Below are 56,394 nucleotides of genomic sequence, written 5' to 3' on the forward strand. Positions count from 1 at the left end.
AGCTACCCCGGGGATAACAGGCTTATCTCCCCCAAGAGTCCACATCGACGGGGAGGTTTGGCACCTCGATGTCGGCTCATCGCATCCTGGGGCTGTAGTCGGTCCCAAGGGTTGGGCTGTTCGCCCATTAAAGCGGTACGCGAGCTGGGTTCAGAACGTCGTGAGACAGTTCGGTCCCTATCCGTCGCGGGCGCAGGAAATTTGAGAGGAGCTGTCCTTAGTACGAGAGGACCGGGATGGACGCACCGCTGGTGTACCAGTTGTCTTGCCAAAGGCATAGCTGGGTAGCTACGTGCGGACGGGATAAGTGCTGAAAGCATCTAAGCATGAAGCCCCCCTCAAGATGAGATTTCCCATGGCGCAAGCTAGTAAGATCCCTGAAAGATGATCAGGTTGATAGGTCAGAGGTGGAAGCATGGTGACATGTGGAGCTGACTGATACTAATAGATCGAGGACTTAACCAACGCTTTTTAAAAAATGAAATACCTTCTTATTATCTAGTTTTGAAGGAACAACGTTCCTTTTATGTTTGGTGGCGATAGCGAAGAGGTCACACCCGTTCCCATTCCGAACACGGCAGTTAAGCTCTTCAGCGCCGATGGTAGTTGGGGGTTTCCCCCTGTGAGAGTAGGACGCCGCCAAGCCATTTAAAAAGATCAGCCATCCGGCTGGTCTTTTTTTTTGTAATTAAAAAAAATTTCCGTTTTCAGGGACAGTCCGGGCTGGCCTTATTTGAATTGGTTGCCTTATCATGAGGAGGAATGGATGAGCTGGGGAAATGGGGCAGAATTCTTAAGGAGAAGAAAAATTTCAGGTTTTACATCCATTTATATAGGGTATTTATATAAGATATTTCAACTTTAATGTTCAACGGGGTATGTAACTACATATAATTTGGAGAAAATGGATATTACAGAAAGAAAATGCATTTAAGTTGCAAAATGCATTATTCCTTGTATAATAATAGTCAAATATAGTCAAAGTCAGAATGGAGGAGGCTGAGTGAGAAACATATCTGATGTTATCGAAACTTATTTGAAGCAAGTACTTGAAATAAGTCAAAAAGATATCTTGGAGATAAAAAGAAGTGAAATAGCGGATAAATTTCAGTGTGTTCCTTCTCAAATCAATTACGTAATAAATACCAGGTTTACCATCGAGAGAGGTTATGTTGTAGAGAGTAAGCGTGGAGGCGGCGGTTATATACGCATCATGAAAGTGGAATCACAGGATTCCGTGCAACTTATCAACCACTTATTATCGCTTATTGGTTCCAGGGTAACTCAATCGATGGCTGAAGGAGTAATTTCACGGCTGATGAATGAAGACGTCATTAATGAAAGAGAAGCAAAGATTATGATGAGCGTCATAGATAGATCGGTGATTTATATCGACCTGCCTGACCGCGATGAGCTTAGGGCAAGAATTTTAACAGCGATGCTTACTACTTTAAAATATAAATGAAACTGGCAGAGGTGATGAACGTTGATTTGCCAAGAATGTCATCAAAGGCCTGCTACCCTGCACTTCACCAAAATCATCAATGGAAAAAAGACTGAAGTCATGATTTGTGAGAAATGTGCTCAGGAAAAAGGTGAAATGTTCATGGAGGCAGGTGGACCTGGTTTTTCAATAAATAATTTATTAGCAGGATTGTTGAATATGGAGTCGAATATTCAACAGACAAAGGCAAATGCATTTCCGAAAACGGAAGAGAGGCGCTGCCCGCATTGTCATCGATCTTATAAAGAATTTGTCCATATTGGCAAGTTTGGCTGTGCCGAATGTTATAAAACGTTCAATGAACAGTTAAATCCCATTTTAAAGAGGGTTCATAGCGGCAATACAGCACACATAGGGAAAATTCCAAAAAGGATTGGCGGCGCCATATATCTTCGAAAGCAAATTTTGGATTTGAAAGAAGTTTTAAAGGTCCACATTGATCAAGAGGAGTTTGAGAAGGCGGCAGAAGTAAGAGATAAGGTTCGTTCCCTTGAAAAAAGGTATGAAGCACAAGAGGGAGGCGAGGAAGTATGAGCTTGGAAAAGTTTGTAGAAAACGCCTTGAGTTCCTGGATGAGTGCCGAAGGTCCGGAAATCGATATTGTATTGAGTTCGCGGATTCGGCTGGCCAGGAATTTCAAAGACTTTACCTTCCCAACCTCCTTTTCGAACGAAGAAGCTAATAAAATCATTGAATTGATTAAAAAAAGAATCGAAGAGGAAGTAACCCCAGAGATTGGGAAATTGGAGCTATTAGAGATTGACCAATTGCAGCCACTGGAAAAGCGCGTTCTGGTTGAAAAACATTTAATCAGTCCTCATTTAGTTGAAGATTCAGCGAAAAGCGCGTGTCTCCTTTCGGAAAATGAAGAAATAAGTATCATGATAAACGAAGAGGACCATCTCCGTATTCAATGTTTAATGTCGGGGTTGCAGCTAAAGGAAACCTTAAAGATTGCAAATGTTCTTGACGATTGGATTGAAGAATCCATAGACTATGCATATGATGAAGAAAGAGGATACCTGACTAGTTGTCCGACTAATGTGGGAACAGGGTTAAGGGCTTCAGTCATGATGCATCTGCCGGGTCTGGTCCTTACACAGCAGATGAATAATATCATACCGGCTATCAACCAATTGGGGTTGGTGGTTCGAGGGATTTATGGAGAGGGCAGTCAAGCGTTGGGGAATATTTTTCAAATTTCCAATCAAATCACTCTTGGAAAATCGGAAAGGGATATCGTTGAAGATCTAACGAGTGTAGTGCAACAAATCATAGCCCAGGAACGGTCAGCGAGGGATGCATTAGCGAGGACTTCCCACATACAATTAGAAGATAGAATTTTCCGTTCATATGGGGTTTTGTCCAATGCTCGAATAATCGAGACAAAGGAAGCAGCTACATGTATCTCAGATGTTAGATTAGGGATAGATCTTGGGTATATAAAGAGTATTTCCAAAAGCATTCTAAATGAATTGATGATTTTGACGCAGTCGGGATTTTTACAAAAGTACGCAGGCGGCCCTTTAAGACCCCATGAAAGGGATATCCGTAGAGCAGCACTCATCCGGGAACGCTTGAATTTCACGGAATCTTCCTCCTCATAGAGGTTATTGACCCCTTTAGGGAGAATTAAATTTCATGTAATAGATATGGAGCAAGAATAAGCTTCTGCCATTACTTAGAGAATTGCCAGCAATTTTATTCAAAACGAAAATTCTTAAGGAGGAATTCCCTATGATGTTTGGTCGTTTTACTGAAAGAGCCCAGAAAGTATTAGCATTAGCCCAAGAAGAAGCAATCCGTTTAGGTCATAATAATATTGGCACGGAACATATTTTACTGGGCCTGGTCCGAGAGGGTGATGGTATTGCAGCCAAAGCGTTATATGCTCTTGGATTGGGTCCGGAGAAGATTCAGAAAGAAGTGGAAAATTTAATTGGTCGTGGACAGGATACGGCCCAAACGATACATTATACCCCAAGAGCCAAGAAGGTCATTGAGCTTTCCATGGATGAAGCAAGAAAATTAGGTCACTCATATGTTGGGACAGAGCATGTCCTTCTAGGTCTTATACGAGAAGGGGAAGGTGTCGCTGCCCGCGTATTGAATAATCTGGGAGTAAGTTTAAATAAAGCCCGACAACAAGTATTACAACTTTTGGGCAGCAATGAATCAGGTGGTCATCAAGGTTCAGCCGCTGCAAATGCAAGCACGCCGACACTAGATGGCCTTGCCCGTGATTTAACGGCGATTGCAAGGGAAGGAAGCTTGGATCCGGTTATCGGTAGAAGTAAGGAAATACAGCGTGTCATTGAGGTATTAAGCCGTCGTACAAAAAATAACCCAGTATTGATCGGTGAACCTGGCGTTGGTAAAACAGCCATTGCTGAAGGGCTTGCCCAACAGATTATCAATAACGAGGTACCTGAGATTTTACGTGATAAACGCGTCATGACACTTGATATGGGTACTGTTGTGGCTGGCACTAAATACCGGGGTGAATTTGAGGACCGGTTGAAGAAAGTCATGGATGAAATACGTCAGGCGGGTAATATCATCCTATTCATCGATGAATTGCATACATTGATTGGTGCAGGTGGTGCAGAAGGTGCCATCGATGCCTCCAATATCCTTAAACCATCATTGGCCCGTGGTGAATTACAATGTATCGGTGCTACAACTTTGGATGAGTACCGTAAGTATATTGAAAAGGATGCTGCCCTTGAACGTCGCTTCCAGCCAATCCAAGTCGATGAGCCGACAATTGAGGAATCCATCCAAATTCTCAAAGGTCTTCGTGACCGTTATGAGGCACATCACCGCGTATCGATCACTGACGAAGCGATTGATGCTGCAGTCAAATTATCAGACCGTTATATTTCCGATCGCTTTTTACCTGATAAAGCGATTGACTTGATTGATGAAGCTGGTTCCAAAGTTAGGCTGCGCTCATACACAACGCCACCTAACCTAAAGGAACTTGAAGTGAAACTAGATGATGTTCGCAAGGAAAAGGATGCTTCCGTTCAGAGTCAGGAATTTGAAAAAGCTGCTTCGCTTCGCGATACAGAACAACGCTTAAGAGAACAATTGGAAGAAACAAAAAAAACTTGGAAAGAAAAACAAGGGCAGGAAAACAGTGAAGTGACTGTGGATGACATTGCACACGTCGTATCCAGCTGGACGGGAGTGCCGGTCACTAAATTGGCGCAAACAGAGTCAGACAAACTGCTTAATATGGAGTCAATCCTCCATGATCGTGTAATTGGGCAGGAAGAGGCCGTCATTGCGGTTTCTAAAGCAGTACGGCGTGCGAGGGCAGGTTTGAAAGATCCTAAGCGTCCAATTGGTTCATTCATCTTCCTGGGGCCTACAGGGGTCGGTAAAACCGAGCTAGCCCGTGCTTTGGCGGAATCCATTTTTGGTGATGAAGATGCCATGATCCGCATCGATATGTCCGAATATATGGAGAAACATTCGACTTCACGTCTTGTTGGATCGCCTCCAGGATATGTTGGGTACGAAGAAGGCGGTCAGTTAACGGAAAAAGTGCGGAGGAAACCATACTCCGTCGTTCTGCTTGATGAAATAGAAAAGGCGCATCCGGATGTCTTCAATATTCTTCTTCAAGTGTTGGAAGACGGAAGACTGACAGATTCCAAGGGGCGTACTGTCGATTTCAGGAATACCATTCTGATCATGACATCGAATGTAGGTGCGTCTGCCTTGAAAACTGATAAGTATGTCGGCTTTAACATCCAGGATACTGGGCAGGACTATAAAAATATGAAAGGGAAAGTGATGGAAGAACTAAAACGTGCATTCCGTCCGGAATTCCTGAATCGTATTGATGAAACTATCGTGTTCCACTCATTAGAGAAGGATCATTTGAAACAAATCGTTACATTAATGTCAAATCAGCTTACTACCCGTTTGAAAGAACAGGAGATATACTTGGAGCTGACAGATGCGGCTAGAGAAAAAATTGCCACGGAAGGTTTTGATCCGGAATATGGGGCAAGGCCAATCCGCAGGGCGCTTCAGAAGCATGTAGAGGATTATCTATCCGAAGAGTTGCTTAAAGGCAACGTGAAAAAAGGGCAAACGGTCGTAATGGATGTCGTGAATAATGAGTTTGCAATCCGACAAGGCGAGCCTGTTAATGTAAGTGAATAACCTGATCCTAAACTTCGAGGTACACGCAGATTCTTTTGCAGTGTACCTCTGTTTTTTATCTATAGGTAGATATGAGTATAAACGGGACAAGCAAAGTGAATATTTTTTTAAAAAAACTTAGCCTTAAGAAGGTTTAAATAAAACAGAGATATAATATCCTTAATATAGATATTTTTTCCAAAGGAAGAGGAGTAATTTATGGCTGTAAAAAAGAAAACAAAATTTATGTGTCAGTCTTGTGGGTATGAGTCCGCGAAATGGATGGGGAAATGCCCAGGCTGCGGTGAATGGAACAAAATGGTCGAGGAAACCGAAATCGTTAAACCTGCAAGAAAAGGCGCTTTTACCCATTCAGAGGTTAGAGTTTCCGGGGAACGGGAGAAGGCAGCACCCATAACGACCATTCAGTCAGAAAAAGAACCACGCATTAAGACGGATCTAATGGAATTGAATCGTGCTCTTGGGGGCGGGATCGTACAGGGATCACTTGTATTGATCGGAGGGGACCCGGGTATCGGTAAGTCCACCCTGCTTCTACAGGTATCATCCCAATTGGCGCATAAACAGAAAAAAGTGCTTTATATATCAGGTGAAGAATCAGTCAAGCAAACCAAATTGAGAGCGGACCGGCTTGGGACCATGTCAGAAAATCTATTCGTTTATTCTGAAACCGATATGGACTATATCCAACAGGCAATTACAGACGTTAAACCGGATTTGGTCATAATTGACTCGATTCAAACGGTTTACCATTCTGAGGTTACATCTGCCCCGGGAAGCGTTTCACAAGTGAGGGAATGCACAGCCTCACTCATGCGCATTGCTAAAACGAACGGGATTGCGATTTTTATCGTCGGTCACGTTACAAAAGAAGGGGCCATTGCGGGACCACGGCTGCTTGAGCACATGGTGGACACCGTATTATATTTTGAAGGGGAAAGACACCATACATATCGAATTATACGTGCGGTTAAAAATCGCTTTGGTTCGACGAATGAGATGGGTATTTTTGAAATGAAGGAACATGGATTGGAAGAGGTGGCGAATCCATCGGAAATTTTCCTTGAAGAACGGTCGCAAGGAGCTTCGGGGTCCACAGTCGTCGCATCCATGGAGGGCACAAGGCCGGTGCTTGTTGAAATTCAAGCATTGATTTCTCCTACGAGTTTTGGCAATCCGAGGCGGATGGCCACAGGAATTGACCACAATCGAGTTTCGCTTTTAATGGCTGTCCTGGAAAAGAGAGTGGGCTTGCTGCTCCAAAACCAAGATGCGTATTTAAAGGTTGCTGGCGGTGTCAAGCTGGATGAACCGGCAATTGACCTCGCTGTCGCAATAAGCATTGCATCAAGCTTCCGTGATAAACCAACAAACCCTGCCGATTGCATCATTGGTGAAGTGGGGCTGACTGGTGAAGTGAGAAGGGTGTCACGAATTGAACAAAGGGTGCAGGAAGCAGCGAAATTAGGGTTTGAGCGGGTTATCATACCGGCTAATAATATAGGAGGGTGGACCGCGCCGAAAGGTATTAAGATCATTGGTGTTTCATCGGTTTCGGAGGCTCTTAAACAATCGTTAGGGGGTTAAGCATGACAGATAAAAAAGGGTATGAGAAAACAAAATTGGAAATTCTGCAAATCGTAGCACCGGGTACCCCGCTTCGGGAGGGGATTGAAAATGTCCTGAGGGCAAACACGGGCGGTTTGATAGTGGCCGGATATAATGAGAAGGTGCGAACGATCGTGGATGGCGGCTTCGAAATCAACTGCAGCTGTACCCCCAGTACATTATATGAGTTGGCGAAGATGGACGGGGCCATCATTTTAAATGAAACCGCCGATAAGATCATTTTTGCAAATGCCCAATTAGTGCCTGATAACAGTACACCTTCCACTGAAACGGGAATGAGGCATAGGACAGCGGAACGGGTGGCTAGGGAGACCAAGTCGTTGGTCATCGCAATCTCACAACGCCGGAATGTCATCACTTTATATCAGGGCAATTTCCGGTATGCCCTTAAAGATATAGGAGTCATACTTGCCAAGGCTAATTTAGCCATCCAGACCTTGGAAAAATACAAGGTGGTCCTGCAGCAGAGCATATCGGTTTTAGGAGCGCTCGAGTTTGAGGAAATCGTGACCTATGCCGATCTTTTGCAGGTATTTCACCGTTATGTGATGGTGCTCAGGATCAAGGCGGAGCTGCTGACGTACCTTAATGAGCTTGGTACGGAAGGAAGGCTGATCCGTTTGCAAATGAATGAAATCCTGGCAGATATTGAAACGGAAGGGAAATGGCTTATCAAGGATTATACCTCCAGTAATGATGAAAATCCCGAGGAAATCATTTTTAGGCTTCAAGAGTTGGCCATGCAGGAAAAACTGGATGAAAGCATTCTTCTTAAGGTGCTGGGCTATCATGGATACATTCATCTTGATGAGTCAGTACATCCCCGTGGTTACCGTATTCTTCATAAAATCCCACGCTTGCCGGGTTTGATCATCGAAAATTTAGTGAAACAGTTCGGAAGCTTTAGTGAAGTCAATAAAGCTACGGTTGAAAACCTTGACGATGTGGAGGGTATAGGTGAAGTCCGGGCAAATAAAATTAAAGAAGGACTCCGAATTTTGAAAAATCAGCTGGTCACAAATAGAAGGATGTAAGGTGCAGCCGGCTTTTAAAAAACTCCTGAACGGGCTTGAAATTGATTGGTGTTTATTTTTGACACTCAAAACTCGGGGTGCTAGGCTAATATTACGAAAAAGAGAAGAATTCATATTTGTAAATCCATTATCCTTAAGTGAATTTAATGTATATAGTGAAAACGAATTTTCAAGGTTTCATTTTATTTTATTGGTCAATAATGAGTAGAAGGAGGTGAAAGGGATGTTAAAACGCATTATACAAGCATGCTTCTTAATAGTCGGCGGAACACTTGGTATGTTGCTTATTCCGGAATTATTAATTGTTTTACATGCAGACGATATTGCTTTATTAAACAATCCTTATGTAAGTGTACTGTTGGGTGCCATTATCTTTTATCTTATAACTTTTTGGGCAGTAGATCATGTGATCTACTTTATGAAATGGCTGGAGGAACAGCTTGTAAAGATACCGATTACGGATATAATCTTTGGCAGCGTAGGTCTTTTAGTTGGATTGCTGGCAGCGTTCTTGGTTGGATCCGCATTCAGTGCCATCAAGGTTCCCATTTTGAATACAGTGGTTCCTATCATCCTTACGCTTTTATTTGGATATCTTGGTTTTCAGGTGGGCTTTAAAAAACGTGATGAGCTATTGAGTTTATTCACGAAAAGCAATAAGAAAAAGAACTCGGATGGTGAAGCAAGCGAAGAGGATGAAGAGGGGTATAGCAAGCGCCTGAAGATTCTCGATACAAGCGTCATCATTGATGGCAGAATTGCGGATATTTGTCAGACGGGCTTTCTGGAGGGTACCATAGTCATTCCTCAATTCGTATTAAACGAATTGCAGCACATTGCCGATTCATCTGATGCATTGAAAAGGAATCGTGGAAGGCGCGGTTTGGATATCCTGAATCGGATTCAAAAAGACCTGCCGATTAAAGTGGAGATGTACGAGGGGGATTTTGAAGACATTCAGGAAGTGGACAGTAAACTAGTGAAGCTTGCCAAAATATCGGGCGGGATGGTCGTTACCAATGATTTCAATTTAAACAAAGTATGCGAGTTTCAAAATGTGGCGGTACTTAATATCAATGACCTGGCCAATGCCGTAAAACCTGTTGTACTTCCTGGGGAAGAGATGAACGTTCAGGTCATAAAGGACGGGAAAGAGCAGAACCAGGGCATCGCTTATTTGGACGATGGAACCATGATCGTTGTCGAGGGTGGCCGTGACCATATCGGGAAACGGATTGATGTACTTGTCACAAGTGTATTGCAAACCTCTGCAGGCCGGATGATATTCGCTAAACCGAAACTATTAGAAAAAGCATTATAAAGAAGAGTAGGAGAAACCGTTATGTTTTATGAAGTAGTGATACCTGCAGCTGGACAAGGCAAAAGAATGAAAGCGGGCAAGAATAAACTTTTTATTGAACTATCGGGTATCCCGATCATTGTTTATACACTGCGTGTCTTCGAAGAAGATCCTGACTGTCGGGGGATTATCCTTTCGATAAACCCCGCAGAAAAGGATTATTTCAATCAATTGATAGCAGCGAATGGGCTTAAAAAGGTCAAGAAACTGGTCATGGGTGGCAAGGAGCGCCAACAAAGCGTTTATAATGGACTGCAACATGCAGAAGAAGACATCGTCCTGGTCCATGACGGTGCCCGCCCTTTTATTACCCTAGGGCAAATCAGTGAATTGACTACTGCTGCCTCCCTTCATGGAGGTGCCGTAATTGCAGTGCCCGTTAAGGATACGATTAAAAAAGCGGCAAACAAAAAGGTATTGGAAACAGTGGAACGATCAAGCTTGTGGGCGGTGCAAACTCCACAAGCTTTTCGTGTATCCATATTAAAAAGTGCGTATGAACAGGCAGAAGCTGAAGAATTTTTAGGGACGGACGATGCAAGTTTACTAGAGCGGATCAATGAACAGGTAGTTATTATTGAGGGCAATTATGATAATATTAAGATTACGACTCAGGAAGACCTTTATTTTGCAGAAGCGATTTTACATAAACAACAACATGGAAAACGATGATTGGGGAGAATGATATGTTTAGAATAGGACAAGGATATGACGTTCATCAGCTTGTGGAAGGCAGGCCTTTGATAATTGGCGGGATTACGATTCCGTATGAGAAAGGACTGCTGGGTCATTCGGATGCGGATGTCCTTCTGCATACTGTTGCCGATGCCTGCTTGGGGGCAATTGGTGCAGGGGATATCGGTAAGCATTTTCCGGATACCGACCCTGAATTTAAAGATGCCGATTCGGCAAAACTGCTGCAGTATATTTGGGCGATCGTAAAAAAAGAAGGATATTCCCTAGGCAATGCGGATTGTACAATCATTGCACAAAGCCCGAAAATGGCACCGTATATCGAGGAAATGCGAGGCAGGATTGCAGAACTTTTAGATTCCTCGATAGACAGGATTAATGTAAAGGCGACCACAACGGAGAAACTTGGATTTACAGGCAGGGGCGAAGGAATCGCTGCACAGGCTGTTGTTTTATTGGTCAAATCAAACTAAATCGTTTTTAGAGTGGATGCCTTTATCCCAATGTATTTAAATGATAATATAAACAATAGAATAGAACGACTGGGAGGTCTATATATATCATGAGCAGCGATATTCGAGTTCGCTATGCACCGAGTCCGACTGGACATTTACATATTGGTAATGCACGGACTGCTTTATTTAATTATTTATACGCACGAAATAAAGGCGGGAAATTCATCATCCGTATTGAAGATACCGACCAAAAGAGAAATATTGAAGGCGGAGAGGAAAGTCAGCTTAAATATTTGAAATGGCTTGGCATGGATTGGGATGAAGGTGTTGATGTTGGCGGTGAATACGGTCCATACCGTCAATCCGAAAGGAACGACCTTTATCAGGAATTGTATCAAGAGCTTTTGGATAAGGGTTTAGCATATAAATGCTATTGTACGGAAGAAGAGCTTGAAGCAGAGCGTGAAGGACAGGTCGAACGCAATGAAACGCCAAAATATTCCGGGAAGTGCAAGCATTTAACTGAGGAAGAGCAAGCGGAACTAGTGGCACAAGGAAGAAAACCGAGCATTCGCTTTGCCGTTCCAGCTGGGAAGGTCCTTACTTTCAAAGATATGGTCAAGGATGAGGTTTCATTTGAAACAGATGGCTTTGGTGATTTTGTCATCGTTAAAAAAGATGGCATTCCAACCTATAACTTTGCAGTGGCCGTCGATGATCACTTGATGAAGATTTCCCATGTCCTTCGCGGTGATGATCATATCTCCAATACTCCAAAACAATTGATGATTTATGAAGCTTTCGGCTGGGAACCGCCGGTATTCGGACATATGACGCTGATTGTAAACGAAAGCAGGAAGAAACTGAGTAAACGTGATGAGTCGATCATTCAATTCATTGAACAATATGAAGAGCTTGGCTATGTACCTGAAGCTTTATTCAATTTCATTACATTACTAGGATGGTCTCCGGTCGGGGAGGAAGAGATATTCACGAAGGAAGAATTCATTAATCTTTTCGATGCTGACCGTCTGTCTAAATCACCTGCACTTTTCGATAAGCAGAAGCTTACTTGGATGAATAATCAATATGTGAAGCAATTGGACGTCAATCGTGCAGTGGAATTGTCATTGCCTCACTTAATTAAAGCCGGGAAGGTTTCAGAGACACTGACCGCCGAAGAAGAAGAGTGGGTACATGGGCTTGTTTCACTTTTTCAAGAACAGATGAGCTATGGAGCGGAAATAGTCGAGCTTTCTGAACTGTTTTTCAAGGATGAGGTCGAGTTCGAGCAAGAAGCTAAGGAAGTGCTGGCTGAAGAACAGGTACCTGAAGTCATGAAAGCTTTCCTTCAGGAGATCGAAGGGCTTGAAGAATTTAATGCGGATGAAATCAAGAAGTCGATTAAAGCCGTACAAAAAAGCACAGGGCATAAAGGGAAAAAATTATTCATGCCGATAAGGGCTGCCGTCACGGGTCAAACACATGGTCCTGACTTGCCTAAGGCAATTTCATTACTGGGCAAAGAAAAAATTAAACAGCGTATTCAGAGTATTTTATATTAACAATTTGTCGAAAATGTAATATAGTATTTAATAATCTTACAAAAGAACGCGTAGATGGGGAGAAGTAAGTAAACGAAGCTTTTTAGAGAGAACCATAACCTGCTGAAAGTGGTTCAGGCCTCTCGTTTTCTGAAATGCACCCTTGAGTCCTTTGCTGAACTAACCTATAGTAGGCACAGGCGGAATGTCCTCCGTTACAGGGATTAAAGTTGGGGATGAAAAACAGGAAAAAGCTTTACCTGGTTCGTACATTCCAAACAGAGTGGAACCGCGCTTCAAGCGTCTCTGTCTATTTGGACAGAGACGCTTTTTTATATGCTTTAAAAGCTTCAAAAGGGGATGTTGGAAAAGGACGGAACATAGGGGGGAATCATTTTGTTAAGGATGTTTAAAGAAGATATCGAAGTGGTTTTTGATCAAGATCCTGCTGCGCGCAGCTATTTGGAAGTCATATTGACGTACGCGGGTTTACATGCGATTTGGAGTCATAGGATGGCTCATGCACTATTTAAGAGGAAATTCTTTTTCCTGGCGAGAAGCATATCTCAAATCAGCCGGTTTTTTACCGGAATCGAAATTCATCCAGGGGCTACGATTGGCCGTCGTTTCTTCATTGACCATGGAATGGGGATCGTCATTGGCGAAACTTGTGAAATTGGCGACAATGTATCCGTCTTTCAAGGTGTAACACTTGGGGGGACCGGAAAAGAAAAGGGAAAACGTCATCCTACGATAAAGGATAATGTTTTGATAGCTACAGGAGCAAAAGTGCTGGGTTCCATCACTGTTGGGGAAAACTCGAAAATCGGTGCGGGATCGGTCGTTCTAAAGGAAGTGCCACCTAATTCTACAGTGGTGGGCATTCCAGGTAAAGTGGTCATTCAAGATGGCATCAAAATCAATAAAGACCTAAATCATTGTGATCTTCCTGATCCAATCGCTGATCGCTTTAAGGAATTGGATAGTGAAATCAGGGCCTTAAGAGCAAGGTTGGCCGAACAGAAGCAGGAAGAAAGGAGTTTATAATATGGCGATTAAAATATATAACACGGCAACAAGAAAAAAGGAAACCTTCGTCCCGATTGAAGAGGGAAAGGTGAAGATGTATGTATGCGGACCCACTGTCTATAATTACATTCATATTGGCAATGCAAGACCGGCAATCGTATTCGATACCGTTCGTAGGTATTTGGATTACCGTGGATATGATGTGCAATTCGTTTCGAACTTCACGGATGTGGATGATAAGCTGATTCGCGCGGCAAAAGAATTGGGGGAAGATGTTCCGACCATATCTGAGCGTTTCATCAAGGCGTATTTTGAAGACGTGTCGGCATTGGGCTGCAAAAAAGCGGATGCTCACCCGACCGTAATGGAGAACATGGATGCAATCATTGAATTCATCTCGGCGCTAATCGAGAAAGGATTCGCTTATGAATCGGAAGGGGATGTGTATTACCGCACTCGTAAGTTTGAGGGATATGGCAAGCTTTCACATCAGTCCATCGATGAGCTTCGAGTGGGGGCACGTATTGAAATAGGGGAGAAAAAACAAGATGCCCTTGATTTTGCCCTTTGGAAAGCGGCCAAGGATGATGAAATATCATGGGAGAGCCCATGGGGTAAGGGGCGTCCTGGCTGGCATATCGAATGCTCCGCAATGGTCAAAAAGTATTTGGGGGATACCATCGATATTCATGCAGGAGGTCAAGATCTGGCATTCCCGCATCATGAAAATGAAATTGCACAATCCGAAGCATTGACGGGTAAGACCTTTGCGAATTATTGGATGCATAATGGGTATATAAATATTGAGAATGAAAAAATGTCTAAGTCCTTAGGCAATTTCGTCCTTGTGCATGACATCATTCAGAAGCATGATCCACAAGTGTTACGCTTCTTCATGTTATCAGTACATTACCGTCATCCGATCAATTATAGTGAAGAAGTGCTTGAAAATGTAAAAGCGTCCCTTGAACGCTTAAGGACATCATATCAAAATTTAAAGCATCGCCTTCAAGTAAGTGACGGATTGACTGAGAATAATGATGTTTGGTTGGAGAAGCTGAATGATTTACATGAACAATTCATTAAGGAAATGGACGATGATTTCAACACAGCTAATGCAATATCCATGCTTTTTGAACTTTCCAAACAGGCAAATTATTACTTGATGGAGAAAAACACAGACAAGGAAGTAATTGATGCTTTCCTTGATAAATTCAACATCTTATTTTCTGTCCTCGGTTTGTCCCTTGAAGAAGAGGGGCTTTTGGATGAGGAAATTGAAGGGTTGATACAGCAAAGGATTCAAGCGCGGAAAGACCGCAATTTTGGATTATCTGATGAAATTCGCGATCGCTTGAAAAACATGAATATCATATTAGAGGATACCCCTCAAGGTACAAGATGGAAAAGAGGGTAATTAATGCTTCATTACGATAGTAAGGTAGATGCAAAAATGCTGAACAGTCTTGCTTTAGCATATATAGGTGATGCTGTATACGAAACGTATATACGGCATCACCTCATTCAAAAAGGGGCGGTCAAGCCCAATCTACTTCACAAAAAAGCTACATCTTTTGTAGCTGCTAAAGCGCAAAATAAAATCATCCACTTCTTTCTGGAGTCAGATTGGCTATCGGAAGAGGAATCCGCTGTCGTTCGGCGCGGCCGAAATGCGAAATCCGGTACGGTACCGAAGAATACAGATGTGCAAACGTATCGCTACAGTACAGCCTTCGAGGCTCTTATGGGATTTTTGTATTTATCCGGTCGAATAGAAAGAATGGAAGAACTCATCAAAAAATCCATTGAATACATTGAAGAAGAAAAGGGGAGTAACCCATGAGCGAAGAATATATCATTGGCAGAAACCCCGTATTGGAAGCACTTCGCTCCGAACGGGAAGTTAATAAAATTTGGATAGCCGAGGGCTCGCAAAAAGGCTCGATGCAACCACTTATCGGTCTCGCGAAGGAAAAGAAGGTTCTCGTGCAAATCGTACCGAAGAAAAAAATTGACCAAATGGTAGAAGGCATCCATCAAGGCGTTATCGCACAAGTGGCTGCATATGAATATGTGGAGCTGGATGACTTATTCGCTAAAGCGGCTGAACGGGACGAAGCACCTTTTTTCATGATCCTTGATGAGGTTGAAGATCCGCATAATTTAGGTTCGATCATGAGGACGGCCGATGCAGTTGGGGCACATGGAATCATCATACCAAAAAGAAGAGCGGTGGGCTTGACGGCAACAGTGGCAAAAGCCTCGACGGGTGCAATCGAATATATTCCTGTAGCTCGCGTTACAAATCTGGCAAGAGCGGTGGAAGAATTGAAAGAGCGAGGGGTATGGATAGTCGGTACCGATGCGAAAGGCAGCGATGATTACCGTAACATGGACGGAAAGATGCCTATCGGACTTGTTATCGGCAGCGAAGGAAAAGGCATGGCCCGGTTAATGAAGGAGAAATGTGATTTTCTCATCCGTCTTCCAATGGCAGGAAAAGTAACTTCGTTAAATGCATCGGTAGCAGCCGGTTTATTGATGTATGAGGTTTATAGAAAAAGAAATCCCCTAGGGCAATGACGAAATGAATATTCTGTTGGTGGACGGTTATAACATTATTGGAGCTTGGCCGGAACTGAGAGAATTAAAAGAACGGGATCTTGCTGCTGCAAGGGACCGATTGATAGAAATGATGGCGGAATATCAAGCATTTACCGGATACCGTGTAATTGTCGTATTTGATGCTCAATATGTTCAGGGAATTGCCCGCATATTCAAAAATCACAAGGTTGACGTAATTTTTACAAAAGAAAATGAAACTGCGGATGAAAGAATAGAAAAGATGGCCATCGAACTGAATAATGTCAAAACGCAAATTCAAGTGGCAACCTCTGACTTCACGGAACAGTGGGTGATCTTTGGCCAAGGGGCCCTAAGGAAATCCGCTCGTGAACTGCTAATTGAAATGGAAGAAATTCAAGGCGAAATCAAGAAAGATGTAAGAAAAACAACAACGATAAGACCCGTTGCTAAAATTCCTTTAAGTGAAGAAGTGGCAGAAATTTTCGAAAAATGGCGCCGGGGGAAAATTTGAACCATTGACGGGTAAAATTTACCTGCTGTATAATATTTCTATCTGAGTCAGGTCAGGGGGATATAATGTGGGTCTCAAATTCGGAATGAAGCTGAACGAAAAGTATCTTCAGTTTGAGGATGATGAATTGATAGGGTTGGTGCACACTGGAGACAGTGAAGCGCTTGATTATTTGATCCAAAAGTATCGTAATTTTGTAAGAGCGAAGGCAAGGACTTATTTCTTGATTGGTGCCGATAAGGAAGACATCGTGCAAGAAGGTATGATTGGTTTATATAAAGCCGTCCGTGATTTTAAAGGGGATAAGTTATCTTCTTTTAAAGCATTTGCAGAACTATGCATTACGAGGCAGATCATTACAGCTATCAAAACAGCAACACGTCAAAAACATATTCCGCTCAATTCCTATGTTTCCCTGGACAAGCCAATTTATGATGAGGAATCGGACCGAACTCTAATGGATATCATATCGGGTACGAAGGTTTTGGACCCGGAAGAACTGATCATCAACCAGGAAGAGTTTGACGATATCGAATTAAAGATGGCCGAGCTCCTGAGTGATCTTGAGAGAAAAGTGTTAGCTCTTTACCTGGATGGACAAACCTACCAAGAAATTTCGGAAGAGTTGAACCGGCATGTTAAGTCAATCGACAACGCCCTTCAGCGGGTGAAAAGAAAGCTCGAGCGCTATCTGGAAGTAAGGGAAATCAGTTTATAATCCCTCCGCTTTTTCCGCTTAATTTCATCTGTCCCTTCTCCACATGGAAGTTTTTTATTCACTAAGATTTTTAGATGCAAGCCGATGTTTTGATTTACGTTGTCCATAATGGGTGGAACCCGCTTTGATATTGACAATAAAAAACAGTCGTGATAAGGTTTTATGGATATAGTAGATAGGATAGGTGTATCTAATGCGAAAAAAAATAGTTCTTGCCTGCAACGATTGCGGTTCAAGAAATTATAGTTATGAGAGCAAACAATCGACAAGCGGCGAACGGCTGGAAATCAAGAAATTTTGCAGTACGTGCAACTCACACTCGATTCACAAAGAAACGAAATAACCGTTTTATAAATAGATTGACAGAAGCTTCTAATGCTTGGAGGTACATTCATGAAACGTTTTACCGAATTTTTCAGCGGAGTCGCTCGCGAAATGCAAAAGGTAAGCTGGCCGAAACGCAAGGAGCTTACCAAATATACAATCGTGGTGGTAACGACTGTAGTATTTATGGCTTTATTCTTTACAGTGGTCGATTTGGGTATTTCCGAATTAATTCGCTTAGTTATTGAATAAGAGATTCGAAAATAAGGTATAATAGTGATAGAATAATATGTGTCAGCAGAAAAGCCCGGAAACGGGTTTTTTAATTTGTCTTTTTTAATAAGTGAAGAAGTTCAAAAACGAGTGCTGCTGTAATACGAATCATCACAATATATTCTAGTTAAGTTCGGGATGACGCCTGTATGGTTTTTTGGCTAAAACGTTCAAAGATAAAGATTAATAAAGAAAATGATCGATTGCAGGGAGGGAAGGACGTTAAAGTCCTAACACATGGAAAAGAATTGGTATGTAGTTCACACCTATTCAGGTTATGAGAACAAGGTTAAAGCTAACTTGGAAAAACGTGTTGAAACTATGGGGATGGAAGACAAGATCTTTCGCGTTGTAGTTCCAGAAGAAGAAGAAACAGAAGTGAAAGATGGCAAAAAGAAAGTGACCAAAAAGAAAGTGTTTCCAGGTTATGTGTTGGTTGAGATCATCATGACGGATGATTCATGGTATGTTGTCCGTAATACGCCTGGGGTAACAGGTTTCGTGGGTTCATCTGGAGCTGGGTCAAAACCGACTGCATTGCTTCCGGAGGAAATTGAAGTCGTTCTTAAACGTATGGGCGTAGATGAAAGCAAAATCGAAGTTGATTTTGAAATCGGTGATACGGTTCAAGTTAAAGAAGGACCATTTGCAACTTTTGCAGGACCGATTGAAGAACTTGATAAAGACAAAGGGAAAGTAAGGGTACTAGTCAATATGTTCGGCCGTGATACACCGGTAGAACTTGATTTTAATCAAGTGGAAAAATTATAAACGGAAAAAAACTTGAAATTACCTTTTGAAAGTGGTAAAATTTCAAAGGTCAGTATGTTTCAATTTTTAGGCCTCAACGATACAAGCATTCTTTATTAATAGATAAAGAATTCAAGATGAGTGGGAGGGTATTACCCTATTACCACATCACGGACTTATAAGGAGGTGTGTCTCGTGGCTAAAAAAGTAATTAAAATGGTTAAATTGCAAATTCCTGCTGGTAAAGCGAATCCGGCACCGCCAGTCGGTCCTGCATTAGGTCAAGCTGGTGTAAACATCATGGGATTCTGTAAGGAGTTCAACGCTCGTACAGCAGATCAAGCTGGTCTAATTATTCCTGTTGAAATCACGGTATTTGAAGACCGTTCATTTACATTCATTACAAAAACTCCACCGGCTGCAGTATTGCTTAAGAAAGTAGCTGGTATCGAGTCTGGTTCTGGTGAACCTAACCGTAATAAAGTTGCTACAGTCAAGCGTGATCAAGTGCGCGAGATTGCTGAAACTAAAATGCCTGACCTAAACGCTGCAAGCGTTGAAGCTGCAATGCGTATGGTTGAAGGTACTGCTCGCAGCATGGGTATTGTCATCGAAGACTAATCCATGTAATTGCTATTTGTTTCTACGGGGTTGCGATTGATACTCGCAACCTTTATTCGTGGGAGGTCATTCCGTTAAAACCACAATTTAGGAGGATTTATATCATGGCGAAAAAAGGTAAAAAGTATCTTGAAGCAGCTAAGCTTGTAGAAGTTTCTAAGGCTTATGCTGTAACTGAAGCAATCGAAGTTGCTAAAAAAGCAAACTTCGCAAAATTCGATGCGACTGTTGAAGTTGCTTTCCGTTTAGGCGTAGACCCTAAGAAAGCTGACCAACAAATTCGTGGAGCTGTTGTTCTTCCGAATGGTACTGGTAAAACTCAACGCGTATTAGTATTCGCAAAAGGCGAAAAAGCAAAAGAAGCGGAAGCTGCTGGTGCTGACTACGTTGGCGAATCTGACTACATCAACAAAATCCAACAAGGATGGTTCGAATTCGATGTAATCGTTGCGACTCCAGACATGATGGGTGAAGTTGGTAAACTTGGCCGTGTATTAGGACCTAAAGGTTTAATGCCTAACCCTAAAACTGGCACAGTAACTTTCGATGTAACGAAAGCTGTTAATGAAATCAAAGCTGGTAAAGTTGAATACCGCGTAGATAAAGCTGGTAACATCCATGCTCCAATCGGTAAAGTATCTTTCGAAGATGCTAAACTAGTGGAAAACTTCACTACTATCTATGATACATTATTGAAAGTTAAACCTGCGGCTGCTAAAGGAACTTACATGAAAAACGTTTCTGTAACAACTACAATGGGCCCTGGCGTGAAAGTTGATCCTTCTTCTTTCAAATAAATAATTGACATACCAAAACTATTATTGTTATAATAAGTTTTGTTGTGAATAAATGAATACTATTTGTACCGTAGACAGTAGGTGCTCATTACGAGCTTAATTCCCTGCCGAGGTAATTCGATAATAATAGTCCTTGACTATGACTTTTGAAATTACTGCCTTCATGTCTGCAATAGAGATGAAGGCTTTTTCTTTGAAACGGTATAAATGTTTTCAAGCAAATCTACAGGAGGTGTAAGGATGAACGCAATTATTGAACAAAAGCAAAAAATCGTTGCTGAGATTTCTGAAAAGTTAACTTCAAGCCAATCAACAGTAGTTGTTGACTACCGTGGATTGACTGTTGCTGAAGTAACAGAACTTCGTAAGCAACTTCGTGAAGCTGGCGTTGAGTTTAAAGTTTACAAAAACTCTATGACTCGCCGTGCTGCTGAAAGTGCTGAGCTTAGCGCTTTGAATGAATCATTAACAGGTCCAAACGCAATTGCATTCTCAACTGAAGATGTTATTGCGCCAGCAAAAATCCTTAACGATTTTGCGAAAAAACATGAAGCGTTAGAAATCAAAGCTGGAGTTATCGAAGGAAATGTTGCAACTGCTGAAGAAATTAAAGCTCTTGCAGAACTACCTTCACGCGAAGGCCTACTTTCAATGCTACTCAGCGTGCTACAAGCACCTATGCGCGGACTTGCTCTTGCTACAAAAGCTGTTGCAGAGCAAAAAGAAGAACAAGGCGCGTAAGCTAACCGCTTATTTAGCCTGCTGATTCAAAAAAAACCAACCATTTCGAGGAGGAAATAAAAATGACTAAAGATCAAATCATTGAAGCAGTTAAAAATATGACTGTTTTAGAATTAAACGACCTTGTAAAAGCAATCGAAGAAGAATTTGGCGTAACTGCTGCTGCACCTGTAGCTGTAGCTGCTGCTGGTGGCGCTGCTGCTGAAGAAAAAACTGAGTTTGATGTAGTTCTTACATCTGCTGGAGATCAAAAAATCAAAGTTATCAAAGCTGTACGTGAAGTTACAGGTCTTGGACTTAAAGAAGCAAAAGAACTTGTTGACAACACTCCAAAAGCAATCAAAGAAGGCGCTTCTAAAGAAGAAGCTGAAGAAATCAAAGCTAAACTTGAAGAAGTTGGAGCTGGCGTTGAAGTTAAGTAATCTTGCATAAACAAAAAGCTCGCTATCATTGGCGGGCTTTTTTTCTTCATTTTTAAAGAAATGACGGGAACTGGCCGTTAATGGTTTGGTAACGGGGATATCGTTACTGGAACATTTCGGCGTGCAAGCATCCATTCTTCAATTCTCTTCTCTCATTAAATCTTCAATATTCCTTTCTGATAGGGGGAGATGACTCTGACAGAGCATTACTACTCACATAAACCGGATGTCGTAAGCAATCCGAAATTTTGGGATTTCACATTAAAGGGACGTACATTTCGCTTCAAAAGTGATAATGGTGTTTTTTCGAAAAAGGAAGTTGATTTCGGATCGCGTCTTTTGGTTGAGAGTTTCAACCTTAGTGAAGCTGTGGAAGGAAATATTCTCGATGTTGGTTGCGGGTATGGACCGATCGGAATATCGATTGCGGCAGCTTATCCCGATAGAACGATAGAAATGATTGATATAAATAGCCGGGCAGTTGAATTGTCAAAAGAGAATGCTGCTTCTAATGGGATCGCGAATGTGAAGATTTACGAAAGCGATCGTTTTGACAAAGTTGCCTCCAATCAATTCGCTGCGATTCTTACGAACCCTCCCATTCGCGCAGGTAAAAGTGTAGTCCACGAAATTTTAGAAGAAAGCTATCGCAGTTTGGTAGCTGGTGGAGAATTATGGGTTGTCATTCAAAAAAAACAAGGGGCTCCATCCGCAATGGATAAAATGGAGCAATTATTTGGAAATGTTGAAGTGCCTGTTAAGAAAAAAGGTTACTATATACTATTATCCAAAAAGGTTTGACTCTAAATTTTCGCTATGTTAGTATTATAAAATGCATATATATAATTCCGTAACTATGCAATTTTTATACCATTGGTGTATAATCAATGGATAATATGGGAAAAATATATAAATAATAGTTCGTTTTATGAGAAATAGTGGTTTTTAAAATAAAAACCATTTTCTTTTTGTCTATGGAAATGATTCCTTTTCCGAGGCAAATGGATCCTTATAACGCTTGATTTAAGGGGTGAATCAGTTGACAGGTCAACTTGTTCAGTATGGACGACACCGCCAACGTAGAAGTTATGCAAGAATCAGTGAGGTTTTGGACCTTCCGAATCTGATTGAAATTCAAACAGCTTCTTATCAATGGTTTCTAGATGTAGGTTTAAAGGAAATGTTCCAGGATATTTCTCCTATTGAGGATTTTACAGGTAATTTATCGTTAGAATTCATCGATTACAGCTTAGCTGAGCCGAAGTATTCTGTGGAAGAAACAAAAGAACGCGATGTTACGTATTCTGCACCACTTCGTGTGAAAGTGCGCCTTGTTAACAAAGAAACAGGGGAAGTAAAAGACCAAGATGTATTTATGGGCGACTTCCCGCTGATGACTGAAACAGGTACATTTGTCATCAATGGTGCTGAACGGGTAATTGTATCCCAATTAGTGCGCTCACCGAGTGTTTACTACAATGGGAAAATGGATAAAAACGGTAAGCTTGGGTTCTCTGCGACCGTTATTCCTAACCGTGGCGCATGGCTCGAATACGAAACAGACGCCAAGGATGTTGTGTATGTTCGAATCGACCGCACCAGGAAATTACCGATAACGGTATTGATGCGTGCCCTTGGATTCGGAACAGATCAAGAAATCATCGATTTGATCGGTGACAACGAATACCTTCGCAACACTCTTGAAAAGGATAACACCGAGAGTGTGGAAAAAGCATTACTAGAAATCTATGAGCGTCTACGCCCAGGCGAACCGCCTACTGTCGAAAACGCGAAAAGTCTTTTAGTATCACGCTTTTTTGATCCGAAACGTTATGATTTAGCTAATGTAGGCCGTTATAAAATAAACAAAAAACTGCATATTAAGAACCGTTTATTCGGACAACGTATTGCAGAGACTTTGATTGATCCTGAAACGGGAGAAATCATTGTTGAAAAAGGTACAATGCTTGATCGCCGGACTCTTGATAGGATTCTGCCTCATATCGAAGGTGGAATAGGATTCAAAACATTCCATCCATCAGGTGGTGTAGTAGAGGAAGAAACTCTTCTTCAACCTATTAAAGTGTTTGCACCAAACGATGCTGAAGGCGAAAAAGTGATCAATATCATCGGTAATGCTTATGTGACCGACCAGGTCAAAAACATTACACCGGCTGATATCATTTCTTCCATCAGTTATTTCTTTAATTTATTGCATGGTGTGGGAATCACGGATGACATTGACCATTTAGGTAACCGTCGTCTGCGTTCCGTTGGTGAATTGCTGCAAAACCAATTCAGAATTGGTTTATCCCGTATGGAGCGTGTTGTCCGTGAAAGAATGTCCATTCAGGATACGAACACAATCACTCCACAACAACTAATCAACATTCGCCCGGTCATTGCATCCATTAAAGAGTTCTTTGGAAGTTCACAGCTTTCCCAGTTCATGGATCAAACGAACCCGTTGGCTGAGTTGACGCATAAACGTCGTCTATCTGCATTGGGACCTGGTGGTCTGACACGTGAGCGTGCTGGCTTTGAAGTACGTGACGTTCATTATTCCCACTATGGCCGCATGTGTCCGATTGAAACGCCTGAGGGACCGAATATTGGTTTGATTAACTCGTTATCCAGTTTTGCAAAGGTTAACCCATATGGCTTCATTGAAACACCATACCGCCGTGTGGACCCTGAAACAGGTAAAATTACAAGCCAAATCGATTACTTAACAGCTGATGAGGAAGATAACTATGTAGTTGCCCAAGCGAATGTACGACTGTCTGATGACGGCTCATTCCTTGATAACGATGTTGTTGCACGTTTCCGCGGTGAAAATACCGTTGTTCCGCGTGACCGCGTAGATTACATGGATGTATCTCCTAAACAGGTTGTATCTGCCGCGACTGCATGTATTCCTTTCTTGGAAAACGATGACTCCAACCGTGCCCTTATGGGAGCGAACATGCAACGTCAAGCAGTTCCTTTGCTTCAACCGGAAGCCCCTCGGGTAGGAACGGGTATGGAGTATGTTTCAGCGAAAGACTCCGGTGCTGCCGTAATCTGTAAACACCCTGGTATCGTAGAGCACGTTGAATCACGTGAAGTATGGGTACGTAGGGTAAGTGAAGTAGACGGGCAGCAAGTAAAAGGAAATCTTGATAAATATCGTCTATTAAAATTCATTCGTTCCAACCAAGGAACGTGCTATAATCAACGCCCTATCGTAAGTGTTGGCGACAATGTCGTAAAAGGTGAAATTCTTGCTGATGGTCCTTCAATGGAAAAAGGTGAGTTGGCACTTGGACGTAACGTATTGGTAGCCTTCATGACATGGGATGGATATAACTATGAAGATGCCATCATCATGAGTGAACGATTGGTTAAAGATGATGTGTACACTTCCATTCATATTGAAGAATATGAATCTGAATCACGCGATACAAAATTAGGGCCTGAAGAAATCACCCGTGATATCCCTAACGTAGGGGAAGATGCGCTTCGTAATCTTGATGAGCGCGGAATTATCCGTGTGGGTGCTGAAGTGAAAGACGGAGACCTTCTCGTTGGTAAAGTCACGCCTAAAGGTGTAACGGAGCTGACTGCTGAGGAACGTCTATTACATGCAATCTTCGGTGAAAAAGCACGTGAAGTAAGGGATACATCACTTCGTGTACCTCACGGCGGTGGCGGAATCGTTCTTGATGTTAAAGTATTTAACAGAGAAGACGGCGATGAACTGCCTCCTGGTGTAAACCAACTCGCACGTGTATATATCGTTCAAAAACGTAAAATCCATGAAGGCGATAAAATGGCCGGACGACATGGTAACAAAGGGGTAATCTCCAGGATTCTTCCTGAAGAAGATATGCCTTATCTACCGGACGGCACTCCAGTCGACATCATGTTAAACCCATTGGGTGTACCTTCACGTATGAACATCGGTCAGGTGTTGGAGCTACACTTGGGTATGGCTGCACGCGCACTTGGCATTCATGTAGCATCTCCTGTATTCGATGGTGCCACTGAGGAAGACGTTTGGGGTACGATTGAAGAAGCCGGGATGTCCCGTGATGCAAAAACTGTCCTTTATGATGGCCGTTCAGGTGAAGCATTCGATAACCGTGTATCAGTTGGTGTCATGTACATGATCAAACTGGCGCATATGGTCGATGATAAACTTCATGCACGTTCAACTGGACCTTACTCCCTTGTTACGCAGCAGCCACTTGGTGGTAAAGCGCAATTTGGTGGACAGCGTTTCGGTGAGATGGAAGTATGGGCACTTGAAGCTTATGGTGCCGCTTATACATTACAAGAAATCCTAACCGTTAAATCAGATGATGTCGTGGGTCGTGTTAAAACGTACGAAGCGATTGTCAAAGGTGAAAATGTCCCTGAACCAGGCGTTCCTGAGTCATTCAAAGTATTGATTAAGGAGCTTCAAAGTTTAGGATTGGATGTTAAAATCCTCAATGCCGAAGATCGTGAAATCGAAATGCGTGATTTGGAAGATGAAGATGAAGCCAACCAAGCAGACAAATTAAGCCTTGATTCAGAAACTAAAGATATGGTTGCTTCCGAAGTAGGGGCACCTGTCAAAGAATAAAATTAAATATAAACATATCCAGTTATATATTACCTGCTCTGACTGGCAGCGAGATGTTCATTAGAAAATCATGCTGCCTTGTTAGAGCCTTATTGATTCAATCAACCATCATCCGGTGTAAGATTGCCTCATAACGTGACGGCAATCAAGGGTTAAACCTGGAGATTAAAAGGGAGGTAGGCCCCTTGTTAGACGTTAATAATTTTGAGTATATGAAAATTGGTCTTGCTTCACCAGACAAGATTCGTTCTTGGTCCCATGGAGAAGTTAAAAAACCAGAAACAATCAACTATCGTACGTTAAAGCCAGAAAAAGACGGTTTATTCTGTGAGAGAATTTTTGGACCTCAAAAGGACTGGGAATGTCATTGCGGAAAATATAAACGTGTTCGTTATAAAGGCGTAGTCTGTGACCGTTGTGGCGTTGAAGTCACCCGTGCTAAGGTGCGTCGTGAGCGTATGGGTCATATTGAGCTGGCAGCACCAGTTTCACACATATGGTATTTTAAAGGAATTCCTAGCCGTATGGGACTTGTTCTTGATATGTCTCCACGGGCTTTGGAAGAAGTTATTTACTTTGCATCTTACGTAGTAACTGAAACGGGCGATACGACTTTAGAAAAGAAACAGCTTCTTTCTGAAAAGGAATATCGTACATACCGTGAAAAATACGGTAAGAAATTCCAAGCTGCCATGGGTGCGGAAGCTATTAAAAAACTTTTACAAGATATTGATACGGAAAAGGAAGTAGAGTCGTTGAAAGAGGAGCTTAAAACAGCTCAAGGACAACGCAGAACCCGTGCAATCAAACGCTTGGAAGTGCTTGAAGCATTCCGTAACTCCGGAAATGAGCCTTCATGGATGATCCTTGACGTGCTTCCGGTCATTCCACCGGAGCTTCGTCCTATGGTTCAACTTGATGGAGGACGTTTTGCCACATCTGATTTAAATGATTTATATCGCCGTGTTATCAACCGTAATAATCGGTTGAAAAGATTACTGGACCTTGGAGCACCAAGCATTATCGTTCAAAATGAGAAGCGTATGCTGCAAGAAGCTGTCGATGCTCTTATCGATAATGGTCGTCGTGGCCGTCCGGTAACTGGACCAGGTAACCGTCCGTTAAAATCTTTATCTCACATGTTAAAAGGTAAACAAGGTCGTTTCCGTCAAAACCTTCTTGGTAAACGTGTTGATTACTCTGGCCGTTCCGTTATCGTAGTCGGACCAAACTTAAAGATGTACCAATGTGGTCTTCCGAAAGAAATGGCGATTGAATTATTCAAACCATTCGTAATGAAGGAGCTTGTTCAAAGAGGTCTGGCGCATAACATCAAATCCGCTAAGCGCAAAATTGAACGTTTATCTCCTGAAATATGGGATGTCCTAGAAGAAGTTATTAGAGAACACCCAGTACTATTGAACCGTGCACCGACTCTTCATAGACTTGGGATCCAAGCATTTGAACCAACGTTAGTTGAAGGTCGCGCAATTCGTTTGCATCCGCTCGTATGTACAGCTTACAACGCTGACTTTGACGGTGACCAAATGGCGGTCCACGTTCCTCTATCTTCTGAAGCACAAGCCGAAGCACGCATGCTTATGCTTGCAGCACAGAACATTTTGAACCCTAAAGATGGTAAACCTGTCGTTACACCTTCTCAAGATATGGTATTAGGTAACTATTACTTAACGCTGGAAAGAGAAGGCGCTATCGGTGAGGGTATGATCTTTAAAGATACAAGTGAAGCATTACTTGCATACCAAAACGGATATGTACACTTACATTCCCGTTGTGCCGTACATGCATCGTCACTAAATAATGAAACATTCACTGAAGAACAAAACGGCCAACTTCTAATTACGACTGTTGGAAAATTGATCTTCAATGAAATTTTACCTAAATCATTCCCGTATATTAACGAACCGACACGTTATAATCTGGAAACCAAAACTCCAGAGAAATATTTTGTGGAAAAGGGCGCTAATATCCCTGAATTGATTAAGTCCCAACCTGCTATCGATCCTTTCAAGAAGAAAATTCTTGGAAATATCATCGCGGAAGTCTTTAAACGCTTTAAAATTACCGAAACATCCAAAATGCTTGACCGGATGAAAGATCTTGGATTCAAATATTCGACAAAAGCTGGTATTACCGTTGGTGTGGCTGATATTGTCGTTTTAAAAGAAAAACAAGAAATCATTACTGAGGCTCAAACAAAAGTGGATAACGTCTTGAAGCAATTCAGACGCGGTCTTATTACTGAGGATGAGCGTTATGATCGCGTCATTTCGATTTGGAGTGCTGCCAAGGATACCATTCAGTCCAAACTTATGGACTCCCTGGACCGACGCAACCCGATCTTCATGATGAGTGATTCCGGTGCCCGTGGTAATGCTTCCAACTTTACGCAGCTTGCTGGTATGCGTGGTTTGATGGCCAACCCGGCTGGACGTATCATTGAATTACCGATCAAATCAAGTTTCCGTGAAGGTTTAACCGTGTTGGAGTACTTCATCTCTACACATGGTGCGCGTAAAGGTCTTGCCGATACAGCACTTAAAACAGCCGATTCCGGTTACCTTACCCGTCGACTTGTTGACGTTGCCCAAGATGTCATCATCCGTGATGACGATTGTGGAACGGACCGCGGCTTGAAAATTTCAGCCTTGAGAGAGGGTACTGAAATAATTGAGCATCTTGAAGAGCGCCTAGTTGGCCGTTATGCAAGAAAAGCGATCAGACATCCAGAAACAAATGAAGTAATCGTGGCTGAAAACGATCTTATTACTGAAGATCTTGCTAACTATATTGAATCACTTGGAATCGAAACAGCATGGATCCGTTCTGCCTTTACATGTAACACCAGCCATGGTGTATGTAAAAAATGTTATGGACGCAACTTGGCTACCGGTCAAGAAGTTGAAGTGGGCGAAGCAGTCGGTATCATTGCCGCTCAATCAATCGGAGAACCTGGTACACAGTTGACGATGCGTACATTCCATACAGGTGGGGTTGCCGGGGACGATATCACTCAAGGTCTTCCTCGTATCCAAGAAATATTTGAAGCAAGGAATCCTAAAGGTCAAGCTGTCATTTCCGAAATTGAAGGAACGATTGTTTCCATCAATGAAATTCGGGATAAACAACAGGAAATCGTTGTTCAAGGTGCTGTTGAATCACGCACATATACTGCGCCGTACACAGCACGTTTAAGAGTAACTGTTGATACACCTGTCCGTCGTGGTGAAGAGTTGACAGAGGGTTCCATCGATCCGAAAGAATTGCTGAAGGTTACAGACGTGCTTACTGTTCAGGAGTACCTGCTTCATGAAGTTCAAAAAGTATACCGGATGCAAGGTGTTGAAATCGGTGATAAGCACATCGAGGTAATGGTTAGACAAATGATGCGTAAAGTCCGTGTGCTTGATGCAGGTGAAACTGAAGTGCTTCCAGGAACATTATTGGATGTCAACCAGTTCACTACTGCAAACACTGATGCATTGCTGACCAACAAATTACCGGCTACAGGCCGTCCTGTATTGCTAGGTATCACAAAAGCATCTCTTGAAACGGATTCCTTCTTGTCCGCCGCGTCATTCCAAGAAACAACTAGGGTCTTGACTGATGCAGCAATAAAAGGAAAACGTGATGAATTGCTTGGGCTTAAAGAAAATGTCATCATCGGTAAACTTGTCCCTGCAGGAACGGGAATGCTTAGATACAGAAAAGCAAACCCTGTCGTTGTTGATGAAAGTGCCGATACAGTAACAGTGGATTAAGGAAAAAGGACCAGCTCAATAATTTAAACTGAAAACCACACTCCCGTTTCCTATTGGAGGAGATGAAGGATCAGAATTTATTGAGCTGGTCTCTCTTATTACTCATGGCCGGCTGAAAAGCCTATGAGAATTTGATAATTTCCGTTTGGGCAAATTGAAAATCTTAATAGAATTATGTAAGGAAAACCTTTTGCTTGAATTATTTTTTTGAAAGAAGTTGACAGTATCCGACTTATAATGATACTATAGCAAAGGTGCTCCTATGTTACCCTGTAACTTTGGAGGATATGGACCATGTCTTATGAAAAAGTAATACAGGCAAAGTCAGTGATTATAGGGACGAAACAAGCAGTTAGAGCTCTTAAAAACAATTTAATTCAAGAAGTTATCATCGCTGATGATGCAGATATATACTTGACTGGGCGTGTCGTTGAGACCGCCAAAGAATTGGATGTTCCTATCACATATGTTGATTCGATGAGAATGCTTGGCAAAGCATGTGGTATTGATGTCGGAGCAGCAACTGTTGCCATTAAAAAGTAAAAATGTTTTTGCAATAATATTTGCAAAGACTTTGTTTTTACCCATTTATGAACCACCTGGATGTGTGGTACTAGAAATGAAAACGTGAAGGGAGGAAAAATGTAATGCCTACTATTAATCAATTAGTGCGTAAAGGACGCGAGTCTAAAGAGGTTAATTCAAAATCTCCAGCACTTAACAAAGGCTACAACAGCTTTAAAAAAGCACAAACTAACGTATCATCTCCGCAAAAACGTGGTGTTTGCACTCGTGTGGGTACTATGACACCGAAAAAACCAAACTCCGCGTTACGTAAATATGCGCGTGTACGTCTAACAAACGGTATCGAGGTAACAGCTTATATCCCAGGTATAGGTCACAACCTACAAGAACACAGCGTGGTTCTTATCCGTGGCGGACGTGTAAAAGATTTACCAGGGGTACGTTACCATATCGTACGTGGTGCTCTTGATACAGCTGGAGTTAACAATCGTATGCAAGGCCGTTCTAAATACGGTACTAAGCGTCCGAAAGCAGCAAAAAAATAAACTAAAACCAAAATTGAACTTTCTTGAAAGGAGGAAATATAATGCCTCGTAAAGGACCTGTAACGAAAAGAGACGTATTACCAGATCCAATATATAATTCAAAACTTGTGACTCGCTTAATCAACAAATTAATGGTTGATGGACAAAGAGGTAAATCACAAAAAATTCTTTACTCTGCATTTGATTTAATCAAAGAACGTACTGGCAATGAGCCGATCGAAGTTTTCGATCAAGCACTTAAAAACATCATGCCTGTACTAGAAGTAAAAGCACGCCGTGTGGGTGGAGCTAACTACCAAGTACCAGTTGAGGTGCGTCCAGACCGTAAATCGACTCTAGGACTTCGTTGGTTAGTAAACTACTCTCGCCTTCGTGGAGAAAAAACGATGGAAGAGCGTTTAGCTTATGAAATCATGGATGCTGCCAACAATACTGGAGCAGCAGTTAAGAAACGTGAAGATACACACAAAATGGCTGAAGCCAACAAAGCTTTCGCACATTATCGCTGGTAAGATTAAACACTATAAAATCCTTATAGAAGGAAGGAGAAAGACAAATGGCAAGAGAGTTCTCCTTAGCAAACACTCGTAATATCGGTATCATGGCTCACATCGATGCTGGTAAAACGACAACAACAGAACGTGTTCTTTATTACACTGGTAAAATTCACAAAATCGGTGAAACGCACGAAGGTGCTTCACAAATGGACTGGATGGAACAGGAACAAGAACGCGGAATCACGATCACTTCCGCTGCAACAACTGCGCAGTGGAAAGGTCACCGTGTAAACATCATCGATACACCGGGACACGTAGACTTCACAGTTGAAGTTGAACGTTCTTTGCGCGTACTTGATGGAGCTGTAGCTGTACTTGATGCCCAATCAGGTGTTGAGCCTCAAACTGAAACGGTTTGGCGCCAAGCTACAACTTATGGTGTACCACGTGTCGTATTCGTAAATAAAATGGACAAAATCGGTGCAGACTTCTTGTATTCAGTTGGAACTATCCACGATCGTTTACAAGCTAACGCTCACCCAGTTCAGTTACCAATCGGAGCAGAGGATCAATTCTCTGCAATCATTGACTTAATTGAAATGAAAACTCATTTCTACGGTAATGACCTAGGAACTGATATCACTATCGGTGAAATTCCTGAAGAACACCGGGAATTAGCTGAAGAATACCGTGAAAAGTTAATTGAAGCAGTAGCAGAAGTTAATGAAGACTTAATGGAAAAATACCTTGGCGGCGAAGAAATCAGCATCGCTGAATTAAAAGCAGCTATCCGTACAGCAACCGTTAATGTTGAATTCTTCCCAGTTATCTGCGGATCGGCTTTCAAAAACAAAGGTGTTCAATTAATGCTTGATAACGTTATCGACTTCCTTCCTTCTCCATTGGATGTACCAGCTATCAAAGGTACATTACCGGATTCAGAAGATGAAGTAGAACGTCATTCAGATGATTCTGAACCGTTCTCTGCTTTAGCGTTTAAAGTTATGACTGACCCTTACGTTGGTAAACTTACATTCTTCCGTGTGTACTCTGGTACACTAGAATCAGGATCTTATGTAATCAACTCAACTAAAGGAAAACGTGAGCGTATTGGACGTATCCTTCAAATGCACGCAAACAGCCGTGAAGAAATTTCTACTGTATATGCAGGAGATATCGCAGCAGCCGTTGGTTTGAAAGATACTACAACTGGAGATACTCTATGTGATGACAAGAACCAAGTAATTCTTGAGTCCATGGTATTCCCAGAGCCAGTTATCTCTCTATCAGTTGAGCCGAAATCAAAAGCAGACCAAGACAAAATGTCTCAAGCTTTACAAAAGCTTCAAGATGAAGATCCAACATTCCGTGCGCATACTGACCAAGAAACTGGTCAAACGATCATCGCTGGTATGGGTGAACTTCACTTGGACATCCTTGTTGACCGTATGCGTCGCGAATTCAAAGTGGAAGCAAACGTTGGTGCTCCTCAAGTAGCATACCGTGAAACTTTCCGTGGTTCAGCTAAAGTTGAAGGTAAATTCGTTCGCCAATCTGGTGGTCGTGGACAATTCGGACACGTATGGATTGAATTTGGTCCAAACGAAGAAGGTAAAGGATTCGAATTTGAAAATGCTATCGTCGGTGGTGTAGTACCACGTGAATATATCCCTGCTGTACAAGCTGGATTAGTTGATTCACTTGACCGTGGTGTACTTGCTGGTTACCCGCTAGTCGACATCAAAGCTAAATTATTCGACGGATCTTACCATGACGTTGACTCCAACGAAATGGCATTTAAAATCGCTGCATCTATGGCACTTAAAAATGCAGCATCTAAATGTAGTCCTGTCATCCTTGAACCGATCATGAAAGTGGAAGTAGTTATTCCAGAAGATTACCTAGGCGACATCATGGGAGATATCACATCTCGTCGTGGTCGTGTAGAAGGTATGGAAGCTCGCGGTAACACGCAAATGGTTAAAGCGATGGTTCCACTATCTGAAATGTTCGGATATGCTACATCTTTACGTTCTAACACTCAAGGACGCGGAACATTCTCTATGCACTTCGATCATTATGAAGAAGTACCTAAGAGCATTTCTGAAGAAATCATCAAAAAAAATAAAGGTGAATAATTGATTTTCATCTCTTATTAAAGTATAACTATCTTATGTAAGCTGTGATGGAAGAATTAGTCTTCTTTCACAGCCCCTATATACTTAATTTTTTATTTATAATTTTAAGGAGGAATTCCTAATGGGAAAAGCTAAATTTGATCGTTCAAAACCGCACGTTAACGTTGGAACAATTGGTCACGTTGACCATGGTAAAACAACTCTAACTGCTGCAATCACAACTGTACTTGCTAAATCTGGTGGAGCTGAAGCTCGCGCTTATGACCAAATCGATGGTGCTCCAGAAGAAAGAGAACGTGGTATCACAATCTCTACTGCACACGTTGAGTACGAAACAGCTACTCGTCACTATGCACACGTTGACTGCCCAGGACATGCTGACTATGTTAAAAACATGATCACAGGTGCTGCACAAATGGACGGCGGAATCCTAGTAGTATCTGCTGCTGATGGCCCAATGCCACAAACTCGTGAGCACATCCTTCTTTCTCGTCAAGTAGGTGTACCATACCTAGTAGTATTCATGAACAAATGCGACATGGTAGATGACGAAGAACTTCTTGAATTAGTAGAAATGGAAATCCGTGATCTACTATCTGAATATGAATTCCCTGGCGATGACATTCCAGTTATCAAAGGATCTGCCCTAAAAGCTCTTCAAGGAGACGCTGCTTGGGAAGAAAAAATTCATGAATTAATGACAGCTGTTGACGAGTACATCCCAGAACCAACTCGTGACACTGACAAGCCATTCATGATGCCAGTTGAGGATGTATTCTCAATCACTGGTCGTGGAACAGTTGCAACTGGTCGTGTTGAGCGTGGACAAGTTAAAGTCGGTGACGTTGTTGATATCATCGGTTTCAACGAAGAGTCTAAACCAACAACTGTAACTGGTGTTGAAATGTTCCGTAAACTTCTTGACTATGCTGAAGCTGGTGACAACATCGGTGCACTTCTTCGTGGTGTATCCCGTGAAGATATCCAACGTGGACAAGTTCTTGCTAAACCAAGCACTATCACTCCACACACAAAGTTCAAAGCTGAAGTTTATGTTCTTTCTAAAGAAGAAGGTGGACGTCACACTCCATTCTTTACAAACTACCGTCCTCAGTTCTACTTCCGTACAACTGACGTAACTGGTATTTGTAACCTTCCTGAAGGCGTAGAAATGGTTATGCCTGGAGATAACATCGAAATGACTGTAGAACTTATCGCTCCAATCGCTATCGAAGAAGGTACTAAATTCTCTATCCGTGAGGGTGGACGTACTGTAGGCGCTGGCGTAGTTGCTACAATCCAAGAATAATTGATTGATAAAACAATATTGGAAGGGACGCCTTCCGGAAGAAGCAGATGGGACGCCATCTGCTTCTTTTTTTATTTGTAAAGGATATTCATACTTTCTTCTATAATAACTGGAGTTTACTTAATGGGTTTCTTGATAATTACAAATGAAGAAAATGGATACGAAAGACCTCGTAGAATGTACTTGTAAATACTTGTGATAGTATGTATAATAATAAAAGTGTGTTGCACAAGAAAAATATAAGTTTGACTTGCATTTCACTTGTGTTATATGTATAATAGACAATGTTGGTCTTTGACTGCGATGATATGGAAGGTTGCTGACACACCCGGCCGCTTTGCCATGGCGAGTGTGTGGGAAATTTCCATTGAGAAGGTCTATTTTAAAATAGGCGAAAAGGAGGGAAAATTATGGCAAAACAAAAAATTCGTATCCGTTTAAAAGCATATGATCACAGAATCCTTGATCAATCTGCTGAGAAAATTGTTGAAACTGCAAAACGTTCTGGTGCGGCTGTATCTGGTCCGATTCCATTACCTACTGAAAGATCGGTATACACGATCCTACGTGCGGTTCATAAATACAAAGATTCTCGTGAACAATTCGAAATGCGTACGCATAAACGTCTAATCGACATCGTTAACCCAACTCCACAAACAGTTGACTCATTGATGCGTTTAGATTTACCATCAGGCGTTGACATTGAAATCAAATTATAATTCATATAAATATGAACAATTACTCTAGGAGGTGTGACTTATGACCAAAGGAATCTTAGGAAGAAAAATCGGTATGACTCAAGTTTTTGCTGAAAACGGTGAACTTATTCCGGTAACAGTTATCGAAGCTGCTAATAACGTGGTTCTTCAAAAGAAAACTGTTGAAACTGATGGCTATGAAGCAGTTCAAGTTGGTTTTGAAAACAAACGTGAAAAGCTTTCTAACAAACCTGAAAAGGGCCATGTTGAAAAAGCAAATACTACTCCTAAGCGCTTCATTCGCGAATTCCGCGGAACGGATCTTACTGAATATGAGATCGGTCAAGAAGTCAATGTTAGTATTTTCGCTGAAGGCGATTTAGTAGATGTATCAGGAATTTCAAAAGGTAAAGGTTTCCAAGGCTCTATCAAGCGTCATGGACAATCTCGCGGACCTATGTCTCATGGTTCTCGTTACCACCGTCGCCCAGGTTCAATGGGTCCTGTAGCTCCAAACCGCGTATTCAAAGGTAAACTTTTACCAGGACGTATGGGTGGAGATCAAATCACTGTTCAAAACTTAGCTATCGTTAAAGTTGATGTTGAACGTAACCTACTATTGATCAAAGGTAATGTACCTGGTGCTAGAAAAGCATTGATCAAAGTTAAATCTGCTGTTAAAGCAAAGTAATTTCTGAGAAAGGAGGAGCAATAGAATGCCAAAAGTTACATTGTTCAACCAAACAGGTTCACAAGTTGGCGACATCGAACTAAATGAATCCATCTTTGGTATCGAACCTAATAATCACGTATTATTTGAAGCAATCATCATGCAACGAGCTTCCTTACGTCAAGGAACTCATAAAGTTAAAAACCGTTCTGAAGTTGCAGGCGGTGGACGTAAACCTTGGAAACAAAAAGGAACTGGACGTGCGCGTCAAGGTTCTATCCGTTCTCCACAATGGCGTGGCGGTGGCGTTGTTTTTGGACCAACTCCAAGATCTTACGCTTACAAGCTACCAAAAAAGGTACGTCGTTTAGCTATTAAATCTGCATTGTCTGCAAAGGCATTGGAAGAGAACATTTTGGTACTTGAGAGCTTGTCTTTCGAAGCTCCAAAAACAAAAGAGTTTGTAGCGGTACTTAAAAACCTTTCTGTAGATACTAAAACGTTAGTGGTTACTGACGGTTTAGATGAGAAAGTTGCTCTTTCTGCACGTAACATCCCTGGTGTTACTGTAGTTGAAGCTGATGGTCTTAATGTTCTTGATGTTGTTTCACACAACAAATTGATCTTGACTAAATCAGCTGTCGAAAAAGTAGAGGAGGTGCTTGCATAATGGATGCACGCGATATCATTAAGCGCCCCGTAATCACTGAACGCTCTTCAGACATAATGGCTGAAAAGAAATATACTTTTGAAGTTGATGTTAGAGCTAATAAAACTCAAGTTAAAGATGCTGTTCAAGAAATTTTCGGCGTTAAAGTTGAGAAAGTAAACATCATGAACTACAAAGGTAAATTCAAACGCATGGGCAAACATGCAGGCTATACTAACAAGCGCCGTAAAGCTATTGTTAAATTAACTGCTGACAGCAAAGAAATCGAGCTATTCGAGGCTTAATTCATTAGAGAAGGAGGGAAATACAAATGGCGATTAAGAAGTATAAACCTACCTCTAACGGTCGACGTAATATGACAACTTCCGATTTTGCTGAGATCACTACAGACAAACCGGAAAAATCATTACTTGCTCCTTTACACAGCAAAGGCGGCCGTAATAACCAAGGTAAGTTAACAGTTCGTCATCAAGGTGGCGGCCACAAGCGTCAATACCGTATCATCGATTTCAAACGGAATAAAGATGGTATACCAGGACGCGTTGCTACTATTGAGTACGATCCAAATCGTTCTGCAAACATTGCATTAATTAATTACGTTGATGGAGAAAAACGTTATATCCTAGCTCCGAAAAACCTAGAAGTAGGTTTGGAAGTTATGTCAGGTCCAGAAGCTGACATCAAAGTGGGTAACGCACTACCTCTAATTAACATCCCAGTTGGTACAGTAATTCATAACATCGAGCTTAAACCAGGAAAAGGTGGACAACTAGTCCGTTCAGCAGGTACATCTGCTCAAGTACTTGGTAAAGAAGGCCGTTATGTACTTGTACGTTTAAACTCAGGTGAGGTTCGTATGATTCTTGCTACTTGCCGTGCTTCAATCGGTCAAGTCGGTAATGAACAACATGAACTTATCAACATTGGTAAAGCTGGCCGTAACCGTTGGTTAGGTAAACGCCCAACAGTTCGTGGATCTGTAATGAACCCGAATGATCACCCACACGGTGGTGGTGAAGGTAAAGCGCCAATCGGACGTAAATCACCAATGTCTCCATGGGGTAAACCTACTCTTGGATTCAAAACTCGTAAGAAGAAAAATAAATCCGATAAATTTATCGTACGTCGTCGTAAAAAATAACGGGATTGAGCTACGGTTCATAAATAGAACCGTAGAACAGTCACGAAGGGAGGTACTCGCATGGGTCGTAGCTTAAAAAAAGGGCCTTTTGTTGATGATCATTTATTGGTAAAAGTTGAAAAATTAAATGAAGCTGACAAGAAACAGGTAGTAAAAACTTGGTCTCGTCGCTCAACAATCTTCCCGCAATTCATCGGACACACAATCGCCGTTTATGACGGTCGTAAGCACGTGCCGGTTTATGTAACAGAAGATATGGTAGGTCACAAACTAGGCGAATTCGCGCCTACACGCACTTATAAAGGTCACGCAAGTGATGACAAGAAAACAAGACGTTAATGAGAGGAGGGCATCTCATGCAAGCTAAAGCTGTCGCTAAAACAGTTCGTATTGCTCCTCGTAAAGTGCGTTTAGTCGCAGATTTAATTCGAGGAAAACAAGTAGGTGAAGCAGTAGCGATTCTTCGCTTAACACCAAAATCTGCTTCTCCAGTCGTAGAAAAAATTCTGAAATCTGCTATCGCAAATGCAGAACATAACTACGAAATGGATATTAATAACCTAGTCGTTTCAGAAGCATACGTTAATGAAGGACCAACATTAAAACGTTTCCGTCCTCGCGCTCAAGGTCGTGCGAGTGCAATTAACAAACGTACTAGTCATATTACAATCGTTGTATCAGAAAAGAAGGAGGGGTAATCTGTGGGTCAAAAGGTAAATCCAATCGGTATGCGTATCGGGATAATCCGTGACTGGGAATCCAAATGGTACGCTGATAAAGACTACGCAGTTCTTTTGCATGAAGACATCAAAGTTCGTGAATATATCGCGAAACGTCTAAATGATGCTTCTGTTTCAAAAGTTGAAATCGAGCGTGCAGCTAACCGTATCAATGTATCTGTCCACACTGCTAAACCAGGAATGGTTATCGGTAAAGGCGGTACTGAGGTCGAAGCACTTCGTAAAGCTTTGAACCAGTTGACTGGCAAAAGAGTTCATATCAATATCATCGAAATTAAAAGAGCAGATCTTGACGCAAAATTGGTTGCAGAAAACATCGCTCGTCAATTAGAAAACCGTGTTTCATTCCGTCGTGCTCAAAAGCAAGCTATCCAACGTACTATGCGTTCTGGAGCAAAAGGAATCAAAACTCAAGTTTCTGGTCGTCTTGGCGGTGCTGATATTGCTCGTGCTGAACATTACAGCGAAGGAACAGTTCCACTTCACACACTTCGTGCAGACATAGACTATGCTCATGCTGAAGCAGATACTACTTACGGTAAGCTAGGCGTGAAAGTTTGGATCTACCGTGGAGAAGTTCTTCCTACTAAGAAGAAATCTGAGGAAGGAGGAAAATAATATGTTATTGCCAAAACGCGTAAAATACCGTCGTGAACACCGCGGTAAGATGAGAGGGATGGCTAAGGGCGGCACTGAAGTTCACTTCGGAGAATTTGGACTTCAAGCTCAAGAAGCTTCCTGGATCACGAACCGTCAAATCGAAGCAGCTCGTATTGCGATGACTCGTTATATGAAACGTGGAGGGAAAGTTTGGATCAAAATCTTCCCAAGCAAACCTTACACAGCTAAGCCGCTTGAAGTACGGATGGGTTCCGGTAAAGGTGCTCCTGAAGGATGGGTAGCAGTTGTTAAACCGGGCAAAGTTATGTTTGAAATCTCTGGTGTATCTGAAGAGGTGGCAAGAGAAGCATTGCGCCTTGCAGCACACAAACTTCCAATCAAATGCAAGTTTGTAAAAAGAGAGGAAATTGGTGGTGAAACAAATGAAAGCTAATGAAATCAAAGATCTAACCACTGCTGAAATTGAACAAAAACTAAAATCTCTTAAAGAAGAACTATTTAATCTTCGTTTCCAGTTAGCTACTGGACAACTTGAAAATACAGCTCGCATCCGTGAAGTTCGCAAATCGATTGCTCGTATGAAAACAGTTGTTCGTCAAAGAGAAATCGGTGTCACTAATCGATAATGAATGGAGGTTTGCAGAATGAGCGAACGCAACCAACGCAAAATCTACACTGGACGCGTAGTATCCGACAAAATGGATAAAACAGTTACAGTTGTTGTAGAGACCTATAAAAAGCATTCTTTATACGGTAAACGCGTGAAATATTCTAAAAAGTTTAAAGCTCATGACGAGCTAAACGAAGCTAAAGCAGGCGACGTAGTACGTATCATGGAAACTCGTCCACTTTCAGCTACAAAACGCTTCCGTCTTGTAGAAGTAGTAGAAAAAGCAGTAATCATTTAATCTAGTTCGGATTAAGCTAATTCCGAAGGGAGGTACCGTACATGATTCAACAAGAATCTCGTTTAAAAGTCGCTGACAATTCAGGTGCTCGTGAAGTGCTAACAATTAAAGTCCTAGGTGGTTCAGGCCGTAAGACTGCAAACATCGGTGATATCATCGTTTGTACAGTTAAACAGGCAACACCAGGAGGCGTTGTTAAAAAAGGTGAAGTCGTTAAGGCTGTTGTTGTCCGTACAAAACGTGGTATGCGTCGTCCTGACGGTTCTTACATTCGTTTCGATGAAAACGCATGTGTAATTATCCGTGACGATAAGAGCCCACGTGGAACACGTATTTTTGGACCTGTTGCTCGTGAATTACGTGACAATAGTTTCATGAAGATCGTTTCTCTTGCTCCAGAAGTTCTATAATATGTAAAATTTGTATAAAGCCTTTCAAGGAGGTGCCAAGCTAATGCATGTTAAAAAAGGTGACAAAGTCGTAGTCATCTCTGGTAAGGACAAAGGCAAACAAGGAACAATTCTTTCTGCATATCCGAAACAAAATCGTGTACTTGTTGAAGGAATTAACATCGTGAAAAAGCATTCAAAGCCATCTCAACTTAATCCACAAGGTGGAATTATCAGTAAAGAAGCTGCTATTCACGTATCCAATGTAATGCCACTTGATCCTAAATCAGGTAAACCGACTCGTGTTGGATATAAGATCGAAAATGGTAAAAAAGTACGCGTAGCTAAAATATCAGGTGAAACTTTAGATAAATAAGTCATAAATGAAGGGAGGTACACTAAGCAATGAGCCGCCTTAAAGAAAAATTCAAAAGTGAAATTACACCGTCATTGATGGGTAAATTCAACTATCAATCAGTAATGCAAGTACCAAACATTGAGAAAATCGTTATTAACATGGGTGTGGGTGATGCAGTTTCTAACTCGAAAGCTTTAGATACAGCTGTTGAAGAACTTACATTGATCACTGGTCAAAAACCAGTTATAACAAAAGCAAAAAAATCAATCGCAGGCTTCCGTTTGCGTGAAGGTATGCCTATCGGAGCGAAAGTTACATTACGTGGTGAGCGTATGTATCAATTCCTTGATAAGCTAGTATCTGTATCTTTACCGCGTGTACGTGATTTCCGCGGCGTTTCAAAGAAATCCTTTGACGGACGTGGGAACTATACATTAGGCGTTAAAGAACAACTTATCTTCCCTGAGATTGATTACGATAAAGTGAGCAAAGTTCGTGGTATGGACATCGTTATCGTAACGACTGCCAACACTGACGAAGAAGCTCGTGAACTACTTACTCAAGTTGGAATGCCGTTCCAAAAGTAATCTCTAAATAAAGGGAGGCGAAATCGTGGCTAAAAAGTCTATGATCGTAAAGCAAAAACGCGAACAAAAGTTTAAAGTACAAGAATATACACGTTGCGAACGTTGCGGACGTCCACATTCTGTATTACGTAAATTTAAACTTTGTCGTATTTGTTTCCGCGAACTTGCATATAAAGGACAAATTCCTGGCGTTAAAAAAGCTAGCTGGTAAAACCCGAGTTTGGGAAGGAGGTAAAATATAATGGTCATGACAGATCCTATTGCAGATATGCTTACTCGCATCCGTAATGCGAATATGGTTCGTCACGAAAAACTGGAAGTTCCTGCTTCAAAGATCAAAAAGGAAATTGCTGAGATCTTAAAAAGTGAAGGCTTCGTACGTGACTTTGAATTAATCGAAGACAACAAACAAGGTATCATCCGTATCTTCTTAAAATACGGTGCAAACAACGAACGTGTTATCACTGGTCTAAAACGTATCAGCAAACCTGGTTTGCGTGTATATGCAAAAACTGGAGAGGTACCACGCGTTCTTAACGGTTTAGGTATCGCAATTGTTTCTACTTCTCACGGAGTTTTAACAGACAAAGAAGCTCGCTCTAAACAAGTTGGCGGAGAAGTTTTAGCATACGTTTGGTAATACATTTTCACAAGAATGGAGGTGCACATTATGTCTCGTATAGGTAAAAAACCTATTGAAATCCCTGCAGGCGTAACAGTTACTGTTACTGGAAGTGAAGTAACTGTTAAAGGACCTAAAGGTGAATTATCTAGATCATTCAGTCCTGACCTTTCAATCGTTGTTGAAGAGAACGTGTTAACTGTAACACGCCCGTCTGACGAGAAGACTCACCGTTCTTTACACGGTACTACTCGCGCGCTTATCTCTAACATGATTGAAGGTGTATCAACAGGTTTCGTAAAATCACTTGAACTTATTGGGGTTGGGTACCGTGCACAAAAGCAAGGTAACAAGCTTATCCTTAACGTAGGATATTCCCACCCTGTAGAAATAGAGCCAGAAGCTGGCGTTGAAGTCGAAGTTCCTTCTAATACAAAAGTAATCGTAAAAGGTGCAAGCAAAGAACGTGTAGGAGCTCTAGCAGCTAATATCCGTGATGTTCGCCCGCCTGAACCGTATAAAGGTAAAGGTATCCGTTACGAAGGCGAATTCGTTCGTCGTAAAGAAGGTAAAACAGGTAAGTAATGCCGCATAAGTAAACGAAAGGAGTGACGTAAATGATTACGAAGCTTGATAAAAATGCTACTCGTCAGAAAAGACATGCGCGTGTACGTGCTAAGCTTTCTGGAACAGAAGCTCGTCCTCGTTTAAATGTGTTTCGTTCAAACAAACACATTTACGCACAATTAATTGACGATGCAAAAGGCGTAACATTGGCAAGTGCTTCAACTCTTGATAAAGAGATCGGTATCGAAGCAGGTAGCAATGCTGAAGCAGCTCAAAAAGTTGGCGAACTTATTGCGAAACGTGCTGTTGAAAAAGGTTTCAAAGCTGTGGTTTTTGACCGCGGTGGTTACCTCTTCCATGGTCGTGTTAAAGCATTGGCTGACGCTGCTCGTGAAAACGGCTTAGAATTTTAATGGATAAGGAGGGACATAACAGATGCGTAGCATTGATCCTAATAAATTAGAACTTGAAGAACGCGTAGTTACAGTAAATCGTGTAGCTAAAGTTGTTAAAGGCGGACGTCGTTTCCGTTTCACTGCACTAGTTGTTGTTGGTGATAAAAATGGTCATGTTGGATTTGGTACTGGTAAAGCTCAAGAAGTTCCGGATGCTATCCGTAAAGCTATTGAGGATGCTAAGAAAAATCTAATTACTGTACCAATGGTTGGTACTACTATTCCTCACCTTGTGAACGGTCGCTATGGCGCAGGTCACATTCTATTGAAACCAGCTTCTGAAGGTACAGGAGTAATTGCTGGTGGTCCTGTTCGTGCGGTACTTGAATTAGGCGGAGTTAGCGATATCTTGTCTAAATCACTAGGTACTAATACACCTATTAATATGGTTCGCGCAACAATTGAAGGATTGAAGCAATTGAAACGTGCTGAAGACGTAGCTAAGTTACGTGGAAAATCAGTACAAGAACTGTTAGGATAAGGAGGGAAATCGAATTATGGCTAATAAATTAGAAATCACCCTCACTCGCAGCTTGATTGGTCGTCCTGAAGATCAACGTGTTACAGTTAACACTTTGGGTTTACGCAAAATGCATCAAACGGTTGTTCAAGAAGATAACCCTGCGATTCGCGGTATGATTACCAAAGTTGCTCATCTTGTTACTGTAAAAGAACAATAAAATAAATTTTTAACTTAACAAGGAGGTGCCAACATGAAACTTCATGAGTTAAAAGCTGCAGAAGGTTCTCGTAAAGAACGTAAACGTAAAGGTCGCGGTATTGGATCTGGTAACGGTAAAACAGCAGGTAAAGGACACAAAGGACAAAACGCTCGCTCCGGCGGCGGTGTGCGTCTTGGATTTGAAGGGGGTCAAACTCCTCTATTCAGACGTTTACCTAAACGTGGATTTACCAACATCAACCGTAAAGACTATGCTATCGTGAACCTTGATACGTTAAATCTTTTCGAAGACGGTACTGAAGTAACACCAGCTCTTCTACTTGAGACTGGCGTTGTAAGTAAAGAAAAAGCAGGAATCAAGATTCTTGCCAAAGGAAGCATTGAGAAAAAGCTTACTGTTAAAGCTCACAAATTCTCGTCTACTGCTAAAGAAGCTATCGAAGCTGCTGGCGGTAATACAGAGGTGATCTAATGTTTCGCACGATCTCCAATTTTATGCGCGTGGGTGAAATAAGGAATAAGATTATTTTTACCCTTCTAATGTTAATCGTCTATCGCATCGGTACATTTATACCTGTACCGCATGTGAATGCCGATTTTCTCGCTGAACAGGACCAGCTTAGCGTCATCGGGCTTTTAAATACCTTTGGCGGCGGGGCACTGCAAAACTTTTCCATTTTAGCGATGGGTATCATGCCGTACATCACGGCATCCATCATCGTTCAGCTGCTACAGATGGATGTTGTTCCTAAGTTCACTGAATGGTCTAAACAAGGGGAAGCAGGGCGCCGTAAATTAGCGCAATTCACTCGTTACTTCACTATTATCCTAGGATTTATCCAAGCAGTTGGAATGTCCTATGGGTTCAATAATATGTCAGGTGGACAGTTGATTGAAAATCCTGGAATTGCAACATACTTGCTTATTGCGACTGTCTTAACGGCAGGAACAGCTTTTCTTTTGTGGTTAGGGGAGCTGATCACTGCTAAGGGTGTGGGTAATGGGATTTCCATCATTATCTTTGCTGGTATCGTAGCTAGTTTGCCAAATACGGCAAATCAGATTTACGCACAGCAATTTGAAAATGCCGGTGATCAATTATTCTTACGAATCATAACGATTATCCTCATAGTTTTAGCAGTATTAGCAATCGTGGTTGCTGTTATCTTCATTCAGCAGGCATTACGTAAAATTCCTATTCAGTATGCGAAACGTGCTGCGGTAGGTCGTACGCAAATGGGTGGCCAGTCTACTCATTTACCATTGAAAGTAAATGCTGCGGGGGTTATTCCGGTAATCTTTGCAATGGCATTTATTATTACTCCCACTACAATCGCTTCTTTCTTTGGAAAGAACAGCGTGACTAGCTGGATATCAACAAATCTTGATTACACCAAACCAATTGGTATGATCATATATGTTGCTCTTATCATTGCTTTTGCGTATTTTTATGCTTTCATTCAGGTTAATCCTGAACAAATGGCTGAGAATTTGAAAAAGCAAGGTGGCTATGTGCCGGGGATTCGTCCAGGTAAGAGTACACAAGAATATTTAACACGTGTTTTATACCGTTTGACGTTTGTAGGCTCGATATTCTTGGCCATCATTGCCGTTTTACCGGTATTTTTCATTAAGCTTGCTGATCTACCTCAATCTGCACAGATTGGTGGTACCAGTTTGCTGATCGTAGTCGGGGTTGCCCTTGATACGATGAAGCAGCTGGAATCACAACTTGTGAAGAGACACTATAAAGGCTTTATAAAGTAATGAGTTTTGGGAACGGCTTGTTCCCTTTACCCATTATAGAGTTTGAGGGGGAAGAAAATTGAATCTAGTGTTAATGGGTCTGCCGGGTGCTGGTAAAGGCACTCAAGCTGAACAAATCGTAGAAAAATATAATATCCCTCATATCTCTACTGGAGATATGTTCCGAACAGCTATCAAAGATGGAACAGACCTAGGTCTAAAGGCGAAATCATTCATGGACAAAGGCGAATTGGTACCTGATGAAGTTACCATTGGCATCGTACGTGAGCGTTTAAGCAAGGAAGACTGCCTAAGAGGATTTTTGCTTGATGGATTTCCACGTACTGTGGCACAGGCAGAGGCACTTGAAAGCATTCTAACTGATTTAGATCGCAATATGAATTTTGTCATTAATATCGATGTTGATAAAAGCATCTTAATGGAAAGATTGACAGGACGTCGTATTTGCAAATCATGTGGTGCGACATACCATCTTGTATTCAATCCTCCTGCTAAAGATGATGCATGCGACCGCTGCGGCGGAGAATTATATCAACGTGCCGACGATAATGCTGAAACGGTTCAAAATCGCTTAGATGTGAATTTGAAACAAACCAAGCCACTTCTTGATTTCTACGGAGACAAAGGTTACTTGGTCAACATTAACGGACAGCAAGATATTAATAAGGTATTTGAAGATATCGATGTGTTGCTTGGTGCTTTACAAAATTAATCATATGTATTGATTTATGAAATTCATACCATTTTTATAACTTACTAGTTAAACTTGGTGCATTCCTATAATACAAAGGGTATAATGGATTTCGCGAGAGCATTCGCACATTTATTAATCAGGTTCTTGTACTTGGTATTCCCTGAATTGGGCGATTACTTTTTAAGTGATCTTCATGGACATATCCGGTCGGCAAAATTGATGAAGAAATGCAGTGACTCTATTGGGATTCCTAAAGAGTCGTGATATAGAGGGTTGAAAGAAGCTATGTCAGGCGTGCGCCTTTCAAACATCTCCCATGCTATTCAAACCTATGTCGAGACTAATTGCTTCTCTATTTCGAGAGTATGTCGGTCACGGAATCGGTCAAGACTTACATGAGGACCCATAAAATCCTCATTTCGGTCCAACTGATAAAGGTCCTCAGTTAAAGCCTGGTTCTACAAAATGGTGAATACTTGATGCAGAATTGTAAGACTTATGAGGATAATTGGACTGTAGTAATGTTGACGGAAAGATGTGCACCTTTAATAGGTTCACGCATAGAGAAGGGAGAATCACTTTAATGGCGAAAGATGATGTAATTGAAGTAGAAGGCACAGTACAAGAGACTTTGCCAAATGCAATGTTTAAGGTAGAATTAGAAAATGGTCATACTGTTTTAGCTCATGTATCCGGTAAAATTCGTATGCACTTTATTCGCATTTTGCCTGGAGATAAAGTTACGGTTGAGCTTTCCCCGTATGATCTAACTCGCGGCAGAATCACATACCGGTTCAAATAATCCGGTTACGCTCCGATCTGTATAAGGAGGTTAGATAGCAATGAAAGTCAGACCATCAGTCAAACCAATCTGCGAAAAGTGTAAAGTTATCCGCAGAAAAGGTAAAGTAATGGTTATTTGCGAAAACCCTAAACATAAACAAAAACAAGGCTAAATAGAAGGAGGTGCACTCAAGCATGGCACGTATTGCTGGAGTAGATATTCCCCGTGACAAACGTATTGTTATCTCATTAACATATATATATGGTATTGGAAAACAAACAGCGATCAAGATTCTTGCAGAAGCAGGCGTTTCTGAAGAAACTCGCGTTCGTGACTTAACGGAAGACGAATTGAACAAAATTCGTGATATCATTGACAAGCTTAAAGTAGAAGGCGACCTTCGTCGTGAAATCTCCCTAAACATCAAACGTTTAATGGAAATCGGTTCTTACCGTGGTTTACGTCACCGTCGTGGTCTTCCTGTTCGCGGTCAAAATACAAAAAACAATGCTCGTACGCGTAAAGGACCTCGTCGTACTGTAGCTAACAAGAAAAAATAATTAGTAAAGGAGGTTACTTTTCATGGCACGTAAAACTAATACACGTAAACGTCGTGTGAAAAAGAATATAGAAACTGGTATTGCACATATTCGTTCAACATTCAATAACACTATCGTTACGATCACTGACTCTCATGGTAATGCTATTTCTTGGTCAAGTGCTGGAGCTCTAGGATTCCGTGGATCTCGTAAATCCACTCCATTTGCTGCACAAATGGCTGCTGAAACAGCTGCTAAAACATCAATTGAACATGGTATGAAAACTCTTGAAGTTACAGTTAAAGGACCTGGTGCTGGACGTGAGGCTGCCATTCGTGCACTTCAAGCTGCTGGCCTAGAAGTAACTGCAATTAAAGATGTAACTCCAGTTCCACATAACGGATGCCGTCCACCAAAACGTCGCCGTGTTTAATTTTTCTGTATAGATTTTGTATTCCTGTCAATAATGGGATATAATACTGAGTTTGCGTTCTTACAGAGGATTAATTTTCAGTTGTTGCGCACAGCGGGAACGTATACATGGGGAATTTCGGTTTAAGTGACTTCGTTTACTTGCCGGGGTTTTGACGTTTTGAAGGAGGGTTTATTGATGATCGAAATAGAAAAACCAAAAATCGAAACGGTTGAAATCAACGACGATACCAAGTACGGTAAATTCGTCGTAGAGCCACTAGAGCGTGGGTATGGTACTACATTGGGTAACTCCTTACGTCGTATTCTTTTATCCTCACTCCCAGGTGCTGCTGTCACAGCTATACAAATTGATGGAGTGCTACATGAGTTCTCAACAATTGAAGGCGTCGTGGAAGATGTAACATCTATCATTCTTAATGTGAAAAAACTAGCTCTTAAGATTTACTCTGATGAAGAGAAGACGCTGGAAATTGACGTTCAGGGTGACGGAGTCATCACGGCTGCTGATATCACTCATGATAGTGATGTAGAAATTCTTAATCCGGATTTATATATTGCTACAATTGGTAAAAACGGTCATATGCGTATGCGTTTATCTGCACGTCGCGGCCGCGGCTACACTCCTGCTGTTCAAAACAAGAGAGAAGACCAGCCAATTGGTGTAATTCCAATCGATGCTCTTTACACTCCGGTTTCACGCGTATCTTTCCAAGTTGAAAATACACGTGTTGGACAGTTGTCTAACTTTGACAAGTTAACGTTTGATGTTTGGACTGATGGCAGTACTGGTCCGCAAGAAGCGGTAGCACTTGGAGCTAAGATTTTAACAGAGCATTTAAATATCTTTGTTGGTTTAACCGATGAAGCTCAAAATGCTGAAATCATGGTTGAAAAAGAAGAAGATCAAAAAGAAAAAGTTCTTGAGATGACGATCGAAGAATTAGACCTTTCTGTTCGTTCTTACAACTGCTTGAAACGTGCTGGAATCAATACCGTTCAAGAGCTAGCTCATAAAACGGAAGAAGATATGATGAAAGTACGTAATCTAGGTCGTAAATCACTTGAAGAAGTGAAAGCGAAACTAGAAGAATTAGGCTTAGGTCTTCGTAAAGACGACTGATAACATGGCGGAATCAATCCATTATGTTGTGAGCCTTGTTATTGACACACAATATAGAACTTCAACAAAGGAGGGAATCTCTAATGGGTTACAGAAAGTTAGGACGCACTAGCGCACAACGTAAAGCATTACTTCGTGATTTAGCTACGGATCTTATTATCCATGAGCGCATTGAAACTACTGAAGCACGTGCAAAAGAATTACGTTCTGTAGTAGATAAAATGATCACTCTTGGTAAACGTGGTGACTTGCATGCACGCCGTCAAGCTGCATCTTTCATCCGTAACGAAATCGCTGACGCTGAGAATGGCACAGATGCCCTTCAAAAACTATTCAGTGACGTGGCTCCACGTTATGAAGAACGTCAAGGTGGATACACTCGTATCATGAAAGTTGGTCCACGCCGCGGTGACGGTGCACCAGTCGTGGTTATTGAATTAGTTTAATAACAACGATGAAAAAGGGCGGGACAAATGAATATACTCACTTGTTCTATGCCCTTTTTCTTTTTTTTAATAGAAATTCTGTACTTTAGAAATTCGCATTGAGTGTTACGATGGCTGGCGGAACCTGTACATACGGGGAGCCTTCACGTCTAGCTCAAGCATCCCTTCCCGCTTTTGATAAGCGATTATAAGATATCCTGTTTTTCGTAACAGGTCCGCTGTTAGCTGCTCTTAATTTACCGAAAATTCTTTCGGTGGAAGGGGTGCAGCGTTTTTTTATATTTTCAGAAGGAAAAACTACTATATTTATATTGAGTGAGCAGAGCTTAGTTTAGGCGAGTGCAGTCGAGGATGAGGAGGGCCACATGGTGAAGAAGCTGGTTTCTTTAAATAATATTGTTTTTAAATATGAGGGTCAGTCTCGAAACGCCTTGGATGATGTTTCTTTTGATATTCATCAAGGGGAGTGGCTAGCGATTGTCGGACATAATGGTTCTGGCAAGTCGACATTAGCGAAGTTATTGAATGGCCTTCAGTTCGCTAACTCAGGTACCATTACGATTAATGATCAACTTTTGACAGAAGAATCCGTTTGGGATGTACGCCAGAAAATTGGCATGGTTTTTCAAAACCCAGATAATCAATTTGTAGGCACTACAGTTCAGGATGATGTGGCTTTTGGTTTAGAAAACGCCGGTGTTTCTCAGCAGGTTATGGTGGAGCGTGTTCATGGTGCGTTAAATAAGGTTAAGATGAATGCCTTTCTTAATCAAGAGCCGCACCATCTATCCGGCGGTCAAAAGCAAAGAGTGGCCATTGCAGGTGTAATAGCCTTGCAGCCAGACATAATCATCTTAGATGAAGCAACCTCCATGCTTGACCCAAGAGGCCGTGAAGAAGTGCTTGAAACAGTTAGGGAATTAAAACAGGAAAACGAGATCACTGTCATATCAATCACCCATGATCTTGAGGAAGCTGCGAAAGCTGATCGAATGATAGTCATGAACCAAGGTCGGTTATATCGTGAAGGTTCGCCTCAGGATATTTTTGAGTTAGAGGAAGAATTGATTGCTCTTGGTCTGGATATTCCCTTTTCAGTGAAACTAACCAAGGAGTTACAAAAAAATGGTGTTCGTGTAGTTGATGGGCATTTGACAGAGGAAGAGTTGGTGAAGGATTTATGCGAATTACACTCGATGATGTAGAATACCGCTATCAGGTGAATACTCCTTTTGAACATCTAGCCCTTCATGATGTCAATATTTCAATGGAGCCGGGAACCTATACCGCAATCATCGGGCATACAGGGTCCGGGAAATCCACGCTACTGCAGCATTTGAATGCTCTTTTAAAACCGACGAAGGGTCGGATTTTCATTGGGGATCGGACGATTGAAGCAGGAAGAAAAGAAAAGGCTTTGCGGCCCATAAGACAAAAGGTCGGAATTGTTTTTCAGTTTCCGGAACATCAGTTATTTGATGAAACGGTTGAAAAGGATATATGTTTCGGTCCTATGAATTTTGGCGTTTCTGAAATCGATGCAAAGAAACTGGCCAGGAAAGCCATCGCGCAAGTCGGATTGAATGAGGAAGTTCTTGAAAAGTCTCCATTCGACTTATCCGGCGGGCAGATGCGACGGGTGGCCATCGCTGGGGTACTTGCCATGGAGCCGGAAGTATTGGTGCTTGATGAGCCCACAGCGGGACTGGATCCGCGAGGACGCAAAGAAATCATGGATATGTTTTATGATCTGCATAAAGCAAGGGGCATTTCAACGATTCTGGTGACCCATAGCATGGAGGATGCAGCCAAGTACGCGGATGACATCATCATCATGCATAAGGGTACGGTGTTCAAAAAAGGAACCCCCCAGGAAATTTTCTCAGAGCCGGAACAATTAATGGAGCTAGGCCTGGATGTTCCTGATACGGTCCGCTTTCAGCTAAAGCTCCAGAAGGAACTTGGTGTTCGATTTGATCATCCATGTCTTAATATCGGTGATTTAGCGATAGAAATAGATAAAGCCATGAAACGGGGGAACCGCTGATGCTGGATAAAATGATTATCGGGCGTTATGTCCCTGCAAATTCATTGATGCACAAGATGGACCCAAGGGCTAAACTGCTCCTCGTGTTCCTGTTTGTTTGTGTCGTCTTTTTGGCGAATAATGTCGTTTCTTACGGTTTGCTTGCTGTATTCACCATCCTTTTGATCAGTCTTTCCAAAATACCGCTTCGCTATCTTTATAATGGGTTGAAGCCAATCTTTTTCTTGATCGTATTTACATTCCTTCTCCATATATTGTTTACGAAGGAAGGGGAATTGCTTTTTGAATACGGTTGGTTTGAAATCTATGAAGGCGGTTTGATTCAAGGTTTTTTCATATCCATTAGATTTACTTTACTAATCCTTGTTACGTCACTTTTAACTTTGACGACATCCCCGATATCCATTACAGACGGGATGGAAGAGCTGTTGGGACCTTTGAAAAAGTGGAAGATGCCTGTACATGAACTGGCATTGATGATGTCCATTGCCCTTCGATTCATCCCGACGCTAATGGAGGAAACGGAAAAAATCATGAAGGCCCAAACTGCAAGGGGCGTTGACTTTTCATCTGGCCCGATAAAGGACAGGGTTAAATCGATTGTACCTCTGCTGGTTCCTTTATTTGTAAGTTCGTTCAAACGGGCCGAGGAATTGGCAACTGCCATGGAATCAAGAGGATACCGTGGCGGGGAAGGCCGCACGAAATATCGCCAACTGAACTGGAAGACGAGTGATAGTCTTTTGATGGTCTCAATAGGTGTTCTAACGGTCATGTTATTTTTATTACGTTCATAATAAGGAAGAGAACTATGCCAAAATATAAATGTGTGATCGCCTATGACGGCACGGATTTTGCTGGCTATCAGGTGCAGCCTGAGAAACGCACCATACAAAGTGAATTCGAGGCAGTCTTGGCCCAAATGCATAAAGGCACAATTATAAAAGTGACTGCTTCAGGCAGGACAGACTCAGGGGTCCATGCAAAGGGGCAGGTACTTCACTTTGAGTCTCCCCTTACATTCCCTACTGAAAATTGGATAAAGGCGTTCAGCGCGCTTCTTCCGACCGATATCATCGCTCTGGAGGTCGATATCGTGCCTGACGATTTTCATGCGAGGTTCCATACTACTGGGAAAGAGTACCGTTATATCGTAGCCCGTTCGAAACTGCGGGATCCGTTTAAGCGGAATTACGCCTATCATTATCCATACCCTTTAAATGTGGAGGCGATGAGGGAAGCAATCTCCTATTTGATAGGGACACATGACTTTACAAGTTTTTGTTCGGCAAAAACGGAAGTGGTCGATAAAGTTCGAACCATAAAAGAAATGGATTTTGAAGAGAGCGATGATTTCCTGGTTTTCCGCTTCGTTGGCGAAGGCTTTTTATATAATATGGTGCGTATTTTGGTTGGGACGCTCCTGGATGTCGGCAGCGGCAAGATGTCACCCCATGATATGAGCGGGATTTTGGACAAGAAGGACCGCAGCTTTGCAGGGAAAACAGCCCCTGCCCAAGGCTTGTATTTATGGAAAGTATTTTACAAATAAAAATATTTTCAAAGTGATACCAGTTTTTTTACAAATGGGTAATGGGCTGAAATCAGTAATGGAGCGGTTTGATGCGATACTGAGCTTTTCCTGGAGTTGCAGAGAGTGTTTTATAGACAACTTATCCTAGTGTAACATTCCCTTGACAATGAATCTGGGAGAAGTTAATATAATATGGTATGTATTTTAATCCCACGATAAGCCCCGGAAGTTTATTGTGATTGAAAATAAATATAAAAAATTAAAAAGTTTTTTAGGAGGTTAACCATGCGTACGACATTTATGGCGAAAGCTAATGAAGTAGAACGTAAATGGTATGTGATTGACGCTGAAGGCAAAACTTTGGGTCGCCTTTCTACTGAAGTAGCATCCATCTTACGTGGTAAACATAAACCAACTTTTACACCGAACATTGACACTGGTGATCATGTAATTCTTATCAATGTTGAAAAAATCCATTTGACTGGTAAAAAATTGACTGACAAAATTTATTACCGTCACACTATGCATCCAGGCGGTCTTAAAACTAGAACTGCTCTTGAAATGCGTACAAACTACCCTGAGAGAATGCTTGAACTTGCTATCAAAGGTATGCTTCCAAAGAATTCTCTTGGTCGTCAAATCTACAAAAAATTACACGTATACGCTGGAGCTGAGCACCCACACGCTGCTCAACAACCGGAAGTATACGAATTACGCGGATAATTACTAAGGAGGTTACTATCTTGGCACAAGTTCAATATTATGGTACTGGTCGCCGTAAGAGCTCAGTAGCTCGTGTACGTTTAGTACCAGGCGAAGGTCGCATCGTTATTAACGGTCGTGACATCAATGAATATATTCCTTTTGCAGCATTACGTGAAGTTGTTAACCAACCACTAGTTGCAACAGAAACTACTGGAAATTACGACGTTCTAGTAAACGTTAGCGGTGGTGGATATACTGGTCAAGCTGGAGCAATCCGTCACGGTATCGCTCGTGCATTGCTACAAGTTGATCCAGAATACCGTCCATCTCTTAAAACTGCTGGTTTACTAACTCGTGACCCACGTATGAAAGAACGTAAAAAATACGGTCTTAAAGGCGCACGTCGTGCACCTCAGTTCTCAAAGCGTTAATTCTATTACCGTTTCGAAAGGCTCTCAACCATATTGGTTGGGGGTCTTTTTTTGACCGAAATATTAATAAAGCATATCCGTGATCTCCCGGATATGCTTTATTTTAAATATTTCAGTTAACAATCTTAGTTTTGAGATTCACCTTCACTTTTTTTGATTCTGGCTTTTTTCGGCATGAAGCATGTAATTATTAATGCCACAAAAGATAAGGCTAGCATGAAAACATAGGCATCACTTGAGCCAAGGATGGAAGCTAATGCCTCTAGTCGTATAGCTGTAATGTTTTCATTTTCCATTGATAGCTCAGTGGCATGTGATGTTGCCTGCATTGTATATACTGTGATGATAACTGCTGTTCCGATGGCACCTGACAATTGGCGAATGGTATTATTTACAGCTGAACCATGGGAACCCAATTCTCTTGGTAAAGCATTCAAGCCTGCTGTATTTAATGGCATGGTAATGAAGCTCAAACCAATTCGTAATATTATGGTACGAATCATGATATAGATATACGTCGTTGATTCGCTTATATCTATGACTCCCCACATCGCAACAATGATGAATACCAAACCTGTAATAAAGAGAGGTTTAGCACCGTATTTATCAAACATTTTACCTGTGACAGGGGATAAGAAGGCATTAATCACAGCTCCGGGTAATAGCAGTAAACCTGCTTCAAATGCTGTAAAACCTCGTCCATTTTGCAAGTAGATTGGTAAAAGGATTAAATCCGCATACATGATCATCGTAATTAGTGCATTGATGAAGGATGTAAGCGTGAAAACTTTATACTTGAATACAGTTAAATTTAATAGTGGATCGCTCGATTTCATTTGACGTAAACAGAATAGAGTCGACACGATCATTCCGACGATTATTGCAGTGATGACAACCGGATCATCCCATCCCTTGCTTCCTGCGCTACTAAATCCAAATAATATACAGCCGAAACCAATCGTTGATAAAATGACACTTGTGATATCCAATTTTGCTTTTGTTGTCTCTGCAACATTCACTAAATATTTGAACGCTAGAACGATGACGATTAGTAAGAATGGGATTAACCCAATGAATAGCCATCTCCATGAAACATATTCCATGATAAAACCAGATAAGGTCGGGGCTATGGCCGGGGCAAAAATTATCGCAAAGCCGATTGTCCCCATGATGCTTCCGCGCTTTTCGCTAGGATATAAATATAAAATAACCGTCATCATTAGAGGTATAATAATCCCGGCACCGATTGCTTGAATCATTCTGCCCGTTAACAGCACGCCAAAATTCCCCGCACATGCGCAAAGTACAGAACCGATGAACAAAAAGAACATCGAGCTAATAAAAAGCTGCCTTGTTGTAAACCGTTGCATTAAAAAGGCAGTGATTGGCACTAAAACACCGTTCACTAGCATAAACCCTGTAGATAACCATTGTACAGTTGCAGGCGTTACATCAAATACTTCCATTAATCCACTCAATGCAACATTTAATAAAGTCTGATTTAATGTTGATAAAAAACAGCCGGAAATCAGTACAATTAATAAAACTTTTTTATTTCTTTCAGTAATGTCCATCGTAAACCCCTTCATTTTTGACTTGCATTCTCAACACCGTGTCGATAAAATCGATGGTAACAAAAATATATGTTACTTACCATGAACAGTTTTCTTGAAAATGTTCACTAATCGACATAGAAATATATGCTGTTGAGAAAGTTAAAGAAAATCTATAAAGGAGATTAAAATGTCCATACCTAAAAAAGAAGATCCTCGTACAATTCGCTCAAGGGAAATGTTTAAAGACGCTGTCATTGCTCTCTTATGCGAGGACCCCATTATTTCGAATTTAACGGTCCGGGAAATCGCAGCCAAAGCAGGGCTGAATCGGACAACTTTTTACCTGCATTATCAGGATATTCATGATTTATTAACGCAAATCACCGATGAGATTCTGAATGAGCTATCTGAGAAAATTTTTGCTTTAATACATGCAAAAGACTTATCGGAAAAACAACAGCTTACACAATTGCTTGATTATTTATATATCCATCGAAATTATTTACTTATTTTATTTAAAACGAATCAGTTTGAAGAACAATTGTTTTCATTATTAAAACAATTAGTAGAAATAAGAAGGAAGAATACCAAGAAGGATTTACCTGCTGATTATGTTGATATTGACATTAAAACGGCCTCATTGGTAGGCATTA

The 56,394-nt window shown here is 41.6% G+C and carries 68 protein-coding genes, 2 rRNA genes, 1 pseudogene and 2 other annotated features (2 of these 73 only partly in view); of the genes and pseudogenes, 70 read left to right on the forward strand and 1 reads right to left on the reverse strand.

Features of this window, described 5'->3' with window-relative positions:
- The 69 genes and pseudogenes from ACJ9PY_RS00535 to rpsI form a co-directional block, all read left to right on the forward strand.
- A 23S ribosomal RNA gene (locus ACJ9PY_RS00535) occupies positions 1-465 on the forward strand (it extends 2,468 nt beyond the left edge of the window).
- A gap of 64 nt (positions 466-529) precedes the next feature.
- Positions 530-645, forward strand: a 5S ribosomal RNA gene (rrf, locus tag ACJ9PY_RS00540).
- 358 nt (positions 646-1,003) lie between these two features.
- Entirely contained in the window at positions 1,004-1,465 is a 462-nt protein-coding gene (locus tag ACJ9PY_RS00545; protein WP_034305095.1) for a CtsR family transcriptional regulator, read from the forward strand.
- A gap of 21 nt (positions 1,466-1,486) precedes the next feature.
- On the forward strand, positions 1,487-2,038 hold the full coding sequence (locus ACJ9PY_RS00550) for a UvrB/UvrC motif-containing protein (RefSeq protein WP_187050325.1): 552 nt from the start codon (positions 1,487-1,489) through the stop codon (positions 2,036-2,038).
- Positions 2,035-3,111: a protein arginine kinase gene (locus ACJ9PY_RS00555; protein ID WP_034305092.1), complete on the forward strand. Its 1,077-nt coding sequence runs from the start codon at positions 2,035-2,037 to the stop codon at positions 3,109-3,111. The genes ACJ9PY_RS00550 and ACJ9PY_RS00555 overlap by 4 nt, the downstream gene beginning before the upstream one ends.
- Before the next feature lie 130 nt (positions 3,112-3,241).
- Positions 3,242-5,683 (forward strand): ATP-dependent protease ATP-binding subunit ClpC, encoded by a 2,442-nt coding sequence (gene clpC, locus ACJ9PY_RS00560; RefSeq protein WP_034305090.1) that lies wholly within the window; start codon positions 3,242-3,244, stop codon positions 5,681-5,683.
- 198 nt (positions 5,684-5,881) lie between these two features.
- Entirely contained in the window at positions 5,882-7,270 is a 1,389-nt protein-coding gene (radA, locus tag ACJ9PY_RS00565; RefSeq protein WP_053537036.1) for a DNA repair protein RadA, read from the forward strand.
- Positions 7,271-7,272: 2 nt separating this feature from the next.
- Positions 7,273-8,346, forward strand: a complete 1,074-nt coding sequence (gene disA, locus ACJ9PY_RS00570; RefSeq protein WP_034305085.1) for a DNA integrity scanning diadenylate cyclase DisA — start codon at positions 7,273-7,275, stop codon at positions 8,344-8,346.
- Between the two features lie 223 nt (positions 8,347-8,569).
- Positions 8,570-9,667, forward strand: a complete 1,098-nt coding sequence (locus ACJ9PY_RS00575) for a PIN/TRAM domain-containing protein (protein WP_411739338.1) — start codon at positions 8,570-8,572, stop codon at positions 9,665-9,667.
- 21 nt (positions 9,668-9,688) lie between these two features.
- Positions 9,689-10,378: a 2-C-methyl-D-erythritol 4-phosphate cytidylyltransferase gene (gene ispD, locus ACJ9PY_RS00580; protein ID WP_098865953.1), complete on the forward strand. Its 690-nt coding sequence runs from the start codon at positions 9,689-9,691 to the stop codon at positions 10,376-10,378.
- Between the two features lie 14 nt (positions 10,379-10,392).
- A complete protein-coding gene (gene ispF, locus ACJ9PY_RS00585) occupies positions 10,393-10,872 on the forward strand; it encodes a 2-C-methyl-D-erythritol 2,4-cyclodiphosphate synthase (RefSeq protein ID WP_057276469.1) in 480 nt (159 codons plus the stop codon).
- An 89-nt stretch (positions 10,873-10,961) separates the two neighbouring features.
- On the forward strand, positions 10,962-12,419 hold the full coding sequence (gltX, locus tag ACJ9PY_RS00590; RefSeq protein WP_053537039.1) for a glutamate--tRNA ligase: 1,458 nt from the start codon (positions 10,962-10,964) through the stop codon (positions 12,417-12,419).
- A gap of 42 nt (positions 12,420-12,461) precedes the next feature.
- Positions 12,462-12,709, forward strand: a binding site (T-box leader).
- 94 nt (positions 12,710-12,803) lie between these two features.
- Complete coding sequence (gene cysE / locus ACJ9PY_RS00595; protein WP_194719511.1) at positions 12,804-13,445, forward strand: serine O-acetyltransferase; 642 nt, start codon at positions 12,804-12,806, stop codon at positions 13,443-13,445.
- 1 nt (position 13,446) lies between these two features.
- Positions 13,447-14,844 carry a cysteine--tRNA ligase gene (gene cysS / locus ACJ9PY_RS00600; protein ID WP_283929769.1) on the forward strand — a complete coding sequence of 466 codons (1,398 nt, stop codon included), beginning with the start codon at positions 13,447-13,449 and terminating at the stop codon, positions 14,842-14,844.
- Between the two features lie 3 nt (positions 14,845-14,847).
- A complete protein-coding gene (locus ACJ9PY_RS00605; RefSeq protein ID WP_034305071.1) occupies positions 14,848-15,270 on the forward strand; it encodes a Mini-ribonuclease 3 in 423 nt (140 codons plus the stop codon).
- On the forward strand, positions 15,267-16,010 hold the full coding sequence (gene rlmB / locus ACJ9PY_RS00610) for a 23S rRNA (guanosine(2251)-2'-O)-methyltransferase RlmB (protein ID WP_034305069.1): 744 nt from the start codon (positions 15,267-15,269) through the stop codon (positions 16,008-16,010). The genes ACJ9PY_RS00605 and rlmB overlap by 4 nt, the downstream gene beginning before the upstream one ends.
- 4 nt (positions 16,011-16,014) lie before the next feature.
- Positions 16,015-16,524 (forward strand): NYN domain-containing protein, encoded by a 510-nt coding sequence (locus ACJ9PY_RS00615; RefSeq protein ID WP_034305067.1) that lies wholly within the window; start codon positions 16,015-16,017, stop codon positions 16,522-16,524.
- 85 nt (positions 16,525-16,609) lie between these two features.
- Complete coding sequence (gene sigH / locus ACJ9PY_RS00620; RefSeq protein WP_094246690.1) at positions 16,610-17,242, forward strand: RNA polymerase sporulation sigma factor SigH; 633 nt, start codon at positions 16,610-16,612, stop codon at positions 17,240-17,242.
- A 193-nt stretch (positions 17,243-17,435) separates the two neighbouring features.
- Complete coding sequence (gene rpmG / locus ACJ9PY_RS00625) at positions 17,436-17,585, forward strand: 50S ribosomal protein L33 (RefSeq protein ID WP_072273931.1); 150 nt, start codon at positions 17,436-17,438, stop codon at positions 17,583-17,585.
- A gap of 50 nt (positions 17,586-17,635) precedes the next feature.
- Positions 17,636-17,818 carry a preprotein translocase subunit SecE gene (secE, locus tag ACJ9PY_RS00630; protein WP_034305062.1) on the forward strand — a complete coding sequence of 61 codons (183 nt, stop codon included), beginning with the start codon at positions 17,636-17,638 and terminating at the stop codon, positions 17,816-17,818.
- Between the two features lie 258 nt (positions 17,819-18,076).
- Positions 18,077-18,610 carry a transcription termination/antitermination protein NusG gene (nusG, locus tag ACJ9PY_RS00635; protein WP_048677866.1) on the forward strand — a complete coding sequence of 178 codons (534 nt, stop codon included), beginning with the start codon at positions 18,077-18,079 and terminating at the stop codon, positions 18,608-18,610.
- Between the two features lie 174 nt (positions 18,611-18,784).
- Positions 18,785-19,210: a 50S ribosomal protein L11 gene (gene rplK, locus ACJ9PY_RS00640; RefSeq protein WP_034305057.1), complete on the forward strand. Its 426-nt coding sequence runs from the start codon at positions 18,785-18,787 to the stop codon at positions 19,208-19,210.
- Positions 19,211-19,314: 104 nt separating this feature from the next.
- Positions 19,315-20,007 (forward strand): 50S ribosomal protein L1, encoded by a 693-nt coding sequence (gene rplA, locus ACJ9PY_RS00645; protein WP_048677868.1) that lies wholly within the window; start codon positions 19,315-19,317, stop codon positions 20,005-20,007.
- Between the two features lie 50 nt (positions 20,008-20,057).
- Positions 20,058-20,208, forward strand: a sequence feature (ribosomal protein L10 leader region).
- Between the two features lie 39 nt (positions 20,209-20,247).
- Positions 20,248-20,748 carry a 50S ribosomal protein L10 gene (rplJ, locus tag ACJ9PY_RS00650; RefSeq protein WP_048677870.1) on the forward strand — a complete coding sequence of 167 codons (501 nt, stop codon included), beginning with the start codon at positions 20,248-20,250 and terminating at the stop codon, positions 20,746-20,748.
- A gap of 62 nt (positions 20,749-20,810) precedes the next feature.
- Positions 20,811-21,170, forward strand: a complete 360-nt coding sequence (gene rplL, locus ACJ9PY_RS00655) for a 50S ribosomal protein L7/L12 (RefSeq protein ID WP_048677872.1) — start codon at positions 20,811-20,813, stop codon at positions 21,168-21,170.
- Positions 21,171-21,365: 195 nt separating this feature from the next.
- Complete coding sequence (locus ACJ9PY_RS00660; protein WP_063577540.1) at positions 21,366-21,971, forward strand: class I SAM-dependent methyltransferase; 606 nt, start codon at positions 21,366-21,368, stop codon at positions 21,969-21,971.
- Between the two features lie 238 nt (positions 21,972-22,209).
- Positions 22,210-25,779 (forward strand): DNA-directed RNA polymerase subunit beta, encoded by a 3,570-nt coding sequence (rpoB, locus tag ACJ9PY_RS00665; protein ID WP_048677874.1) that lies wholly within the window; start codon positions 22,210-22,212, stop codon positions 25,777-25,779.
- A 185-nt stretch (positions 25,780-25,964) separates the two neighbouring features.
- Entirely contained in the window at positions 25,965-29,561 is a 3,597-nt protein-coding gene (gene rpoC, locus ACJ9PY_RS00670) for a DNA-directed RNA polymerase subunit beta' (protein WP_053537043.1), read from the forward strand.
- A 294-nt stretch (positions 29,562-29,855) separates the two neighbouring features.
- On the forward strand, positions 29,856-30,104 hold the full coding sequence (locus ACJ9PY_RS00675) for a 50S ribosomal protein L7ae-like protein (protein WP_034305040.1): 249 nt from the start codon (positions 29,856-29,858) through the stop codon (positions 30,102-30,104).
- 104 nt (positions 30,105-30,208) lie between these two features.
- A complete protein-coding gene (gene rpsL, locus ACJ9PY_RS00680) occupies positions 30,209-30,631 on the forward strand; it encodes a 30S ribosomal protein S12 (RefSeq protein ID WP_034305038.1) in 423 nt (140 codons plus the stop codon).
- A 41-nt stretch (positions 30,632-30,672) separates the two neighbouring features.
- Entirely contained in the window at positions 30,673-31,143 is a 471-nt protein-coding gene (rpsG, locus tag ACJ9PY_RS00685) for a 30S ribosomal protein S7 (protein ID WP_048677878.1), read from the forward strand.
- A 44-nt stretch (positions 31,144-31,187) separates the two neighbouring features.
- Positions 31,188-33,266 (forward strand): elongation factor G, encoded by a 2,079-nt coding sequence (gene fusA / locus ACJ9PY_RS00690; protein ID WP_048677880.1) that lies wholly within the window; start codon positions 31,188-31,190, stop codon positions 33,264-33,266.
- 121 nt (positions 33,267-33,387) lie between these two features.
- Complete coding sequence (gene tuf, locus ACJ9PY_RS00695) at positions 33,388-34,575, forward strand: elongation factor Tu (protein WP_048677883.1); 1,188 nt, start codon at positions 33,388-33,390, stop codon at positions 34,573-34,575.
- A 410-nt stretch (positions 34,576-34,985) separates the two neighbouring features.
- Positions 34,986-35,294 carry a 30S ribosomal protein S10 gene (gene rpsJ, locus ACJ9PY_RS00700; protein ID WP_019244375.1) on the forward strand — a complete coding sequence of 103 codons (309 nt, stop codon included), beginning with the start codon at positions 34,986-34,988 and terminating at the stop codon, positions 35,292-35,294.
- 40 nt (positions 35,295-35,334) lie between these two features.
- Positions 35,335-35,964 carry a 50S ribosomal protein L3 gene (gene rplC, locus ACJ9PY_RS00705; protein WP_048677885.1) on the forward strand — a complete coding sequence of 210 codons (630 nt, stop codon included), beginning with the start codon at positions 35,335-35,337 and terminating at the stop codon, positions 35,962-35,964.
- A 25-nt stretch (positions 35,965-35,989) separates the two neighbouring features.
- Positions 35,990-36,613 carry a 50S ribosomal protein L4 gene (gene rplD / locus ACJ9PY_RS00710; protein WP_034305025.1) on the forward strand — a complete coding sequence of 208 codons (624 nt, stop codon included), beginning with the start codon at positions 35,990-35,992 and terminating at the stop codon, positions 36,611-36,613.
- The gene (gene rplW / locus ACJ9PY_RS00715; RefSeq protein WP_034305023.1) at positions 36,613-36,897 is read left to right on the forward strand and encodes a 50S ribosomal protein L23; all 285 of its coding nucleotides are present in this window, start codon (positions 36,613-36,615) and stop codon (positions 36,895-36,897) included. The genes rplD and rplW overlap by 1 nt, the downstream gene beginning before the upstream one ends.
- 26 nt (positions 36,898-36,923) lie before the next feature.
- Entirely contained in the window at positions 36,924-37,754 is an 831-nt protein-coding gene (gene rplB / locus ACJ9PY_RS00720) for a 50S ribosomal protein L2 (protein ID WP_034305021.1), read from the forward strand.
- Positions 37,755-37,814: 60 nt separating this feature from the next.
- Positions 37,815-38,093 (forward strand): 30S ribosomal protein S19, encoded by a 279-nt coding sequence (gene rpsS, locus ACJ9PY_RS00725; protein WP_034305018.1) that lies wholly within the window; start codon positions 37,815-37,817, stop codon positions 38,091-38,093.
- A gap of 17 nt (positions 38,094-38,110) precedes the next feature.
- Positions 38,111-38,452, forward strand: coding sequence for a 50S ribosomal protein L22 (gene rplV, locus ACJ9PY_RS00730; protein WP_034305017.1), 342 nt, complete (start codon positions 38,111-38,113; stop codon positions 38,450-38,452).
- 3 nt (positions 38,453-38,455) lie between these two features.
- Complete coding sequence (gene rpsC, locus ACJ9PY_RS00735) at positions 38,456-39,112, forward strand: 30S ribosomal protein S3 (RefSeq protein WP_034305014.1); 657 nt, start codon at positions 38,456-38,458, stop codon at positions 39,110-39,112.
- 1 nt (position 39,113) lies between these two features.
- Positions 39,114-39,548, forward strand: a complete 435-nt coding sequence (gene rplP, locus ACJ9PY_RS00740; protein WP_034305012.1) for a 50S ribosomal protein L16 — start codon at positions 39,114-39,116, stop codon at positions 39,546-39,548.
- Positions 39,538-39,741, forward strand: a complete 204-nt coding sequence (rpmC, locus tag ACJ9PY_RS00745) for a 50S ribosomal protein L29 (RefSeq protein WP_034305010.1) — start codon at positions 39,538-39,540, stop codon at positions 39,739-39,741. Before rplP ends, rpmC begins: the two co-directional genes overlap by 11 nt.
- A gap of 18 nt (positions 39,742-39,759) precedes the next feature.
- Positions 39,760-40,023, forward strand: a complete 264-nt coding sequence (gene rpsQ, locus ACJ9PY_RS00750; protein WP_048677887.1) for a 30S ribosomal protein S17 — start codon at positions 39,760-39,762, stop codon at positions 40,021-40,023.
- Positions 40,024-40,064: 41 nt separating this feature from the next.
- Complete coding sequence (rplN, locus tag ACJ9PY_RS00755) at positions 40,065-40,433, forward strand: 50S ribosomal protein L14 (protein WP_034305005.1); 369 nt, start codon at positions 40,065-40,067, stop codon at positions 40,431-40,433.
- 43 nt (positions 40,434-40,476) lie between these two features.
- Positions 40,477-40,788 (forward strand): 50S ribosomal protein L24, encoded by a 312-nt coding sequence (gene rplX, locus ACJ9PY_RS00760; protein WP_057276477.1) that lies wholly within the window; start codon positions 40,477-40,479, stop codon positions 40,786-40,788.
- A 29-nt stretch (positions 40,789-40,817) separates the two neighbouring features.
- Positions 40,818-41,357 carry a 50S ribosomal protein L5 gene (gene rplE / locus ACJ9PY_RS00765; protein WP_048677889.1) on the forward strand — a complete coding sequence of 180 codons (540 nt, stop codon included), beginning with the start codon at positions 40,818-40,820 and terminating at the stop codon, positions 41,355-41,357.
- A 25-nt stretch (positions 41,358-41,382) separates the two neighbouring features.
- Positions 41,383-41,568, forward strand: a complete 186-nt coding sequence (locus tag ACJ9PY_RS00770) for a type Z 30S ribosomal protein S14 (protein WP_034304998.1) — start codon at positions 41,383-41,385, stop codon at positions 41,566-41,568.
- Positions 41,569-41,598: 30 nt separating this feature from the next.
- The gene (gene rpsH, locus ACJ9PY_RS00775; RefSeq protein WP_034304995.1) at positions 41,599-41,997 is read left to right on the forward strand and encodes a 30S ribosomal protein S8; all 399 of its coding nucleotides are present in this window, start codon (positions 41,599-41,601) and stop codon (positions 41,995-41,997) included.
- A gap of 30 nt (positions 41,998-42,027) precedes the next feature.
- Positions 42,028-42,564 carry a 50S ribosomal protein L6 gene (gene rplF / locus ACJ9PY_RS00780; RefSeq protein ID WP_048677892.1) on the forward strand — a complete coding sequence of 179 codons (537 nt, stop codon included), beginning with the start codon at positions 42,028-42,030 and terminating at the stop codon, positions 42,562-42,564.
- Between the two features lie 32 nt (positions 42,565-42,596).
- A complete protein-coding gene (gene rplR / locus ACJ9PY_RS00785) occupies positions 42,597-42,959 on the forward strand; it encodes a 50S ribosomal protein L18 (RefSeq protein WP_034304989.1) in 363 nt (120 codons plus the stop codon).
- A 22-nt stretch (positions 42,960-42,981) separates the two neighbouring features.
- Positions 42,982-43,482 (forward strand): 30S ribosomal protein S5, encoded by a 501-nt coding sequence (rpsE, locus tag ACJ9PY_RS00790; protein WP_034304987.1) that lies wholly within the window; start codon positions 42,982-42,984, stop codon positions 43,480-43,482.
- Positions 43,483-43,498: 16 nt separating this feature from the next.
- A complete protein-coding gene (rpmD, locus tag ACJ9PY_RS00795; protein WP_034304984.1) occupies positions 43,499-43,681 on the forward strand; it encodes a 50S ribosomal protein L30 in 183 nt (60 codons plus the stop codon).
- 33 nt (positions 43,682-43,714) lie between these two features.
- Positions 43,715-44,155: a 50S ribosomal protein L15 gene (gene rplO, locus ACJ9PY_RS00800; RefSeq protein WP_034304982.1), complete on the forward strand. Its 441-nt coding sequence runs from the start codon at positions 43,715-43,717 to the stop codon at positions 44,153-44,155.
- Positions 44,155-45,450 carry a preprotein translocase subunit SecY gene (gene secY, locus ACJ9PY_RS00805; protein ID WP_057276478.1) on the forward strand — a complete coding sequence of 432 codons (1,296 nt, stop codon included), beginning with the start codon at positions 44,155-44,157 and terminating at the stop codon, positions 45,448-45,450. The genes rplO and secY overlap by 1 nt, the downstream gene beginning before the upstream one ends.
- Before the next feature lie 58 nt (positions 45,451-45,508).
- Positions 45,509-46,162, forward strand: coding sequence for an adenylate kinase (locus ACJ9PY_RS00810; RefSeq protein ID WP_095394244.1), 654 nt, complete (start codon positions 45,509-45,511; stop codon positions 46,160-46,162).
- Positions 46,163-46,233: 71 nt separating this feature from the next.
- Positions 46,234-46,685 (forward strand): annotated as a pseudogene (locus ACJ9PY_RS00815) (M24 family metallopeptidase); the annotation flags it as partial.
- A gap of 42 nt (positions 46,686-46,727) precedes the next feature.
- Complete coding sequence (gene infA / locus ACJ9PY_RS00820) at positions 46,728-46,946, forward strand: translation initiation factor IF-1 (protein ID WP_028390440.1); 219 nt, start codon at positions 46,728-46,730, stop codon at positions 46,944-46,946.
- 40 nt (positions 46,947-46,986) lie between these two features.
- Entirely contained in the window at positions 46,987-47,100 is a 114-nt protein-coding gene (gene rpmJ, locus ACJ9PY_RS00825; protein ID WP_003156543.1) for a 50S ribosomal protein L36, read from the forward strand.
- Positions 47,101-47,122: 22 nt separating this feature from the next.
- Positions 47,123-47,488, forward strand: a complete 366-nt coding sequence (gene rpsM, locus ACJ9PY_RS00830) for a 30S ribosomal protein S13 (protein ID WP_034304978.1) — start codon at positions 47,123-47,125, stop codon at positions 47,486-47,488.
- 22 nt (positions 47,489-47,510) lie between these two features.
- Positions 47,511-47,900 carry a 30S ribosomal protein S11 gene (gene rpsK / locus ACJ9PY_RS00835; RefSeq protein WP_028390438.1) on the forward strand — a complete coding sequence of 130 codons (390 nt, stop codon included), beginning with the start codon at positions 47,511-47,513 and terminating at the stop codon, positions 47,898-47,900.
- A 177-nt stretch (positions 47,901-48,077) separates the two neighbouring features.
- Entirely contained in the window at positions 48,078-49,022 is a 945-nt protein-coding gene (locus ACJ9PY_RS00840; protein WP_034304976.1) for a DNA-directed RNA polymerase subunit alpha, read from the forward strand.
- A gap of 83 nt (positions 49,023-49,105) precedes the next feature.
- Positions 49,106-49,468, forward strand: a complete 363-nt coding sequence (gene rplQ / locus ACJ9PY_RS00845) for a 50S ribosomal protein L17 (RefSeq protein ID WP_034304973.1) — start codon at positions 49,106-49,108, stop codon at positions 49,466-49,468.
- A gap of 365 nt (positions 49,469-49,833) precedes the next feature.
- The gene (locus ACJ9PY_RS00850; RefSeq protein ID WP_034304970.1) at positions 49,834-50,673 is read left to right on the forward strand and encodes an energy-coupling factor ABC transporter ATP-binding protein; all 840 of its coding nucleotides are present in this window, start codon (positions 49,834-49,836) and stop codon (positions 50,671-50,673) included.
- A complete protein-coding gene (locus tag ACJ9PY_RS00855; protein ID WP_187050329.1) occupies positions 50,649-51,515 on the forward strand; it encodes an energy-coupling factor ABC transporter ATP-binding protein in 867 nt (288 codons plus the stop codon). Before ACJ9PY_RS00850 ends, ACJ9PY_RS00855 begins: the two co-directional genes overlap by 25 nt.
- A complete protein-coding gene (locus ACJ9PY_RS00860; protein WP_048677921.1) occupies positions 51,515-52,312 on the forward strand; it encodes an energy-coupling factor transporter transmembrane component T family protein in 798 nt (265 codons plus the stop codon). The genes ACJ9PY_RS00855 and ACJ9PY_RS00860 overlap by 1 nt, the downstream gene beginning before the upstream one ends.
- A gap of 14 nt (positions 52,313-52,326) precedes the next feature.
- On the forward strand, positions 52,327-53,067 hold the full coding sequence (truA, locus tag ACJ9PY_RS00865; RefSeq protein WP_034304963.1) for a tRNA pseudouridine(38-40) synthase TruA: 741 nt from the start codon (positions 52,327-52,329) through the stop codon (positions 53,065-53,067).
- 267 nt (positions 53,068-53,334) lie between these two features.
- Positions 53,335-53,772: a 50S ribosomal protein L13 gene (gene rplM / locus ACJ9PY_RS00870; RefSeq protein ID WP_034304960.1), complete on the forward strand. Its 438-nt coding sequence runs from the start codon at positions 53,335-53,337 to the stop codon at positions 53,770-53,772.
- Positions 53,773-53,792: 20 nt separating this feature from the next.
- Positions 53,793-54,185, forward strand: a complete 393-nt coding sequence (gene rpsI / locus ACJ9PY_RS00875) for a 30S ribosomal protein S9 (RefSeq protein WP_034304957.1) — start codon at positions 53,793-53,795, stop codon at positions 54,183-54,185.
- A 125-nt stretch (positions 54,186-54,310) separates the two neighbouring features.
- On the opposite strand, the gene ACJ9PY_RS00880 is transcribed toward rpsI, so the two are convergent.
- Positions 54,311-55,759, reverse strand: a complete 1,449-nt coding sequence (locus ACJ9PY_RS00880) for a DHA2 family efflux MFS transporter permease subunit (protein WP_411739339.1) — start codon at positions 55,757-55,759, stop codon at positions 54,311-54,313.
- A gap of 169 nt (positions 55,760-55,928) precedes the next feature.
- Between ACJ9PY_RS00880 and ACJ9PY_RS00885 the strand changes: the two genes are divergently transcribed.
- Positions 55,929-56,394 carry the 5' portion of a TetR/AcrR family transcriptional regulator gene (locus ACJ9PY_RS00885; RefSeq protein ID WP_411739340.1) on the forward strand. 83 nt of this gene lie beyond the right edge of the window, so the window shows 466 of its 549 coding nt (coding positions 1-466); the start codon lies at positions 55,929-55,931; the stop codon falls past the right edge of the window.

Origin of the sequence: Peribacillus sp. S4 (genome assembly GCF_046715815.1) — a bacterium.
GTDB lineage: Bacteria > Bacillota > Bacilli > Bacillales > DSM-1321 > Peribacillus > Peribacillus frigoritolerans.

What these genes read in the sequence shown, in the direction of transcription:
- ACJ9PY_RS00555 (WP_034305092.1), top strand. Translation starts at nt 2,035, where the DNA reads ATGAGCTTGGAAAAGTTTGTAGAAAACGCCTTGAGTTCCTGGATGAGT.
- clpC (WP_034305090.1), top strand. Translation starts at nt 3,242, where the DNA reads ATGATGTTTGGTCGTTTTACTGAAAGAGCCCAGAAAGTATTAGCATTA.
- radA (WP_053537036.1), top strand. Translation starts at nt 5,882, where the DNA reads ATGGCTGTAAAAAAGAAAACAAAATTTATGTGTCAGTCTTGTGGGTAT.
- disA (WP_034305085.1), top strand. Translation starts at nt 7,273, where the DNA reads ATGACAGATAAAAAAGGGTATGAGAAAACAAAATTGGAAATTCTGCAA.
- ACJ9PY_RS00575 (WP_411739338.1), top strand. Translation starts at nt 8,570, where the DNA reads ATGTTAAAACGCATTATACAAGCATGCTTCTTAATAGTCGGCGGAACA.
- ispD (WP_098865953.1), top strand. Translation starts at nt 9,689, where the DNA reads ATGTTTTATGAAGTAGTGATACCTGCAGCTGGACAAGGCAAAAGAATG.
- ispF (WP_057276469.1), top strand. Translation starts at nt 10,393, where the DNA reads ATGTTTAGAATAGGACAAGGATATGACGTTCATCAGCTTGTGGAAGGC.
- gltX (WP_053537039.1), top strand. Translation starts at nt 10,962, where the DNA reads ATGAGCAGCGATATTCGAGTTCGCTATGCACCGAGTCCGACTGGACAT.
- cysE (WP_194719511.1), top strand. Translation starts at nt 12,804, where the DNA reads ATGTTTAAAGAAGATATCGAAGTGGTTTTTGATCAAGATCCTGCTGCG.
- cysS (WP_283929769.1), top strand. Translation starts at nt 13,447, where the DNA reads ATGGCGATTAAAATATATAACACGGCAACAAGAAAAAAGGAAACCTTC.
- ACJ9PY_RS00605 (WP_034305071.1), top strand. Translation starts at nt 14,848, where the DNA reads ATGCTTCATTACGATAGTAAGGTAGATGCAAAAATGCTGAACAGTCTT.
- rlmB (WP_034305069.1), top strand. Translation starts at nt 15,267, where the DNA reads ATGAGCGAAGAATATATCATTGGCAGAAACCCCGTATTGGAAGCACTT.
- ACJ9PY_RS00615 (WP_034305067.1), top strand. Translation starts at nt 16,015, where the DNA reads ATGAATATTCTGTTGGTGGACGGTTATAACATTATTGGAGCTTGGCCG.
- sigH (WP_094246690.1), top strand. Translation starts at nt 16,610, where the DNA reads ATGAAGCTGAACGAAAAGTATCTTCAGTTTGAGGATGATGAATTGATA.
- rpmG (WP_072273931.1), top strand. Translation starts at nt 17,436, where the DNA reads ATGCGAAAAAAAATAGTTCTTGCCTGCAACGATTGCGGTTCAAGAAAT.
- secE (WP_034305062.1), top strand. Translation starts at nt 17,636, where the DNA reads ATGAAACGTTTTACCGAATTTTTCAGCGGAGTCGCTCGCGAAATGCAA.
- nusG (WP_048677866.1), top strand. Translation starts at nt 18,077, where the DNA reads ATGGAAAAGAATTGGTATGTAGTTCACACCTATTCAGGTTATGAGAAC.
- rplA (WP_048677868.1), top strand. Translation starts at nt 19,315, where the DNA reads ATGGCGAAAAAAGGTAAAAAGTATCTTGAAGCAGCTAAGCTTGTAGAA.
- rplJ (WP_048677870.1), top strand. Translation starts at nt 20,248, where the DNA reads ATGAACGCAATTATTGAACAAAAGCAAAAAATCGTTGCTGAGATTTCT.
- rplL (WP_048677872.1), top strand. Translation starts at nt 20,811, where the DNA reads ATGACTAAAGATCAAATCATTGAAGCAGTTAAAAATATGACTGTTTTA.
- ACJ9PY_RS00675 (WP_034305040.1), top strand. Translation starts at nt 29,856, where the DNA reads ATGTCTTATGAAAAAGTAATACAGGCAAAGTCAGTGATTATAGGGACG.
- rpsL (WP_034305038.1), top strand. Translation starts at nt 30,209, where the DNA reads ATGCCTACTATTAATCAATTAGTGCGTAAAGGACGCGAGTCTAAAGAG.
- rpsG (WP_048677878.1), top strand. Translation starts at nt 30,673, where the DNA reads ATGCCTCGTAAAGGACCTGTAACGAAAAGAGACGTATTACCAGATCCA.
- fusA (WP_048677880.1), top strand. Translation starts at nt 31,188, where the DNA reads ATGGCAAGAGAGTTCTCCTTAGCAAACACTCGTAATATCGGTATCATG.
- tuf (WP_048677883.1), top strand. Translation starts at nt 33,388, where the DNA reads ATGGGAAAAGCTAAATTTGATCGTTCAAAACCGCACGTTAACGTTGGA.
- rpsJ (WP_019244375.1), top strand. Translation starts at nt 34,986, where the DNA reads ATGGCAAAACAAAAAATTCGTATCCGTTTAAAAGCATATGATCACAGA.
- rplC (WP_048677885.1), top strand. Translation starts at nt 35,335, where the DNA reads ATGACCAAAGGAATCTTAGGAAGAAAAATCGGTATGACTCAAGTTTTT.
- rplD (WP_034305025.1), top strand. Translation starts at nt 35,990, where the DNA reads ATGCCAAAAGTTACATTGTTCAACCAAACAGGTTCACAAGTTGGCGAC.
- rplW (WP_034305023.1), top strand. Translation starts at nt 36,613, where the DNA reads ATGGATGCACGCGATATCATTAAGCGCCCCGTAATCACTGAACGCTCT.
- rplB (WP_034305021.1), top strand. Translation starts at nt 36,924, where the DNA reads ATGGCGATTAAGAAGTATAAACCTACCTCTAACGGTCGACGTAATATG.
- rpsS (WP_034305018.1), top strand. Translation starts at nt 37,815, where the DNA reads ATGGGTCGTAGCTTAAAAAAAGGGCCTTTTGTTGATGATCATTTATTG.
- rplV (WP_034305017.1), top strand. Translation starts at nt 38,111, where the DNA reads ATGCAAGCTAAAGCTGTCGCTAAAACAGTTCGTATTGCTCCTCGTAAA.
- rplP (WP_034305012.1), top strand. Translation starts at nt 39,114, where the DNA reads ATGTTATTGCCAAAACGCGTAAAATACCGTCGTGAACACCGCGGTAAG.
- rpmC (WP_034305010.1), top strand. Translation starts at nt 39,538, where the DNA reads ATGAAAGCTAATGAAATCAAAGATCTAACCACTGCTGAAATTGAACAA.
- rpsQ (WP_048677887.1), top strand. Translation starts at nt 39,760, where the DNA reads ATGAGCGAACGCAACCAACGCAAAATCTACACTGGACGCGTAGTATCC.
- rplN (WP_034305005.1), top strand. Translation starts at nt 40,065, where the DNA reads ATGATTCAACAAGAATCTCGTTTAAAAGTCGCTGACAATTCAGGTGCT.
- rplX (WP_057276477.1), top strand. Translation starts at nt 40,477, where the DNA reads ATGCATGTTAAAAAAGGTGACAAAGTCGTAGTCATCTCTGGTAAGGAC.
- rplE (WP_048677889.1), top strand. Translation starts at nt 40,818, where the DNA reads ATGAGCCGCCTTAAAGAAAAATTCAAAAGTGAAATTACACCGTCATTG.
- rpsH (WP_034304995.1), top strand. Translation starts at nt 41,599, where the DNA reads ATGGTCATGACAGATCCTATTGCAGATATGCTTACTCGCATCCGTAAT.
- rplF (WP_048677892.1), top strand. Translation starts at nt 42,028, where the DNA reads ATGTCTCGTATAGGTAAAAAACCTATTGAAATCCCTGCAGGCGTAACA.
- rplR (WP_034304989.1), top strand. Translation starts at nt 42,597, where the DNA reads ATGATTACGAAGCTTGATAAAAATGCTACTCGTCAGAAAAGACATGCG.
- rpsE (WP_034304987.1), top strand. Translation starts at nt 42,982, where the DNA reads ATGCGTAGCATTGATCCTAATAAATTAGAACTTGAAGAACGCGTAGTT.
- rpmD (WP_034304984.1), top strand. Translation starts at nt 43,499, where the DNA reads ATGGCTAATAAATTAGAAATCACCCTCACTCGCAGCTTGATTGGTCGT.
- rplO (WP_034304982.1), top strand. Translation starts at nt 43,715, where the DNA reads ATGAAACTTCATGAGTTAAAAGCTGCAGAAGGTTCTCGTAAAGAACGT.
- secY (WP_057276478.1), top strand. Translation starts at nt 44,155, where the DNA reads ATGTTTCGCACGATCTCCAATTTTATGCGCGTGGGTGAAATAAGGAAT.
- infA (WP_028390440.1), top strand. Translation starts at nt 46,728, where the DNA reads ATGGCGAAAGATGATGTAATTGAAGTAGAAGGCACAGTACAAGAGACT.
- rpmJ (WP_003156543.1), top strand. Translation starts at nt 46,987, where the DNA reads ATGAAAGTCAGACCATCAGTCAAACCAATCTGCGAAAAGTGTAAAGTT.
- rpsM (WP_034304978.1), top strand. Translation starts at nt 47,123, where the DNA reads ATGGCACGTATTGCTGGAGTAGATATTCCCCGTGACAAACGTATTGTT.
- rpsK (WP_028390438.1), top strand. Translation starts at nt 47,511, where the DNA reads ATGGCACGTAAAACTAATACACGTAAACGTCGTGTGAAAAAGAATATA.
- ACJ9PY_RS00840 (WP_034304976.1), top strand. Translation starts at nt 48,078, where the DNA reads ATGATCGAAATAGAAAAACCAAAAATCGAAACGGTTGAAATCAACGAC.
- rplQ (WP_034304973.1), top strand. Translation starts at nt 49,106, where the DNA reads ATGGGTTACAGAAAGTTAGGACGCACTAGCGCACAACGTAAAGCATTA.
- ACJ9PY_RS00850 (WP_034304970.1), top strand. Translation starts at nt 49,834, where the DNA reads ATGGTGAAGAAGCTGGTTTCTTTAAATAATATTGTTTTTAAATATGAG.
- ACJ9PY_RS00855 (WP_187050329.1), top strand. Translation starts at nt 50,649, where the DNA reads ATGCGAATTACACTCGATGATGTAGAATACCGCTATCAGGTGAATACT.
- ACJ9PY_RS00860 (WP_048677921.1), top strand. Translation starts at nt 51,515, where the DNA reads ATGCTGGATAAAATGATTATCGGGCGTTATGTCCCTGCAAATTCATTG.
- truA (WP_034304963.1), top strand. Translation starts at nt 52,327, where the DNA reads ATGCCAAAATATAAATGTGTGATCGCCTATGACGGCACGGATTTTGCT.
- rplM (WP_034304960.1), top strand. Translation starts at nt 53,335, where the DNA reads ATGCGTACGACATTTATGGCGAAAGCTAATGAAGTAGAACGTAAATGG.
- ACJ9PY_RS00880 (WP_411739339.1), bottom strand. Translation starts at nt 55,759, where the DNA reads ATGGACATTACTGAAAGAAATAAAAAAGTTTTATTAATTGTACTGATT.